The sequence below is a fragment of the Anaerococcus kampingae genome, from assembly GCF_046365475.1.
GTDB classification, from domain to species: Bacteria; Bacillota; Clostridia; order Tissierellales; family Peptoniphilaceae; genus Anaerococcus; species Anaerococcus kampingae.
The window spans coordinates 1-55,625 of record NZ_JBGMEF010000003.1 but is presented as its reverse complement, the minus strand read 5'-3'; the positions used below and the strand labels follow the sequence as shown (position 1 = coordinate 55,625).

The window sequence follows — 55,625 nt, the reverse complement described above, 5'->3', positions numbered from 1 at the left end:
CACAATTTGCGAAGCAAATTGATGTAGGCCTTACTTCTTTGCGAAGCTAAGAAGATACTACAAGAAGGTAATCAGAATATAACTAGATTATATTAAATATCTAGAGTATATTATTAGGGTAAAAAGTTTAAAGGTTCAAAAAATATGGTGATGATTGCATGAGAGATACACCTGTTCCCATACCGAACACAGAAGTTAAGCCTCATAACGCCGATGGTACTGCCTGGGCAACTGGGTGGTAGAGTAGGAAGTCGCCAAACAATCTAAACCTAGCTGACATTTGTCAGCTAGGTTAAAAATTGAAACTTATATAGATATTCTAGGGAAACCTAGGATAGTTCTATCTTAAATGGGCTTAGGTAGCTCAATGGTGGAGCACCCGGCTGTTAACCGGTAGGTTGTGGGTTCGAGTCCCACCCTGAGCGCCAAGTAAATATCGCGGGATAGAGCAGTCTGGTAGCTCGTCGGGCTCATAACCCGGAGGTCGTAGGTTCAAATCCTGCTCCCGCAACCAAAATTCCATATCAAATGGAAGTAATTATGGCGAAGTAGCTCAGTTGGCTAGAGCATTCGGTTCATACCCGGAGTGTCAAGAGTTCAAGTCTCTTCTTCGCTACCATTTTTTTATAAGCTCTTAGCTTATTTGACCTAGGAGCTATATGGCTCCATGGTCAAGCGGTTAAGACACCAGCCTCTCACGCTGGTTTCCCGGGTTCGAATCCCGGTGGAGTCACCAAATTGACCATAGACTAGTATAGCCTATGGTATTAATTTTTATAGTCAAATTCATTGTATGGATATATATATTATAATTAAGGCCCATGGTCTACTAAAGTATCAGACCTTCCATCAAATCAATTAGTGGTTTGGGATAGGACTTCAAAGCGGTTACCGCTTGACATTTAGTAGTTAAGTGGATTGCAATTATATATTTAATATCATTAAGGCCCCATGGTCAAGCGGTTCGAAGCCCCTAACCCCAATTGTGAAACAATTGGATGGTAGGTCTGGTTACCGCTCGTGTAGTGTGAACAAAATAAAATTAAATACTTGAATTAATGTTTAAATTAAGGCCCCATGGTCAAGCGGTTAAGACACCACCCTTTCACGGTGGTATCCCGGGTTCGAATCCCGGTGGGGTCACCAACAAGCCTGCCCGGCTCATAGAGGGCCCGTGCGGAGCACCTCGCAGCGAAGCGAGAGAGCTAGTGTGCGGAGAAAGGTATTCTAAAAATTAGGGATACCGCAGGACGAAGTCCGAGGACTTACAAAATGTTCTGTTTTTGGAAGTATAGCTCAGTTGGGAGAGCATCTGCCTTACAAGCAGGGGGTCACAGGTTCGAGCCCTGTTACTTCCACCAAAAGCAATTAAATATTGCTCATTACATTTTGTTATCTTATAATAAAATGTTGATGAGGCCTGGTAGTTCAGCTGGTTAGAATGCCGCCCTGTCACGGCGGAGGTCGTGGGTTCGAATCCCATCCAGGTCGCCAATATAATAATGCAACCTAGAAGTGACTTCGTACAAGGTCCGCCGTAACGGTGGAAGAGTTCTTCGGACTCACTAACGTTCGTCTCGAAGATTTCAAATCTTGTGATTTGAAACCCTGTAAGGGACTGGGTTCGAATCCCATCTAGGTCGCCACAGAACTTATATTTAAAAATTGATTGCATCAATTGTGGATATTGGCAATCATTTAGGATTGGTTTTACCAATCCTGCCCAACCCTTTAATAAAAATAGATGCTGATGTAGCTCAATTGGCAGAGCAATTGATTTGTAATCAATAGGTTGTAGGTTCAAGTCCTATCATCAGCTCCAATCTAATCTAAAAGATAATATGCGGATGTGGCTCAGTGGTAGAGCATCGCCTTGCCAAGGCGAGGGTCGCGAGTTCGAATCTCGTCATCCGCTCCAAATTGAATAATGAAAAAAACCAAGCCTAGCCGACCTTGTGGCTTGCTTGGTTTTTATTATGCGTCATTAGCTCAGCTGGATAGAGCGTCTGGCTACGGACCAGAAGGCCTGGGGTTCGAATCCTCAATGACGCGCCAGCAATAAAAGAGGAATGTCGACTATCGACATTCCTCTTTTTCTTATATCTAAAGATAGACTATAAAATTAATTTCAAAATACAAGATTTATGTGCTACAATAATAGTAGTAAGATAAAGTGGATAAAATCCCTTGATTTTAAAAGTAGGAATGGCTAAAAATAGGGATAATTTTAGTGTAATACCCGCACACGCGGGGGTGATCCTAATGAGGGCCTCCCCATCATAAACCAATCTAAGTAATACCCGCACACGCGGGGGTGATCCTGGATTTGAAACCCCTTGTTAATCACCTGGTTAGTAATACCCGCACACGCGGGGGTGATCCTCTGATAAGTCATGTCCTCTGTCAGTTTCGATAGTAGTACCCGCACACGCGGGGCTGAACCTGTATCAGCTCGAGCTGTTCCTGTTTCATAATACCCGCACAAGTGGGAATAATAGTATCTACTAGTTTTAGCGTAGAATATATTCAAATATTTTTCAACTACATCTTTATATCATCTTTCTTGCCCTGATAATTACTGAATTATTAATTTGATTTTTTATTCTTGTGTGTATTTTGGCATAGAAAAACCCCAACATCCATATGCTGGATTTTGGGGTTTAGGTCATAAGACTTTTTTATTCTAATCTTTCTCTTTATCATTTTCATTTTCTATATCATTAATTATATTATTAACTTCTTGAGTATCTAAAAAAGTAACAAAATTTAGTATGTTTGCAATCATCTTAGATAATTTATAAGGAATACTCTTTTTTCTTTTATTTTTATTTTTATCAGCTTGATACATAGCGATTACGAGGAAAAATATTGTCAATAAAATAAGAATTAAGTCTATCATAACTTCTCCTTTATCTATTATTATCTAACACCTGTCTTATTAAAGTAATTACCCGATAATTATGCTTATAATCATTGGGTATTATTATAATGGATGTTATTATTAACATTTATTAGATTTTAATCATATCTATGGTAAAATTATAAAAAAATTACGAGGATTTTTATGAAAAAATATAGAATTTTATATGCCTTAATGGTTTTGTTTGTGGTTTTTATTGGTTTTAAGTTTTTTGCTAGGTCTTCTAATGATTTTGGTCATGATGAAGTACTTCCTAAGTCTACTAACGCATCAGAAATTTACCTAGCTGGTGGGTGTTTTTGGGGTGTTGAGAGGTATTTTAAGAAAATTCCTGGCGTCCTTGATACTGATGTAGGTTATGCGAATGGAAAAACAGATGCTACTTCTTATGAGAAAATAGGTGCTACTGACCATAGCGAGACTGTTAAGATTTCTTATGATTCAGATGTGGTGGCTTTGCAGGATATTTTGGAATATTATTTTAGGATTATTGACCCGACTTCTCTTAATAAGCAGGGCAATGATGAGGGTAGGCAATATAGGACTGGAATTTACTACACTGATGAAAATGATAAGCTAATTATCGATGAAATTATTAGGCAAAAACAGGAAGGCTATGATAAGAAAATTGTTGTTGAAGTTAAGCCTTTGAAAAATTTTATCTTGGCTGAAGACTATCATCAAGACTATCTAGATAAAAATCCTGGCGGCTATTGCCATATAAATATTGGCCTTGCAGATGAACCTTTGGATTCTAAGAAGGATGTACTTTTTAAGGATAAAAAAGCTTTGAAAGAAAAGCTTAGCGAGGAAGAATACAAGGTTACCCAAGAAAATCAAACTGAGAAACCTTTTTCATCTAAATACGATGATTTTGATGAGCCAGGAATTTATGTTGATAAAGTCAGCGGCGAGCCACTTTTTTCTTCAAAGGATAAGTATGATGCTGGTTGCGGTTGGCCTTCTTTTACAAAGTCAATTGGTGGCAATATTAATTATAGGGGTGACAAGTCCCACAATATGGATAGGGTTGAGGTAAGATCTAGAAGAGGAGATTCTCACTTAGGTCATGTCTTTAATGATGGTCCAAAGGATAAGGGCGGCGTTAGATATTGTATTAATGGAGCAGCTTTGCGCTTTATTCCTCTTAGCAAGATGGAGGAAGAGGGCTATGGAGCCTATATCGATAAGGTCAAATAATCTAATTGGGGAGATTAATTTCTCTCCTTTTTATTTGAAAATTTGTTTGAATTTTAAGGTTTTTACATAAAAATTAAGAATTTTATATAAATTTAATTAAGAATTCATTTTTTTAGCATAAATTGGGTATATATTATTAAATAGGAGGAAAGTATGAATAATAGAAAATATAAGAGAGCTGGTGGCGGATTTGCTACTTTTGCAGCTGGACTTCTCGGCGCTATTGTTGGTGGATTTATCGTATATTTCCTACTAGCAGGTGCTAAGACTAATAAAATGGAAGTTAATAATAATACAAATCAAATAGAAACAAGACAGGAGAATTCTAAACCAATTGAGATTAAGGATAATGCGTCTATGGAGTCGGTTGTGGTTAAAAAATCAATTGATTCTGTGGTTGGTATTAATACGGTGTCTAAGGTGACTAGGCAGTCATTTTTTGGCCCTCAATCAGGTTATGTTGAGGGAATTGGTTCTGGATCTATTGTAAGCAAGGATGGCTATATTGTCACAAATTCCCACGTTGTAAGCGATGGAGATGCTAAGGAAATCAATGTTTTATTTAACAATGGTGAGACTGCTCCAGCTGAGCTTGTGTGGAATGATTCATCTTTAGACCTTGCCGTAATTAAGGTAGATTCAAACAATAAAAATCTCAAGGCTATTGATATTGGTGATAGCGATGAGATTGGTGTCGGAGATAGGGTTGTTGCTATTGGTAATCCTTTGGGATTCCAGCTTCAATCAACAGTTACATCCGGTATAATTTCAGGACTTAATAGAAGTGTCGCCTTTAATACAGGAGTCCAAATGGATGGACTAATGCAGACAGATGCGGCAATTAATGCTGGGAACTCTGGTGGAGCCCTTCTAAACTCTAAGGGAGAGCTCATTGGTATAAATACTGCCAAGGCAGGTAACTCAGATGGTATAGGATTTGCTATTCCAATCAATACTGTAAAACCAGTCATCGATACAATTAGGAAAAAGGGCAAATTTGATTCTGTCTACCTAGGCATTACTGGCCAATCAATCGACTACCTAAAACAAATGTCCTACCTCAGAGATAAGGACCTAGGAACTGACCACGGTATCTATGTAGTAAGTGTCTTTTCAGATGATGATTCAATCAAAAAAGGGGATATCATTACAGCAATTGATGGTAAGGAAGTAAAGGATATGTCAGGCCTAAGGAAAATTCTTTTAAGCTATGCCGTAGGAGATAGTGCAGAAATTAGCCTTGTAAGGGATGGCAAGGAAATGAAAGTCGACTTTAAATTTACTCTTGATTCATCAAATGTAGATGAATATAAACAAGCAAGACCAAATGAGAAAAATAGTGAAGAAGATAGGGGAATAAATCCATTCTTCAATCTTCCATAAAATATATAAGCCATAGTTGGGATAATTAAGCCAAAAACTATGGCTTTTTTCTTTATGAAAAAAAATTAAAAGAGGGTCAAGTAAATTATTTGACATGGCTTTAAATAGCGTGTATAATAATCGAGTCAAGTAAAAATATTGACAGGTGATAATATGGAAAAAATTGTAAAAGTAGCCCAGTTATATGACATGTATGGTGCACTTCTAAACGAAAAGCAAAGAGATGTTATAAATTGCTATTATAACGAAGATTTATCCCTTCAAGAAATAGCTGATAATACCGGCAGAACTAAGCAGGCTATATCAGATATGATCAATAGGAGTGTTGATAAATTATTTGAGTTTGAAGATGAGCTTTCTTTACTTAAAAGCAAAACGGAACTTGTAGGAGCTCTTTATGATATAAGAGAGCTGATTGAAAGTTCAAATAATAAAGAAGCAATTGAGATGTTAAATATAGTAATTGAAAAGATTTAGGAGCTTATATGGCATTTGAAAACCTTGCTGATAGACTCCAAGAAGCCCTTGGAAAACTAACAGGAAAAGGAAAATTAAATGAAAAAGACATAGACACTGCTATGAGGGAGATAAGACTTTCTCTATTAGAAGCAGATGTTAACTACAAGGTTGTAAAAGACTTTGTAAAGACTATCAAAGAAAGATCCCTTGGAGAAGATGTGATGAAATCCCTATCTCCTGGGCAAATGGTAGTCAAGATAGTAAATGAAGAATTAACTGAGCTAATGGGTAAGGAAAATTCAAGGCTAGATCTAAGAGGCTCTACCCCTCATATGGTAATGATGGTAGGTCTACAAGGTTCTGGTAAGACCACCCATTCTGGTAAACTTGTAAAACTCTTACAAAAAGAAAACAGAAATCCAATGCTAGCAGCCCTAGATATCTACAGACCAGCAGCTATAGAGCAGTTAAAAGTAGTAGGTAAACAAGCAAATACCCACGTATTTGAAATGGGCAAAACAGATCCTGTCACTATAGCTACCGAGGCCAAAAAATACGCTAGGCATAATAATTACGACACAGTAATCCTAGATACAGCAGGTAGGCTTCAGATAGATGATCAGCTCATGGAAGAGCTTAAAAACATCAAAGAAAGCGTCAAACCTGACGAAATCCTCTTGGTAGTAGATGCTATGACAGGTCAAGAAGCGGTAAATGTAGCCAAAACCTTTGATGACTACCTAGATATAACAGGAGTAATCCTAACAAAGCTAGATGGTGATGCAAGAGGCGGGGCAGCACTTTCCATAAGACAAGTTGTAGGCAAGCCAATTAAATTTATAGGAGTTGGTGAAAAACTTGACGACTTAGAGCCTTTCCATCCAGACAGGATGGCAAGTAGAATCCTTGGAATGGGAGATGTACTCTCGCTAATAGAAAAGGCCGAAGCACAATTTTCTCTAGAAAATGCCAAAGAATTAGAAGCAAAGATGAGAGAGCAGACATATTCCCTAGATGATTTCATGGAGCAAATCCAACAAATCAAGAATATGGGACCTCTAGAAGATCTACTTGCGATGATACCGGGAGTAAATTCTAAAATGTTAAAAGGTGTCAATGTGGATGATGCCGGATTTGACAAGATAGAAGCCCTAATCAATTCTATGACAAAAGAAGAGAAAGATAACCCAGAAATAATTGGAAAAAGTAGAAAAGTAAGGATTTCAAATGGTTCTGGAGTAGATATCCGTGAACTTAATAAGCTACTTAAACAATTTAAAGAGCTTAAAAAAATGATGAAAAAGATGAGCGGATTTAAAGCAAATCAAAAAAGAGGCAGAAGATTTCCAAAAATGCCTTTCTTTTAAAAAATAAGGAGGAAAAAATGGCAGTAAAAATTAGATTAAAGAGAATGGGACAAAAGAAAAAACCATTCTACAGAGTAGTTGTAGCAGATTCTAGAAGAGCAAGAGATGGTAGATTTATCGAAGAGATAGGCTACTACAATCCAGTTGCTGAACCAAAAGTATTTAGAATTGACAATGAAAAAGCTAAACAATGGATCAAAAACGGTGCACAACCAACATCTATTGTAGAAAAGCTATTCAAAGACAATGATGTATTAGCATAATTATGAAAGAACTAGTTGAATTAATAGTAAAAGAATTAGTAAGCGACAAAGACGCTGTAGAAATTATCGAAGATAGAGAAGGCAGCGAAGTAAACATACTAATAAAAGTAGCTGAAGAAGACAAGGGTAGGGTAATAGGAGTAAGAGGCAATATCATAAACTCCATAAGAACTATCGCAAGAAGCGCAGCTATAAAGGAAAATGTTAAGGTAAATATAAAAATATGAGAATCTCAGTAGGAGAGATAGTAGCCAGTCACGGCATCCGTGGCAATCTCAAGGTAAATAGCCTAACAGACAATGAAAAAAGATTTGAAAAAGGGGCAAAAGTCTTCATAGAAGATGAACTTTTAACCATAAGAGAATCTTTTAAGAAAAAAAACCAAGTAATAATAGGCTTTGAAGAATACGATAATATCAACGATGTCCTAAAATTTGTAGGCAAAGATATTACAATAGATGAAAAAGATCTAGGCAAACTTGCAGAGGGCGAAATATACATCCACGACCTTTACGGACTAAAAGTAATCTCCGATGGGCAAATAAAAGGAGAAATAAAAGACGTAATAAGCGGCGTATATCCAAATGATGTATACCTAGTCCAAACAGAAAATGGCGAAGTACTCTTACCAGCCTTAAGAGCTATTATCAAAGAAATAAATACTGAAAAAGGATTTATAGAAGTAGAAAATTTTAGTGACTATGAATAAAGTAACACTCCTAACCTTATTTCCAGAATCTTTCGAATTTTTAAAGACCTATGGAGTAATAGGAAAGGCCATACAAAATCAAAAATTAGACCTAGAAATAGTAAACATGAGAGATTTTGCAAACAACAAGCATAATCACGTAGATGATACAGTATACGGCGGGGCAGCCGGAATGCTAATAAGACCTCAAGTAATATATGATGCGCTATTGTCAGTCAAGAAAGCAAATTCAAAAGTAGCCTTTATGTCGGCTGCAGGAAAAGTTTTAAATCAGAAGTTAGCAATCGACTTTGCAAGTATTGAACACTTGATAATCATATGCGGACATTACGAGGGCATAGATGCAAGGATAACAAATCATTATGTAGACTATGAGATATCTATAGGAGACTATGTACTTACAGGTGGAGAAATCCCTGCTATGGTCCTAATAGACTCAATGGCAAGATTTATAGATGGAGTAGTAGGCAAGGAAGAGTCATTAACAACAGATTCTCACTACAATATATTGTTGCAACAAGACGAATATACCAAGCCAAGAGTATTCAATGGCTACCACGTACCAAACGAACTAGTAAGTGGAGACCACAAGAAAATCGCAGCTTGGAATAAGAAAAATGCAATAGAAAAAACAAAAAGAGTAAGATACGACCTATACGAAAAGTACTTACGAGAGGAGAGCAAAGATGGATTTAATCAAAAAAATAGAAAGTGAAAACCTACGTGAAGAAAACTTTGACTTTAATGTAGGTGATACTGTAAGAATAAGCTACAGAATCAAAGAAGGCGACAAGACAAGACTACAAGACTTCGAAGGAACAGTAATCTACATCAACGAAGGAACAGTAGGCAAGACCTTCACAGTAAGAAGAATATCATACGGTGTAGGAGTAGAAAGAACCTTCCTATATCACAACCCAAGAATAGAAAAACTAGTAGTAACCAGACGTGGTAAGGTAAGAAGAGCAAAACTAAACTACCTAAGAGATCGTCAAGGTAAGGCAGCTAAAGTTAAAGAAAAAACAAATTACTAATGGTAGAAAAAAACATCGTAAGCGATGTTTTTTTCGATTTTCACAATTTATCAAGGCACGAAGTGCCGCAGTATAAATTGATGAAAAACCTTATGTAAATTTTTATGGAGGAAGCGACGAGAAGGAGCTTTCGTAATAAAAAGTTTACTAATAAAAAGGGGACTTTTGCAGATTATGTGAAAGTCCTTTTTTAGTGAAAATTTTGGTATGTGATTTTATTTTTGATAGAATATAATTGAAAGCAGCTTAATTATGAATTAAAGAAAAGATTTGACTAATTAGAAAAAAATATATAATTAATTCTTTGTTGACAATTGTTTCTATATTTAGTTTTTTCAAGATGTTAGCAATCGAAAATACTACAAGATTAGCAGAGTATATAAATACAGATTATCATATGAATAGTCTTGCATTTATATATATTTGTCTACTTGCAATGTTTGTACTTCTTATCTTAAATACTGTGTGGACCATAAAGTCTTGTAAGGCAGAAAAATAAATAATTAAGCTAATATGAAGGCACTGCTAAATATTTAAATATTTAGTGGTGCCGTATTTCTTTTAAATAGTTTTTTAACTTAGATAATAACTTTAGTGCAAATTTTAAATAATAATAAATAAACTTACAATAAAATATTTTTTTGACAATATTATATGACATGGTGCATTATAGAAATAATAAAAGATGATTTGATATTAAGAAAGTAGGTTTATATGAAGGAGAATTATCAAAAAGAGAAGTTTAAATTTATAAGACTCAACTGGATTTTTGTTGGATTTATAATTCTTTCTTTAGCTAGCAATCTTGAGCAATATTTCATGACTAGGTTGATTGAGAGGTTTTCTAGGATTGTGTCTTATAGGGATGGGACCTTGATTAGATCTACTCTGATATTTTTTGTTCTTTGGGGCCTTGTTTTTTTTACCTTGAGAGTGTCAAGATCTAGGATGAAGGCTAGGATTTCTTATTTGTGGAATGTGAGGATTAAGAGGGACTTGATGGAAAATATCCTAAGAAGAGATCCCCTTTATTTTGAAAGCAAGGATAAGGCATCTTACATATCTTTATTTAACAACGACTTAAAATTTATAGAAGATAATTATCTCTTTTCTGTCGATTGGATTATTTCAAATATAGTTCTTTTATTTTTGTGCTTGGCCTATGGTTTTACTATTAATATTGAAATAACCCTGATTATCTTTGCCTTTGGAATCATAATCATGCTGATTTCTAAGTATATTTCCTCTCTATCATCAAATGAGAATGAGAAATATATGAAGTCTCTAAATTCCTACAATGAGATATTGAATGATTCATTTTATGGCTATGGAACTCTTTTTAGATTCAATAAGACAGGCCATTTCCTTAGGAAATTTGACCAAAAAACCAAAGAAAATGAGAAAATCCACGAAAAATCCTTATTTTTAAATTCTTCTAGGATTTCAGTAATAAATGTAACATCAGGAATCTTGCAGACATTTTTAATGCTCTTATCAGCCCTTTTTGTCTATTGGGGCAAGATAGAGGCCTTTTATTTCCCAGTTCTCTTAAGCCTTATGAATATTATAATCTGGCCTATGCAAGAGATTGCAGATAGCTATGGCAATATAATTTCAACTAAGAAAATTAGGGAAAGGATTTTGGAAGATTATTCTTATAGGGAAGATAAATTTGAAGGTGAGCAAGGTCAGAATAAAGAAATTTTTGAAGAAAAGTCAGACATATTATTTTCAAAAGTTGACTTTTCCTATGGGGCCAAAGAGATTTTATCAGGGGCTTCCTTTAGGATAAATAAGAATGACCACCTAATCATAAGCGGAGCAAGCGGGACTGGTAAGTCTACAATTTTTAAACTTATTACCAAGGAACTCAGCCAAAATTCTGGAGATATTTTCATTATGGATAATAATATAATGAACCTAAGTCGTGAGGAAATATACGAGAAAATCTCTATTGTAGCTCAAAAACCAATGATATTTAGGGATACTATCCTAGCCAATATTGTCCTTTTTGAAAATGAAGATGAGAATGACCGTGACAAGCTTAATCAAGCCATCAAGAAGTCAGGACTTGAGCCTCTTATAAATAATCTTGAAAAAGGCTACATGACAATTATAAAAGATGCAGGGTCAAACCTTTCTGGTGGGGAAATGCAAAGAATTGAAATAGCCAGGGCCCTCTATAAGGATAGCCCAATCATCTTGATAGATGAAGCAACATCTGCCCTTGACCTAAAAATGGCAAGTGAGATTGAAGAAATTTTTGCAAGGCTAGATAAGACCCTAATATCAATTTCCCATAGGAGGGATATTGACTATAGCAAGTATTACGATAAGATTATTGAAATTAAGGATAAAAAAACTATAGAAAAGTCTGTAAATAAAATATAAGAAATTACCACAGTTAAGTAAGAATTTTACTTTAAAACTGTGGTATTTTTTTATTTATACATTTTTGATATAATATTTATAGACTTATAAATAGATAAAATGCAATTTTACAATACTTATGTATAATAGAAGGTAGTAGTTAGGAGATAGATATGGCACTTAATATAAATTGGTTTCCTGGTCATATGAAAAAGACCAAGGAAGAAATAGAGAAAAATCTGAAGCTTGTCGATATAGTTCTTGAAATAATTGATGCTAGGATTCCTGAATCTTCTAGAAATCCTATGCTTGATGATATACTTTCACTCAAGCCTAGACTTATGATTATGAATAAGGCTGATTTGGCAGATTCTGTTGAAAATCAAAAGTGGATTAGGCATTTTCATGACCAGGGGATTGAGGCTATCTTGCTTAATTCTAAGGAGAAGATCAATACTAAGAGAATTTATGACCATGCAAGAGTGGTCTTGAAGGATAAGTTTGACAAACATAAGGAAAAAAATATTGACAATCCTCTAATTAGGATGATGATTGTAGGGATTCCAAACTCTGGCAAGTCTACCTTTATTAATAATGTATCAAAGAAAAAGGGGGCAAGAGTTGGCAACCGTCCAGGTGTTACTCAAACTAAGCAATGGATAAGGACTGATGCTAATATCCAGCTTTTAGATACTCCTGGAGTTTTGTGGCCAAAATTTGACGATAGGACAGGCCTTCACTTATCTTTTACTAATGCTATTAAGGATGAAATCCTAAATATAGAAGACTTGACCCTATATTTCCTAGATGAGATGAAGGACTTATATCCAGAAAATCTTGTAGAAAGGTATGGGATAGATCCAAATGCCAAGGCCATTGAAATATATGAAGCAATAGCTAAAAAGCGTGGGGCCCTCATAGCTGGTGGAGATTTTGACTATACAAGGACTGCGACAATTATCCTAAATGATTTTAGAACTGGCAAGCTTGGAAGAATTACCCTTGAGAAGATATGAAATATTCAGAATACAATGATGACATAAAAAAAGAAATATATGAAAAATATGACTACCTAGCAGGAATAGATGAGGTGGGCAGGGGGCCTTTGGCAGGGCCAGTTGTGACTTGTGCTGTAGTCATGAAAAAGGATTCCCACATAGAGGGGGTCACTGATTCTAAAAAGCTAAGCCGCAAGAAAATGCTAGATTTAAAGGAGAAAATCCTCAAAGACTGTCTAGCATATTCCTATGGCTATGCCAATAATCATAAGATTGACCAGCTAAATATAAAGGAAGCAACCCATAGGGCCATGGAAGATGCTCTAAATGGCCTTGAAATTGTCCCAGATATAGTCCTAATTGATGCTGAAAGGATTAATACCCCTATTCCCCAATTAAACATTGTAAAGGGAGATCTTAACGAATATGCTATCTCCTGTGCCTCAATTTTAGCCAAGATAAGAAGGGATGATATCATGATTAATTTTGCAAAAATTTATCCGGGCTACCATTTTGAGACAAATTTTGGCTACGGGACAAAGGCCCACTATGAAGGCCTAGAAAGGCTTGGTGAAACCCCAATCCACAGGCAGACCTTCCTTAGGAAATTTCACGAAAGGCAGCTATCTTTCATATGACACTTAAGAGAAATATTGGAGATTTTGGAGAAAATCTCACTGAAAAATATTTGATAGAAAATGGCTATAGGATACTTGCTAGGAATTTTTCCAAGACCTTTGGGGAAATTGATATAATTGCCTTCAAGGATCAAACACTTGCCTTTGTTGAGGTTAAGACTAGAAAGAGTGATAACTTCGCCTATGCAGCAGAGGCTGTGGATTTTTATAAGCAACAGAGAATTATCAAGGCAAGCCAGGCCTTTTTAGCGGAAAATAAGATGTTTGACTTCATCAGCCGCTATGATGTGTGCGAAGTTTACCTTGATACAAGAAAGATAAATTACATAGAAAATGCGTTTTGATAAGAGAAAAATTTTATTATATTTAAACTTTATATACATAAATAATATGACCATCCTTGACTTGTATGAAGAAAATCTACTTGAGGATTTTTTCGAAAAGGATAGGCCATATTTTTCCAATTTATCCGATAAGCTTTATGAAAAGATATTTGACTCCAAAAACCTCGAGGCCTTTGAAAAATATTATGAAAAAATCCAGAGGCTTGGAATAAATTATGTTACAATCTTTGATGATGACTATCCAGAAAACCTCAGATATATAGATGATAGGCCAGCCATCCTTTATTATAAGGGAAGGCTTGATCAGGAAAATGATAGTAAGTCTATTGCCTTTGTTGGGGCTAGAAAGTGTACGGACTACGGCAAATGGGCCTGCAAAAACCTAGCTAGTCAGGTGTCAGCAGCAGGGTTAACCACAGTATCAGGCCTTGCTTATGGGATAGATGCCATGTGCCATAAAGCAACACTCGATGTGGGAGGCAGGACAATCGGGGTGATTGGCTGTGGGATTGATGAGATTTATCCCAAGGCCAATAAGTTTTTGTACGAAAAAATTGCTGAAGAAGGCCTAATTCTTTCAGAATTTCCCCTAGGAACTCAGCCTTTAGCCTACAATTTTCCGAGGAGAAATAGGATAATATCAGGGATTTCTCTGGCAACTGTTGTTATAGAAGCTAAGGAGAAGTCAGGAACAATGATTACAACTAGGTGTGCCCTAGAACAAGGCAAGGAAGTCTTTGCCGTTCCTGGCAATATCAATTCCATTTATTCAAAGGGCACAAATATGCTAATACAAGAAGGATCAAAACTTATAACAAAGGCCGATGATATCCTTGAAGAGCTTGATTATCTTTTAGATAGGAAGGCCACAAAAAGACAAATAGATTATTCTGCCCTTGATAAGGATGAAGAGGCTGTAGTAAGATATATTGAGAATAACCCAAACTCAAATCCAGATGACCTATCATTAAATTTGAATTTAGAGATAGATGTGATAAACTTTTTGCTAACGAGTTTGGAGCTTAAAGATATAATAGAAAATATTGGAAATAATGAATTTACCATAAAGGAGTGAGAATTTGGCAAAAAATCTAGTAATAGTTGAGTCGCCAACCAAGGCTAGGTCAATTTCAAAAATGCTAGGCAGAAATTATAAGGTAAAGGCCACAGTAGGCCACCTAAGAGATTTGCCTAAGTCTAAATTTGGAGTTGATATAGAAAATAACTTTGAACCTGAATACATAAAAGTAAGGGGCAGGGCGAAAACTATTAATGAATTAAAAAAAGAAGCTGATAATGCTGATAATATTTATCTGGCGACAGACCCTGATAGGGAAGGTGAGGCCATAAGCTGGCACTTGCAATTTCTTTTAGGTCTAGATCCAGAGGCGAAAAATAGGGTAGAATTTCATGAAATAACCAAAAACAACGTCCTAAACGCTATCAAAAACCCAAGGAAAATCGACAAGAACCTTGTAGATGCCCAACAGGCAAGAAGGGTCATGGATAGGATAGTAGGTTATGAAATAAGTCCAATCCTTTGGAAGAGAGTCAAGGCAGGCCTATCAGCAGGTCGTGTCCAATCCATTGCCCTAAAGCTAGTAGTAGATAGGCAAGATGAGATCGATAAATTTATCCCAGAAGAATATTGGACCATCAAGGCTAAACATAAATATGAAAATATAGACTTTGAATCTGAGTTTTATGGATCAAAGAGTAAAAAAATGAAGGTGTCAAACGAATCCGGAGCTGATAAGGTCTTAAATAAGATTGACAAGGATAGATTTGAAGTTATTAATGTAACAAAAACAAAGAAAAGACGTAAGGCTCAGGCCCCATACACAACCTCAACCCTCCAACAAGATGCATCCAATAAGCTTGGTTTTTCAACCAAATTTACCATGCAATTAGCTCAACAGCTCTACGAGGGTATAGACATTGGACATGAGGGAACTGTAGGTCTAATCTCCTACATGAGAACAGATGCCACAAGGATTTCAAGCGAGATAGTAGGCGAATCCCTCAAATATATCAAGGAAAAGTATGGAGAAAAGTATGCCTCTAAGGGTAAGACCTATGGAGCAAAGAAAAAGGGAAGCCAAGATGCCCACGAGGCTATAAGACCAACGTCTATCTACAGGGACCCAATAAGCCTAAAAGCATATCTGTCAGACCAACAATACAAGCTCTACAAGCTAATTTGGAACAGGGTAGTAGCAAGCCAGATGGCAGATTACGAATATCTATCAACACAAATTAGCTTTGATAATAATGGTTTAATCTTCAGATCAAATGGTAAAATTACAATCTTTGACGGTTTTAATAAATTGTCAGGAAATCTTGATAATGAAAACATTTTGCCAGACTTAAATGAAAGGGATGTCATAAGTGCTACAAAGATTGAAAAAGACCAGCACTTTACAAATCCACCTGCAAGATATACAGAAGCATCGTTAGTAAAGACCCTAGAAGAATTTGGAATCGGTAGGCCATCAACCTATTCAGCAACAATCAACCAAATTATGTCAAGAAATTACGTCGAGCTAGATGGTAGGTCAATATATCCTACAAAGTTAGGAAAAACTGTAAATGACTTCCTCCAAGAAAATTTTGACGATGTAATAAATGTAGAATTTACAGCTGAAATGGAAAGTCAATTGGATAAGATAGCAGAAAATGAAGTTTTCTGGAAGGATGTCCTAGGAGCTTTTTATAAGGATTTCAGCAAGGATATGGAAAATGTCAAGAAAGACACTACAGATTATAAGGTAAAAGATAAGGTCCTTGATGAAAAATGTCCAAAATGCGGCAAGCCTTTGGCCATAAAGCACGGACGCAATGGTAAATTTATTGGATGCACTGGTTTTCCAGATTGTGACTTTACCAAGTCAATAATAAAAACAACTGGAGTCAAATGTCCAAAATGTAAGGATGGAGAGATAATAGAGAAGGTATCAAAGAGGGGTAAGAGATTTTATGGTTGCAATAATTTCCCAGATTGTGACTACGCCCTATGGGATCCACCAACAGGTGAAAAATGCCCAGAATGCGGCAATCTCCTAATCCATAAGAAAAATAGAAAGACAGACGAGATAAAATGCTCAGCCTGTGACTATGTAAAAGAGAAGAAAAGATAGAAAAAGTCCCGACTTAGAAAACTAAGATCGGGACTTTTAAATTATTCTAATTCGTTTGAATAGTTTTCAAGCTTAGATGTACAGTGTGGACATCTACTAGCCTTGATATCAATTTCACTTTGGCAGTAAGGACAATCTTTTGTAGTCACTTCTTTCTCTTCTTTTTTGTGTAGAGAATTTATGGCTTTAACTATCAAGAACATTACAAAGGCAATGATTAAAAATGAAATAATAGCATTTATAAAGTTGCCGATTTTAAGGCTAGCCCCACCAATATTTATTACAAGGTCTTCATAATTAACACCAGCAGTAAGGCCGGCTATAATTGGCATTAGTAGATCATCAACCATGCTTTTTACAATAGCAGTAAAGGCAGAACCCATGATGATACCTATAGCCATATCAATCACATTTCCACGTGATATAAACTCTTTAAATTCTTTAAACATAAAATCTCCTTTCATGACAATTTATTATACTATTAAACTTGACTTTATCACTCAATTTATATATGATTTTATTAGAGGTTTATATGAAATATTTAAAAGTAGATGATGACTTTTATGAAAAATTATCTTTTTATGCAGTCTTCATTCCTATAATAGAAGTAAATGGCAAAGACCATATACTATTTGAAAAAAGAAGCAAACTAGTTAGACAGCCTGGTGAGGTATCATTTCCGGGTGGTGGTCTTGAAGAAGGTGAAAATTTTAAGGATGCAGCCATAAGAGAGACTATGGAAGAACTCCTCTTAGATGAGGATGATATTGAGTATTTAGGATATTCATCGACAATTCTAACATCTTCCAATAGTTATATCAAGAGTTTTTATGGAAGAATTAATAAAAATTTCGATGAAATAAAGTATAATAAAGAAGTAGAAACGATATTTACAGTTGATATTGATTTTCTAAAATCCAACCCGCCTGTAACCTATGTTTGTCCATATAGATTAAATTTTCCACAAGGCTTTCCCTTTGAGAAAATACCAAATGGTATAGACTATAAATTTGTGGCAGGTGTAAGTGAGCTTTCCTTTTATGACACAGAGCCTGTCATATGGGGACTCACTGCAAGGTTATTAAAACGCTTTATAGAAAGTTGGTGTGAAAATGAGAAATGATATTTCACAAAGAATAAAAGATTATGCCAATAAAAATGAGTCGATAGAATCTATTTTTTATATCAAAAGATATAACAATGATGAATTTTATCACATTTATACTATAGTTAACAATGTAATAATAGGCAAACTTGAAGAGGAATTTGAAAGTCTATTTGAAGATGTGATCTTTAGCAAAAGAAGCAAAGATATAGCAGAAATCGACAAAAATAAGTTTACCTATACAACTATAGACTTATACAAAGAAGATGATATCAAGATATCAGAATCAATTATAGCAAGTGATATAGCAGAATCCTTTATAAAAACTCTTCCAAATGATATAGAATTTTTATATAACAAACCAGGAAGCGAAAGGCTTGCTGCTAATGATGACTATAGTTTAAGCTCGATAAAAGAATATGAATTTGAAAAGACAGTCAAAAACTTTTTTGCCTACGCAATAGAAGTATCCCTTTATCTTAAAGAAAACAATTATCTAGCTGCATCAATAAAGATGAATGAGCTAAGAAATGAGCTAATAAATATGCTAAGGATCCATGTTATTAATAAATTTAATGGCAAACGTGATATAGGAAAAGATGGCAGAGAATTTACCCATACCTTAGTTAAAGAATATAAGGATGACTTGGAAGATACCTTCCACGACATCAATCCATTAAATATCTACAATTCCCTCTTTAAGGCCTGTATATTGTTTAGAAAAATCGGTATGCAAGAGGCAGATGTCTTAGGATTTAGCTATGATAGGGCAATAGATGTAAAAACTCTTAAACTTTTGAGGGATAATTATAAAAAGTTAGAATCTTTTCTAAACTAGGAGGAGTAGTGAAGAGTAAATTTAAAATACTAAGCCTAATTGCGGCAATACTTATAGGTCTAATGCCAACAAGCATGGCTGCTAGCCAAAATAAGATAGTAGGGCTAGATGATAATGTAAAAGCCTATCTAATTGCCAATGAGGAAACAGGCGAAGTCTATTATGAAAAAAATGCTGATGAGTCAATGCCAATGGCATCTCTTAGCAAACTCATGACTTTTTTATTAGTAGAAGAAGCCATAGATGAAGGAAAAATTAGCCTAGATACAAAGGTTGTAGCAGATAGCGAAAGCGAAAAGCTAACTAGTTGGGAATATTCAGCTCTTGGCGTAAAAGATGGTATGACCTATACTGTCAAAGAATTAATAGAAGGTCTTATAGCCGTAAGTGGAAATGACTGTGCCTATCTTCTTGCCAATACCCTAGAAGTATCAGAGGCAGCCTTTGCTAGGAAAATGAATGAAAAGGCCAAAGAGCTAGGTCTTGAAAGCCAAGTATACTACAATGCTAGCGGTATAGAAACAGAAGATGGTCTTCAAAATTCATCATCTGCAAGGGATTTATTTAAGTTAAGTGCTCATATAATCAAAACTTACCCACAAATCCTTGATTATACAGCTATCAGAGAGATAAAAAATCCTGCTAAGGACATAGATAAAAAATCAACCATACCTTTAATGGATGAAATCGAAGGGGTCGATGGTTTAAAGACAGGAACAACAGATGCGGCAGGCTTTTGCTTAGTTACAACTTGTGATATGAGCAAGCTTGATAGCAAAGATACCTTCAGGACTATCGGTGTAGTTATGGGAGCAGATCAAAAAGATACCCGTAACCTTGTAATGAGTGATTTAATCTATTATGTAAGCAAATATTATTCACAAAGGACAGTTCTTGATACAAATGTAGCAGCCGCTACAAAAAAAGATCCAACCGTAAAACAAGGATATATAGAGCTTTTTCCTAAAGAAGATATAAAAATGATAGTAAAAGAAGGCGAAAATCCAAAAGTGGTGTATAATATAAAAGACGGCATCAAGGCACCTATTAAAGAAGGTGAAGACCTAGGTGAAGTCGAGGTATCATACAAAGATGAACATGAAAAAGTTGGCCTTTATTCTAAAAAAGCTTTAGATAGGGCGACACTTTTCTCAAGAATAATCAGAACTATCAAAGATAGCTCAGATTTTCTACTAAAAACATTAATAGCAAGATAAAAGCAAATTTATTTTGCTTTTTATGTACCGGTAGCTCAGCTGGATAGAGCACTGCCCTCCTAAGGCAGGTGTCGGAGGTTCGAATCCTCTTCGGTACACCAAAAGGAAATTTTATATGCAAGATATATTTAATGAAAAAGATAAATTTTTTATGAATGAGGCCCTCTATGAGGCCAAACTTGCAAAAGCAATAGACGAGGTCCCAATAGGGGCCGTTGTTGTTTTTGAGGATAAAATTGTAGGTAGGGGCCACAATTTCACCTACAAGGGCAAATCTGCCTTAAATCACGCAGAAATCTATGCCCTAAGACAAGCGGGAGAAAAAATCGGAGATTTTAGACTTGAAGAATGCACAATCTATACGACTTTAGAACCTTGCATAATGTGTGCGGGAGCTATAATGCATTCAAGGATAAAAAGACTTGTAGTTGGTCAAACAGATCCCAAAAGAGGATGCTTTTCAACCAATTTCATTAACCAAGACAGCCCCCATCTAAATGTGCCAGAAATTTCTTATGGACTTATGGCAGAAGAATCGCTTGAAATCTTGCAAAGTTTTTTTAAAAAATTAAGAGAAAAAAATAAGACCGCAAAGTCTAAATCATAGGCTTTGGGTCTTTTTTAGTCCTTAATATCAGCAATAAACTGCCAGCTTATTTGGTATTTGTCGATAAGGGTTGTAAATAATTTGTTGTTAAATTTCTGGGGCTCAAAGGTAACATTAGAGTCCTTTCTAAAATTCATATAGGCCCTGAAAAGATTATCAGAACTTGTTTCTATTACGATTCTTACGTTATTACCCTTCTGTAATACGTCATCATTGGTTACATCATAAAAATATATCCTATTATCATAAATATCTAGATATGAGCTATAAATCCTATCTTTTAAATCAGCTGGTAAATTATATTTTTGAAAATCACTATATCTGATTATATTTGCAGGAAAATCTAAGTCAAAAACTTCACAATAATATTTTAGGGCATCTACGCAAAGCCCTTTGTCAAATGCTATTCCTACCGCCATACTTATTCCTTTCTATTGTTATTAACAATTTATCGCAAGAGGATCATTTTTTCAAGTCAGTAAATAGCTTTTCATAATATAATTACTTCTTTATTTGCAAATAGAGTATAATAAATGCAAGAGATTTTTTAAAGAAACGATAAGGAGCATATTAATGAAAATTAGTCTTATAGATCCATTAGAAGTTAAAGAATCATACATCCTAGAGCAAAAAGAAAAAATAGAGGCCCTTGGTCATGAATTTGAATATTTTAATGAGAGTGCTAAGGATGAGGATGAAAAAATAGATAGACTCAAAGATACTGATATAGCCATAATTACAAACAAGCCAGTAAGTGGAAAGGTAATTGAGGCGACTAATCTTAAGCTTATAGATGTAGCCTTTACTGGTGTAGACCATGTAGACCTTGATGCTTGCAAGGAAAGAGGCATAAAGGTCCTAAATGCTTCAGGTTATTCTGATGATTCTGTAGCAGAGCTAGTTATAGGACTTACAATTGGTGTCTTAAGAAAATTCAACGAAAACAAGGCAAATATCTTTGAGGACACAAACAATTACCTTTTAGGCTCCCTAATAAAGGGCAAGACCTTTGGTGTAATCGGTACAGGAAATATAGGCAAAAAACTTATCGAAATCTTACAAGTATTTGGTTGCAAGATAATAGCTTATTCAAGGACAGAAAAAGAAGAAATCAAGGCACTTGGCGTAGAATACGTTGACCTAAAGACCCTATTAAAGGAAGCTGATATAGTTTCTCTTCATATACCAAATAATAAAGAAACCAAACATTTCCTTGGTAAAGAAGAGCTTGACCTAATGAAAGATAAGGCTGTACTAATAAATTGTGCAAGGGGGGCTGTTGTAGACAATGACTACCTAGCCAAGTTATTAAATGAAGATAAGCTCCGTGCAGGTATAGATGTTTTTGATATGGAACCACCACTTCCAAAGGATTATCCACTTAGAAATGCCAAAAATGTTCTTTTGACAAATCATGTTGCCTTCTATACCCAAGAAGCCATGCAAATAAGGGCGGATATTGTCTTTGACAACTTATATTCATACCTAGAAGGGACAATCAAAAACGAGATTAAACTATGATTAAACCTAAAATCTTAGCTGTTGCAGGAGGCTCTGCTAGTGGTAAATCTTCGATAGTAAAGCTTTTAGCCAAAGAATTTGAAAGCGATCTTGTAGTAATTGGTCATGATAATTATTACAAGGCCCATGATGACTTGGCTTTTGAAGATAGGGTTGGCCTAAATTACGACCACCCTAAAGCCTTTGACAATGATTTATTTTATGATGATTTAAATAAATTATTAGAAGGAAATGACATCGAAATGCCTATTTATGACTACACTATCCACACTAGAAGCAAGGAAACAAAAAAGATTAGCCCTAAAAAGATTATATTAATTGAAGGTATTCTGGTTCTCTATGATAAAAAAATTAGGGAAATCACAGATACCAAGGTCTTTGTGGATGCTGATAGTGATGTTAGGCTAAAAAGAAGAATATTAAGAGATACCAAGGAGAGGGGCAGATCTATAGAATCTTGCCTAACCCAATATATAGAGCAAGTAAAACCGATGCATGAAAAATATGTTGAGCCGAGCAAAAAATATGCAGACATAATTATTCCAAGAGTAGCAAAAAACACCAAGGGAATCGAGATATTATCCAAGCATATAGAAAATTTAATAGGAAGTACTCATGAAAGTTAATATATTATCGACAGACTATGACAAAATAAAAGATTATATTGATGGTAACTCAAGTATTGGCCACAAGATTTGGGGACCAATCAAAAAAGGTGATGGTTACGAATTTAGGGTCTATGCACCAAATGCCGATAAGGTATATATCAAGGGGGACTTCACAGCTTGGGATATAAGAGAGCTTAGCAAAAATGCCCAATACGGATATTTCTTTGGATATTTTGATGCAAAAGTAAATGACTATTACAAATATGTTGTAGTAAAAGATGGCAATTGGGTGGAAAAGACAGGTCCCTTTGCCCATGCTATGGATGGTGAGGGAGATTTTGCCTCAAAAATCGTAGAAGATGACTATGTTTTTAATGATGCAGAATACCTAAAAACTAGGGATAAGAGATACGATAAGCCACTAAATATCTACGAGCTACACGTATCTTCATTTTTAAGATTTACAAACCAAGTAAATTTCTTAGACATAGTTGATAGGCTTATTGCCTATATCAAAGAGATGAATTATACCCATGTAGAGATAATGCCAGTTACGGAATATCCATTTTATCCATCTTGGGGCTATCAATCAACAGGATTTTTTGCAATTAGTCACAGGTATGGAAGCGTAAGAGACTTTAAAAAATTCGTAGACCTTTTACATCAAAATAATATTGGGGTAATATTAGATGTTGTAGCTGTTCATTATGCATCAGATTATTATGGTCTAGATCATTTTGATGGTACAGCCATGTATGAATCAGAATATATGGATTTAAAATATTCTGAATGGGGATCAAATAACTTTGACTACTCAAAGGGACATGTCAGAAGTTTTATGAAATCATCCATGACCTATCTTATAGAAGAATTTCACCTAGATGGGATAAGGATAGATGCTGTATCTTATATGGTATTTTATAATGGCAATTCTGACAGAGGAGTCCACGAGGATAATATATTCTTTATTAAGAATCTAAACGAAACCCTAGAAAAAACACATCCAGATGTAATGAGAATTGCAGAAGATTCCTCAAATTATCCAAAGGTAACCCATCCTGTAAGCGAAGGCGGTCTTGGATTTGATTATAAGTGGGATATGGGCTGGATGAATGACACCCTTAGATATTTTAAGGTCGACTCATATAATCGTAGGGACTATCAAGGAAATATCACATTTTCTATGTATTATTTCCCAAACGAGAGATTTCTCTTGCCACTTAGCCATGATGAGGTAGTTCACCTAAAAAAATCTATGGTTGATAAGATGGCAGGCTCTTATGAAGATAAGTTTAAGCAATTAAAAGTCCTCATGGCCTATCAAATGACCCATCCTGGCAAATTTTTAAACTTCATGGGCAATGAAATTGCAACTTTTGAAGAGTGGAATGAAAATGTAGGGATTAGATGGGAATATTTAGACTATCCAATCCACAGAGATTATCACAATTTTATAAAAGATTTAAACAAACTTTACCTAGATGAGAAGGCCTTTTATAAATATGATTATGAAGAAGAAGGCTTTATGTGGAAGGTAGTAGATGATAATACAAACTCTGTATTTGCCTATGAGAGAAGGGCAGATGAGGATAGGTTCTTAGTTGTCCTAAATATGACAGGTGTCTATCAAGGAGGATATGAAATACCTTATGATGAAGACTTGGAATTTGAGGAAGTTTTAAATTCTAGATCAAGTAAATATGGCGACTACAGATACGAACAAAGAAAGATAGAAGTTAAGAAAGGAAACAATCTTAAAATAGAGCTTTGGGAATATGAAGTAGCTATTTTTAAGATAAGAGAAGTATGAAAGATAGAAAACCAATCAACCTATCTTGGTTAGTAGAAAAATGGACCTTGATAGATGAAGACTCATATCTAAAAAATATGTGGTTAAACACAGAATCTCTTGATTTTATTAGGATAAATCAAGAAATTCAAACAAGAGAGGATATAGTAAAATCCTATATTGACATAGACGATGATGTAGAGCATTATATATTAATGCCAGGCAAGGATGAAATAGATGGATCAGACATAAGAGATGCCTTTATTTCAAGCCTAGGTAAAAGAGATAGGGATGCCTTTATAGATAATGCAGAATTTATTGCACCAGCAGCTGAGTTTTTGGACACAGTATATGAATTAGGTCTAGAATCTGAATGGAATGAATTTAGGGATAAGGTAGCAGCTGACGTTCTCTTAAATTGGGCTGAAGAAGAAGGCCTATCAATAAATAAAGACATGGAGACAATTAACATAAATAAAATACTATGAGAAAATATATAGGACTATTGGCACTAGCGCTGACACTAACAGCTTGTGCTAACAATAAAGAAAATACAGAAGAAACAAAGCCAAAACTTACAGCTGTAGAAGATGATTCTACAAATGATGAAAATTCTACAAACCAGGAAGAAGTAGGCCAAGAAGAGAATAAGGAAGAAAGTAAAGAAGAAACTAAGGAAACATCTATTGATGGAAAACTTGTAAAAAATCAGATAAATATATATGATTATTTTGACACAATTACAAGCTTCATAGCCTATACAGAAAATGATGAAGAATTTGATAGATTAGTAGGAATTCTAGAAGAAGAATTAAGTATATATCACAAGCTTTATAACTCTTACGATGAGTTTGAAGGAGTAAACAACTTCTATACAATAAATCAAAATGCTGGTATAAAGCCAGTTAAGGTCGATAAAGAAATTATAGACTTAACAAAATATTCTAAAGAAATGTATAAGCTTACAGATGGCAAGATAGATATAGCCATGGGATCACTTTTAGGTTTATGGCATGATTTTAGAGAAATGTCAATCAATAATCCTGACAAGGCAGCAATCCCAGCAGAAGATGACCTGGTAAAGGCAAGCAAGCATAAGGATATAGATGCTATAGAAATTGATGAGGAAAACTCTACAGTATATATAAATGATAAGGATGTTAAAATAGATATCGGAGCCATTGGTAAGGGTTATGCCACAAAAATCATTGGTGAAAAACTAAAGGAATCCGGCCTAAAACATGGTATCTTATCAGTAGGTGGGGATGATATGCTAATTGGAGATAATCCAGGAGCTGAAAATTCTTATTATAAGATAGCTATCCAAAACCCGGACCTAGAAGATAAGGATAATCCTTACTCTGCAGTAGTTAGCCTTAAAAATACATCTGTAGTAACAAGTGGTGATTATCAAAGATATTTCGTAGTAGATGGTAAAAGATACCACCATATCATAGATCCAGCTACCTTGTATCCATCTACAAATTGGACCTCAGTATCAGTAATTTTAGATGATATAGCTCTTGCAGATACCATATCCACATATCTTTTCATACTTGATTATGAAAATGGTTTAAAATTTGCAAAAGAGAATAATTGTGAGGTAATGTGGATTGACCATGAAGGAAATCAATTTAAGACAGAAGGATGGCCTGAAAGCTAAGCTAGACCTAGACAATTTTAGATTTTGAAGTTTAATATTGAGAGATTTCAAAATTTGAGGATAAAAGTGAAAAAAATTAATGAAGATTTAATATATCAAAAACTGAATAATAAAAAAATCAGCCTATTTTTCAAAAGGCTCTTTGATATTTTGATTTCACTACTAGTGATAATTCTAATCTTGATACCGGTGGGAATAATTGCCCTAGCTATCAAGTTAGACTCTAAAGGCCCTGTATTTTATAGGCAGGAAAGACTTGGCAAGGACAAAAAGCCATTTTACATTATCAAATTTAGGACCATGATGGTTGGTGCAGACAAAAATCTTGACAACCTCACAGTCAAAAATGACCCGCGTATCACAAGGGTGGGTGGCTTTTTAAGAAAATGGAAGATAGATGAATTGCCACAGTTTTTTAATGTACTAGCAGGAGATATGTCCTTAGTTGGACCAAGACCTGAGACACCAAAGATGGTAGGTCTCTACGATAATTATTATGATGTAATCTTTGCCGTAAGACCTGGAATTACAGACTACGCCTCTATAGAATTTAGAAACGAAAGTGACTATTATAATTCAATAGAAGCTAGTGAGAAAATTTATTTAGAAAAGATTTTGCCTATAAAAATTGACCTAAAATTAAAATATATAGAAAATCTTTCAATCAAAAATGATATCTTAATCTTGCTAAACACTGCAAAAACAATAATAACAGAATAGGGCGTAAAATTTTTACGTCTTATTTTTTTTTGAGAAAAACTTGGTATAATCATTAAGTAATAAATGGAGGTAAGGATGAAATTAGCTTTTGATAACGATAAATATATAAAAGAACAATCAGAAAAAATTCTTGAAAGAATCAGCCACTTTGACAAGCTCTACCTAGAATTTGGAGGCAAGCTCTTTGATGATGCTCATGCTTCTAGGGTATTGCCAGGATTTTTGCCTGATAGTAAACTACGAATGCTTCTAAATATTAAAGATAAGACAGAAATAATCATAACAATAAATGCCAAAGACATAGAAAGCTCAAAGATTAGGGGAGATAACGGTATCTCTTATGATACAGAGGCAATAAGGCTTAAAAGTGCCCTCGAAGATTTTGGATTTTTGGTATCTGCCATTGTGATTACCCAATATGAAGAACAAGAAAAGGCCAAGAAATACATTAAATACCTTGATAACTTAGGTATTAAAAATTATAAAACTTATGATATAAAAGGCTATCCAAATGATTTGGCCACAATTATATCAGAAGATGGTTTTGGTAAAAATGACCATGTCGAAACCAAAAGACCCCTAGTAGTAGTTACTGGTCCTGGTCCTGGTTCAGGAAAGATGGCAACCTGCTTATCACAAATGTATCTTGACCATGAAAAGGGAGTAAATGCTGCCTATGCCAAATTTGAGACCTTCCCAATCTGGAATTTACCTTTAAAACATCCAGTTAATATGGCCTACGAAGCAGCAACAGCAGACCTTGATGATATAAATATGATAGATCCTTACCATCTTGAGGCCTATGGCATATCAGCCGTATCCTACAATAGGGATGTAGAGGCTTTCCCAATCTTAAAAAAGATGTTTGAAAAGATAATGGGATCATCACCATACAAATCTCCAACAGATATGGGAGTAAATAGGGTAGGCTTTTGCATAGTAGATGAAAATGAGGCAAGTGAGGCTTCTAAGGCAGAAATTATCAGAAGATACTACAATACCCTGGTTGATTACAGACTAGCCAAGGTCCCTGTCCATACTTTAGAAAAGATTCAAATGTTAATGAGCCAGATGGAGATAGGTCCAGATGATAGGGAAGTAGCCCTAGCCGCAAGAGACAGAGCTAAAAGAGCAGGAAGTGATGCTTTTGCTATTGAACTAGAAGATGGCAATATAATCACAGGCAAGAAATCAAACCTTCTTTCAGCTCCAGCAGCATGCATCTTAAATGCCCTTAAGAAGCTTGGAGGCCTTGATGATGAAATTTTACTTATCTCTCCTCATATAATAGAGCCAGTATCAAGTCTAAAGACAAAAGAGCTAGGTAGTGATGAGACAAGTCTTTCTGTAAATGAAATGCTAATAGCTCTTTCAATCTCAGCGACAACTAATCCTTTAACTCACATGGCAATTAAGCAAATTGGTAAACTTAAGGGACTAGATGCCCATTCAACAGTCATTCTAAATGATTCACAAAAATCTATGCTTAGAAAACTAGGCCTAAATTTCACCCAAGATCCTGATTTTTCAGAAGAAGATTACAGATAAAAATAGCTCCTAAGCTAAGCTTAGGAGTCTTTTTTTGTCTCAAAATCATCGTATTCTATATAGTTGAAATAATAATCTACATCATTATCTTGATCATTTTGGTATATCTTTGCCATATCCTCACTCATTTCACCAATCATATCAGTGATAAATTTACGGAGAGATCTTTGGCAAACATCATATCACTTACATCCATCTTGACCTTCCTTATAGAATGGGAGTGGGCAATTTTTTTGGCAAGGTCTACACCATTTATGTGTGCTTTTTTTGTGATAAATCTTGAGAAGAAATCTAGGAAATCTCTTAGATTATTAACCTTTGACCTCATGTGTTTATAAAAAATATTGGATGTGATTCCTTCAGTTTGGATTAGAGTATCGTAGAATTTATCCTTAGATCCATCAATCTCAAAAACTATATGGCTTGTAACATAGTCAAAGGCTTCGTTTATCTCATCTGCCGCATAATCAATTAGTTCATTGATAATATTGTAAAACTTATCATTAAGCCTAGCTATCATGGCATCCACATAGTCAGGCCTATCATTATTTGTAGAACGATATTGGTAGATGTAGTTGGCAAAATCATAGAAGGTGTGGCCCTTGCTATCTATAGGCATTTTAAATTCTTTTGTTAAGATTTTTTCTATAAAATAAATAAGAAGGGGTGGATAGAGGATTTTCTTATCTATCTGTTTAAAAATCTCATCTAGGGCTAGTTCTATATTATCAGATTTTATGTGAATCCTATTGCCAATGGCCTTTATTAAAATTTTGTGCTTGCCATTTTTTTCTATTAGTTCGATTTTGCCCACAAAAGGCTTTCTCATTGGGAAAAAGCGGCTTATTTTTGGAAAAACATAGGCATCCATATAATTATTATAAGGAAGCTTGGTATCCATATTGGAATTTATTTGCTTGATTATTTCCTTTTTTATATCTAGGTCCTCAAGCTTTGGATTGTTGGCCTGGATTCTTATATAATTTGATATTACTTCCTTTAGGGACAATTGATTTTCGAGAGTGTAGATTGTGGCATCATCTACAAATTTTTTCTCATTCTTTTCATCTACAAAGGAAAAGTCCCTAATTAGTTCGGTCTTTACAGAAATTTCAAAACCATGGCTTTCACCAGTTTTGTTTACTATCTTTAGGTGTCTGATTGGTAGGGGATAGGTTATGGTTGATCCTGTTTGTATATTGTAGATAAGCTTTCCTTCTTCTGTGGTAAACTTAGCTGTACCATTTTCGTGTAAGTGGCCGGTGAAGATGAATTTTATACCATTATCAGCTAAGACTTCTATAGGAGTTTTATTATTTAATCTAGGGTCTCTATCTTCTATCTTAGTCTTGTATTCTTTGATTATAAATGGAGAAAATACTAGCTCTTGGTTTCTAAAATTAGGGATAAAGGCGTGGTGACTTACAGCTATAACCATATCCTTGCGGGCCTTGGCTTCATCAATCTTATCGGCAATCCACCTTAGTTGTTCTTTTGAGATAGATCCTACTACATTGCAGATCCCATCCCTGTGTTTTTGTTCCTTATCTGCAGCGTAAATTGAGCTATCAATCATGATGATAGTTAGGCCATTTTCGTATTTAAAATCTTTTTTAACCCTTGCAACGTATGATAGATAGCCATTTGCATAGTAGGAATATTTATCATCCCTCTTGTATTTTTCGTTTACATCTGCTAGATAGGCTTTAAAAATTGGGCTATCCTTATAGAATTCTAATATAGAATCATCTTCATAGATAGATTTATAAATTTCTTCAAAGTCTCTTGGACTAGTCATTTGGGCAGGGCCATCATTTTTATAATCGTAGGCCTTTTTGGAATTTATGTCGTGGTTACCTGGTATTATAAAGGCCTTGCGATCTTTGTCTTTGTTTTTCCATTCATCAATAAGACTAGCAGCCTTCTTGTGGCTTAGGTATTCTCCTTCCTTGGTCAAATCTCCAGAAAGGATTAAAAATTTACTGGCAACCTTATCCACCATTTCCAAGGATTTTTTAAATAAGTACTCGCTCTCAACTACAAGTTTTCTTTCTATTTTTAATTCTTTTCTTAAATTTTCAGTATCTGCAATTAAACTTTGATCTATAACGTGAGGATCAGAAATGATTGATAGATCATAGTTTTTTGTTTGTAAATTTGTCATCCTTTACTCCTCTTATTGTTCCTTTATTATACCTGTTTAGGCCTAGAATAAAATGTATTTTAGCTTTATAAAAAACTTTCTTGTATATTGTAACAAAATAGTTTATAATAATATTAAGAAGTATTATTTGAAATTATGAAAGGAGCCCATATGTTTAAGAAAATTGAAAAGGTTTTTATAGCCTCAGGCCTTCTGCTTGCCCTTAGTGCATGTTCACAAGATAAAGAAATAAAAACAGCAGAAGATTACAAAGATACATATCCAGGCGTTTTTGCCACATATAAGGCCAATGCAGATATGAGCGAAACAAAATTTGGTGGTTCTGTCCAAGTTGACTATCTAGAAGCTCATCCTAATCTTAGAGAATTTTATGATGGTTATGTCTTTGCCAAACAATACGACAGGGCAAGGGGCCATACATATGCTCTAGAAGATGCCATAAATACCGAAAGACCTAAGCCAGGTGCATCTTGTCTTGCTTGTAAGAGTGCTGACTTTGTAGCTGCCCTTGAAAAAGATGGCATAGATGTAAATAGCATGGATTTTGATCAGTTTGTTAAAGACCATCCTGGAATGCAGACTATTTCTTGCTATGATTGCCATATGGATGATATCGGTACAGTCCAGGTAACAAGAGAACACTTTAGAAAACAAATTGATGAAGGTAGGGTCAATTCTAACAATGCCAAGGTTGATAGCCTATCTTGTGCCCAATGTCACGTAGAGTATTATCTAGATCCAGAAACTAAAGAGGTAATTTTACCTTATAAGTACGGTTTTGAAACTGATGATATGCTAAAATATTACGATGAAATTGACTTTAATGATTGGGAACACCCAGCTACAGGCACAGGACTACTTAAGGCCCAACACCCTGAGTTTGAAACCTTTATGGGATCAGTCCACGATGCTGCAGGACTTTCTTGTATAGATTGTCACATGCCAATAGTAGAAGATGAAAAGGGCAATAAATTTAAATCTCACCACTGGACAAGTCCACTTAAATCCAAAGAGACAATCAAGAATTCTTGCCTATCTTGCCACGCTGGTAAGAGTGAAGATGATATGATTGCTTGGGTTGAAGAAGTTCAGCAAGGTGTATATGATAGGACAAATGAAGTAAGCGATAAGCTTAAAAAATTCATTGACCTATTTGCAAGCCATGTCGAAAAAGGCGACTTATCAAAAGAAGATAAGGATAAACTACACGAGATTCACAGACACGCTCAGTTTAAATGGGATTTTGTTTGGGTAGAAAATGGTGAAGGCTTCCATAACTCAAATAAAGCTCATAAAAACTTAGATGAAGCCGAAGCTCTAGTAGACCAAGGCATGGAAATTTTAAGTAAATATGAATAAAAGTAATGGACTCCCACAGAGTCCTTTTACTTTGAGGATAAAAAATGAAAAAAATTATAAAAAAAATTATAAAAAGTTTCTATTCCATGAGGACTGGGATTATTTTACTAATAATAATAGCCCTGACATCTATTATTGGGACCCTAATTCCTCAAGGAAATGATCCAAGATTCTACCTTGAAGCCTATCCATCTTTTGGGAAAATCATAATTTTATGTGATTTTGACAAGGTTTACTCGTCTTGGTGGTATATTTTATTAACCCTTCTTTTGCTGGTAAATTTATTATTTTGTAGCATAAACCGCTTCAAGATAATTTTTGAAAAATCCTTTAAAGATCCAGATATAAAAGTAAGGCTAAAGAATTATCAGAAGTTTGAAAAGATAAAAAAAGATTCTGATATTTTTGAAATCTTAAAGGTCAAAAGCCCAAAAGAAACTGAAATCGATGGGAAAAAAGTTTATTATAAGTTTGATGGCAAGATAGGACATTTGGGCTCATGGCTTACCCATCTATCGATAATCATAATTATTCTAGCCTTCGCCTTTGGTCGCTACAAGGGCTTTGATGAATTTGTACATGGAGTACCTGGAAGTATCCTAGATCTTCAAAATTCTGATAAAAAGATTAAAATTAACCAATACGATGTTTTATTTAGAGAAGACTATACAGTTGACCAATATATAACAAGTTTAGAAGTCCTTGATAAGGATAATAAAAAACTTGATGAGGGCCTCACCATGGTAAATAAGCCTTTTAGGTTTGATGGATTCAATATCTACCAAAATTCAACAGGCTGGGCCTATGAGGCTAAATTATTTAAGGATAAAAAGTTTTTTGAAGAAAAACTCATTTATAAGGGTGACTTCTTTATAGCTGATAATAAAAAAATCGCCCTACAATTTGTAGATTTTTATCCAGACTTTGATGAAACTAGTATGATGAAACCTAGAACTAAGTCACCATTTTTACATCATCCTGTAGCTTTGTATGCTATATTTTATGATGGAGAAAGGGTAGATATGGGCCTTAACCACCCAGGAGAGCCTATCAAATGGGAAGAGTATAGCTTTGTGATTGATAACCCTCAGATGTTTACCCTCTTGCAAGTGGCCCATGACCCAGGTAAAAATATTGCCCTCATAGGAGCAGGCTTACTAATGGTTGGACTCTTCCTATCCTTCTACATCAATCCAAGGGATTTTATCCTGGTAGAAGATGACGACTTTTCTTATCTATTCGTAAAATATGCCAAAAAAGATAAGATATCTAAGGAAAAATTAGAAAAAATTATTGGAGAAGAAAAATATGATTAATTTATTAAATATAGAAAATTTACTTTTCTACCTAGCCTTGTTTGGCTATTTGATTGCCATGTTTCTATTTATAATATTATTTGTAAATAAGACAGAAAAATGGGGGATAATAGGCAAAAATATCATGATGGTCGCCTTTATATCCCACACCCTCGCTATAATTGTAAGAACTATAAATGCTGGAAGGCTCCCACTTTCCAACCAATACGAATTTGCAAGCGCCTTTGCCTGGGGAATAGCCCTTTGCTATTTAATTTTTGAAAAGAAGTATAAACTTCTAGCTATGGGTACCTTTGTTAGTCCGATTCTATTTTTAATAATCGGCTATGCAGCTATGAGAGATAAGACAATCAGACCTCTAATGCCAGCCCTTGATAGCAAGTGGCTTGCAATCCATGTTACTCTTGCAATTCTTTCCTACGGTGCCTTTGCTGTTGCAGCTGGTATTTCTGCTATGTATCTTTTAAGAGATAAATTCTCAGATAATGCCTTTAATAAAGGCATAGCTGAAAAGGAAAAGCTAGATGAGATTGCCTATAGGATTATTGCCTTTGGTTTTATCTTTTTGAGTATGGTTATGATTACTGGTGCCATCTGGGCAGAATCAGCCTGGGGTAGGTATTGGGCTTGGGATCCTAAGGAAACTTGGTCCTTCATCACATGGATAATCTATGCCATCTATCTACATCTAAGAAGGTCAAGAGGCTGGCAAGGAAAAAGAGCAGCTATCTTTGCTATAGTTGGCTTTATATGTGTAGTTTTCACTTATATTGGCGTAAATACCTTTATTCCATCCCTACATTCCTACGCTTAGAAAAAAATAAATAACTTTAAAAATCGGCTAGACTTTGTCAATATTTTTAATATATATTGGCAAGTCTAGCCTTTATAAATATTGTTAAAATAGGAATTTAAAGTACAGTATAATAGTAAAAATTGCTAAATTTTTATATGGAGATTTTATGACATTAACAGAAAGCGTAAATAAGATTACAGGAGCTATATTTATTGCTTGCCTGAGCCTTATCAGTCTGTACTTATCTAGATATAGCCTGATATTTATGGCTTTAATTCCAGTGGTACTTGCCCTTACATCCTTCAGGGATGGCTTCTTATCCGCCTTAGTAAAGGTGGGGTTTACTTATATAAGTGCCTTGGTATTTTTAAATATAGAGCAAATAAATACTAGCTATATCCCCTTAGTTTTGGTAGGGCTAATATTTGTAATCTTAATTAGCTTAAAGATACCAGACAAATATCAAATATTTTTGGCCTTTGTCCTTATAAGCTTGGTTTTTATTTTTCTATTTAAGATAGAAATGATAGAAAATAAGCTTACTATTGATAAAATGGCACTAGATTTTAAACAAGTGGTCGAAAGTTCTTATTCATATAGGTTTGACCTTGATATTTACAAGAAGGCAGTAGCCTTATATCCTTCTCTAATTTCTATGATAGTCATGGTTTATTCAGTCCTTTCTATCAAACTTATTAGAAATTACTTATCCTTTATGGATAAGGGGGTAGAAGATATAAAAGAACTTGACCAAATTAGGGTAGAGTTTAAGGATTTATTAGGACTTACTCTTATCTTTGTAATCATATATTTTCTTGCTAGCTTTATGAATATAGAGAGAACTTATATACTTTCAAACCTCATATTTATTAGCATGATAATACTTGTAGCAAACGGCCTAAGTCTTTTTGACTACATGCTTAAAAAATCTAGTCTGCCTTTGACAAGAGCCTTTCAATGGTTTTTTATGATAATTTTATTTCAAGTTATCTTCATTCCACTATTATTTTTTGGTTTTGCAGATATATTTATAGATTTTAGATCAAGGAGGAAAAATGCGAAATAATGAAAAATTTATTAGTAGATCTAATTTAATCTTGATTTTGGCCTTTCCTCTAATTGCATCCCTAATAGTTTTTTACTATAATAAGACCCTAGGTGCTGTAGGAATACTTGTTTGTATTATTTTGTTTTTCTTTTTGAAAAACATAAATTCTACAAGGGATAAGGAATTGCAGAAGTATGTTGATAATATCAGCTTTTCATTTGATTCCATTACCAAAAATGTAGTATTTGAAATGCCATTTCCAATTGCTATTTTAGAAGAAAATAGAAAAATAAAATGGCATAATTCATTTTTTAGGGACTTATTCCCAAACCATAAGCTAATTGGCGAGAGCATCGATTCAATTATACCTGACTTTGCGGAAATAGAATTTGATAATGAGGAAATTAAACAATCACAAAATGTTAATATAGCTGATAAGATTATTCAATTTTATTATTCTACAATTTTTAATGAGGGTGATGATAGTAATCAAACCTTCTTATATGGAATAGATAATACTTATGATGAGTCAATCAAAAAACTTTTTAAGGCAAAAAGATTAGTTTTTTATTCTGTTTTTATAGATAATTATGATGACCTAAGAAATTCTGCCCAATCTGACCAAAGAGCTCAGGTATTAGGTGAAATAGATAGGGTGATTAATGAATATTTCAAAGCTTATGATTGCCTAATTAGGAAATATGAAAATGACAGGTTCATGATTATAAGTGAGTATCAGGATTATAAAGAAATTCGTGATGATAAATTTTCGATTTTAGATAAGGTCAGGGATATAAGCAAGGGCAATTCCATTCCGCCAACCCTTTCAATAGGTGTTGGCCTTGCTGGAGAAAAGCCATCTGACATATATTCTGATTCAAGAGATGCTATAAATATTGCCCTATCTCGTGGAGGAGACCAAACTGTAGTCAAACTTGAAGATAATTATGAGTACTATGGTGGAAAAACTAAGGCAATTGAAAAAACCTCTAAAGTTAGATCAAGGGTCATTTCCCAATCACTAAAGAGAATGATGGAATCAAGCCCTGATATTTATGTTATGGGCCACAATAATCCTGATATGGATTCATTTGGGTCAGCACTTGGTGTTTATGAAGGTGCAAGGTCGATAAATAAGAGGGTTTATATTATCCTAAATGAAGTCACAAAGCCTATAGAAAATATGTATGCGAGGGTTATAGATGAGCTTAGCGAGCTAAAGGATAATATTCTAACTGAAGATGAAGCTTTAAGAAGAATATCTTCCCAGTCCCTTATAATAGTTACAGATAACCATAGAAAAAATTCTACAGAAGGCCCAAAACTTCTGGATATGACTGATAATATATTTATAATAGACCACCACAGAAGGGGTAAGGATTATATCAAAAATGCCACAGTTTCTTATATAGAGCCTTACGCATCATCGGCATCAGAGCTTGTTACAGAGATTTTATCTTATCTAGATGAAAACTTTAAGGCAAGAACTGCCGTAGCAGAATCCCTACTTGCAGGTATAACAGTCGATACCAAAAACTTTGTCTACCAAACAGGTGTAAGAACCTTTGAGGCAGCCTCAATCCTAAAAAGATGGGGTGCTGACTCAGTATATATAAAAAGAATGTTTAAAGATGACTTTGAAATTGTAAAATATAAGTCAGAGGTAATAGCAGATTCCTTCATAGTTGAGGATTTTATAGCTATTGCCCACTTTAATAGAGAAATAGATGGTTCTACTCTTATTGCAAGCCAGGCTGCAGATGATCTTCTTAATATAAAGGGAGTACTCGCAAGCTTTGTACTTACAAGGGCTAACAATAAAATTCACATATCAGGTAGAAGCTTAGGCGATATATCGGTACAATTAATACTAGAGCGCATTGGGGGTGGCGGACACTTAACAGCCGCAGCCACCCAATTAGAGATGAGCATGGAAAATGCTGAAAAAATGTTAAGAAAAGCAATAAAAGAATATTTAAGAGAGGAAGAAGAAAATGAAAGTAATACTAACAGATAATATTGTAAGAGTTGGAGTAAAGGGAGACCTAGTAGATGTAAAGCCAGGATATTTTAGAAACTATCTTGATCCACAAGGCCTAGCTGTAAAGGCAACAAAAGATAATATGGCTGAACTTGAAAAAATGAGAGAACAACTTAAGGCAGAAGAAGCTGAAAATAGAAAAGAAGCTGAAGCACTTAAGGAAAAAATCGAAGCTCTAACAATCGAACAAAAGGTAAGAGTAGGAGAAGATGGAAAGCTATTTGGTTCTGTAACAAACAAAGACCTTGCTGAAGCTCTAGCAAAAGAAGGAATCGAAATAGATAGAAAGAGAATCGAAGAAATCGAAAAAATCGATGGAGTAGGTGAATTCGTACTAAACGCTAGACTTTATGAAGGAGTAAATGCAGACCTTAAGGTAAACGTGGTAGCTGAGGCAGAATAATGACAGATGGCTTAAGGCCACTACCTTATGACTTCTTATCAGAACAGGCTATCATAGGCTGTATTTTAAAGAAAAATGAAAGCTTTGATAGTGCAAATCAAATAATAAAACCTGTAGACTTTTACGATTCAAGGACACAGAGGATATATAAGACTATAGTCACCATGTTTGAAAAAGACATTAAGGTAGACGTAGTATCCCTTATATCTCAATTGTCCAACGAAAATATATTACAAGAAGTTGGAGGGGAGGAGTTTATCACTGAGATTACCCTCTCCTCATTTTATACTCCAAATATTGACACTTATTGTAAAACAGTCAAGGCCAAATCCTTATTAAGAAGTCTAATCGGGGCTAGTGAAGATATAATAGAAAAATCCTACAGGCAAAGCGATGATGTATCTGACATCCTAGCTAGTGCCGAAAATAGGATATTTGAGATATCACAAGATAACCATTCCCAAGGTCTAGTAAGGGTAGCAGACACCATGGATGATACCCTACGACAAATCAACGAACTAACCCTAGCAGATGGGAGAATAACAGGAGTTGCTACAGGACTTGAAGCTGTAGATAACAAACTTTCGGGACTCCAAAGTTCCCAGCTAATATTACTAGCTGCAAGGCCAGCTATGGGTAAGACCGCCCTTGGACTAACCATGGCGTGGAATGCTGCTAAGGCAGGCAAATCTGTAGCCTTCTTCTCTCTAGAGATGTCAATCTATCAGCTAAACCAAAGGCTCTTATCAATGGTAAGCCTAGTAGGCCTAGAATCAATCATCAATGGATCCATAAGAGATGATGATTGGACACTTCTAATAGATGCTACCAAAAAAATAGTAGAAACAGACCTCTATGTAGATGAAACCCCAGGCATAAGATTATCAGAAATGAAATCAAAACTAAAAAGGCTAAAGGCAGAAAAGGGACTTGATTTAGTAGTAATAGACTATCTCCAGCTAATGCAAGCTGATGGTAGACAAGAAAATAGGCAAAATGAAATAGCATCCATATCAAGGGGCCTAAAATCCTTATCCAAGGAACTAAATTGTCCTATACTTTCTCTTGCCCAATTATCAAGAGAGGCAGATAAGAGAGCAGATCATAAGCCAATCCTATCAGACTTAAGAGAATCAGGCGCCATCGAGCAGGATGCCGATGTTGTAATGCTCCTATATAGAGAAGATTATTATGATGAAGAGGTAGAGCCAAACATAGCCAAGCTAATCTTTGCAAAGCACAGAAATGGGGCTACTGGTACAGTTGATTTGTATTTCAACAAACCATGCACCACCTTCATCAATTTAAGCCACAGGGATGAAAATGCCTAGAATATATTTAGATAAAATAGATAGAGAAAGTGCCTTAGAACTAAAAAATTGGGGCAATTTTTCTGACCCAAGACTTATAGGCTACAATTATGGCAACCTCACAGACTTTGAACTAAGGCTTTGGTATGGCAATATCAACATGCCAAATAAGAGATATTTTGCAGTCAGAAGAAAAGAAGATGACAGATTTATAGGATTTATCGGCCTTAAAAATATAAATCCAATCCTAAAAAGAGCCAAACTAGGCATAGTCTTTGATGCAAATTACGTATCCTGCGGCTATGGATACGAATCCATAAGAGAAATTTTTGTAGTATTTTTTGAAGAAATGAGATATAGGACCCTCTATTTAGATGTCAACCTCTTTAATGAAAGGGCGATAAAGGCCTACGAGAAGGCTGGTTTTAAAAAGACCTCCTACACGAGAGAAGTCTTTGAAAACCAAGCCATAGACTTAGATGAGAGATATTTTGAGATGTCCAAGGGCCTAATCTATTCAAAGATAATGAATATGAAAATAAGTAAGGATGAATATAATGAACTTTGAAATGCAAGAACTGAAACTGGATATGGGCACCACCCCCTTTGAGAATATGTTTTTAAATACTTATCTTCAGATGGCAGATGGCGATGCTATCAAGGTTTATCTCCTAATTTATAAGGATATATATAATGATGGCACAGTCGATGTTGCAAAGATTAAAAGACAGCTAAGCTTTGATGATGAAAGATTTGAAAAAGCCGTTAATTTTTGGATAAATATGGGCATCTTTAGAGAAAAAAAGGCCTCAGATGGGACAAATTTTATAGAAATAATCTCCCTAAGGCAGATGTATTTTGGAGAAAGCGAGCCTACAAATGACAATGAACTAAACTTTGACAAGGCTCAAAGAAAGTCAATCATGTTTGAAAATATCGAAAGAATAATAGATAGGCAGCTCACTCCAGCAGACATAACAAGGATCCACGAGACATTGGGAGAATATGACCAAGATCCAGAGCTTGTAACAGAAGCCTTTAGACAGGCAAGAGAAGCAAATAACGTAGATGTAAAATATGTAATGGGCTATCTAAAAACCTGGAGAGACCAAGGCATAAATAGCCTAAATGAGCTCAGGATGAGGGAAGAACGTAACAAGCTTAAAAAATCCAGAACAGTAAGAACCTATAGGAAAAAATCTGATTCAAATGTAGGAAATGATAACGACAATCTTGCCCAAACAGCAAGGGCTAGAAGACTAGAGAGATTGAGAAATCAGAGGGACTAATATGAAGGCTAGTGAAAAAGCAAGTCTAATCTTACAAGAAAGACGTAGAGAAAATAAAAGACGCCAAGAAGAGGCTATAAACGAAGTCTATGACAAAATCCCAAAGATAAGAGCTCTAGATAAGCTAATCAAGCAAGTAGGTTTTGATAGTATAAGACTAGCAGCAGAAGGCCTAGACACAAAGGCAAATGAAGATAAGCTTAAAAATTTAATAGGAGAAAAACACAAAGAGCTCCTTAAGGCAGGCTTCCCTGTAGATTACATGGAGGAAAAATATTTCCATCCACTCTGTAAGGACACAGGCTTTGTGGGCAATGAAATTTGCTCATGCAGGTCTCAAATCATAATAGATGAGAATTATAAAAGATCTGGCATAAGACAAGTCATAAATAGGGAAAATTTTAAGACCTTTAATATCAATTTATTTTCCAAAAATCCTTATCCAGAATATGCAAACATAAGTCCCTATGAAAATATGCAGATGATCCTAGCTGATTTAAGTAAATATATAGACAATTTTGATAGACAAAGCGGAAATATTTATATCCAAGGGAAAGTAGGCAGAGGCAAGACTTTCCTGATAAATTCCATAGCCAAAGAGCTATTGGATAGGAATTATTCAGTAGTCTACATGACATCAACCAAGCTTTTTAAATTTTTAAATGATTACTATTGGGCCTTTGAAGATAGAAGGGGAAATTTGGAAAACCAATACGACCTAATCTTTGAATGTGACCTTCTAATAATAGATGACCTAGGCGCTGAAACCCATAGGTCAACCGACCAATCAAACCTATTTGATGTTGTAAATGAGAGGATGAATAAGAATCTACCAATAATTCTATCATCCAATCTCGATGAAGCCTTAATAGAAGAGATTTATGGACCTAGAATATTTTCTAGAATATTGGGTAATAATTCAAAGACCTATGAAATATTTGGGGAAGATCTTAGACTAAAGGGGACAGATTATGATTTTAGTTGATAAAGAAAAAATGCGAGCAATCGACTCTTATGCTATAAATGTGCTAAAAGTACCAGCCCTAAGCCTTGTAGAAAGGGCAAGTCTAGCTGTACTTAAGCACATTAATCTAAACAAATTTGGTTACTTTGCAATAGTTGTCGGAGTAGGAAATAACGGGGCAGATGGCCTAGCCCTAGCAAGAAATCTCCTAGCTAGGTACAAGGATGTAGAAATATATATACTTGGCGATGTAGAAAAGGCAAGCGAAGAATTCCGCCTAAATCTAGAATCTTGCCAGATGCTTTGCGAAGAGATATTTTATGTTCAAAGCATAGAAGATTTAGAAGAGATGGAAAGACGCCTAAATAATGTCAATCTAATTGTAGATGCCATCTTTGGTACGGGCTTAAATAGGCCAGTCACAGGAATTTACGCCACAGTAGTATCCATCATCAACAATGTAATGAAATATAAAATTTCAATAGATATACCATCAGGCCTTGATGCAAGTACCGGCCAGGACCTAGGCGAAGTAGTCGATAGCGACCTAATAGTAACTATGCAGCTGATGAAAAAGGGCATCTATGAAAGAGAAATCTATAAGAAAAAATGCGTAATTGAAGACATAGGCATCCCACAAAAGGCCATAGATTCAGTTTTGTATGGTCTAGTTGATTAAATTATTTATTTTCATCTTCCTTTGCAATCGTTTGCCACGCTAGTATAGTAAAAGAAAAAGGGGGATGATCCTATGAAAAAGAATTTCTTACTAATATTGATATGTCTTTTTGCCCTCATATCTTGTGCTAGCCAGAAGCCAGATAATAGTGAAGCAGACCTTGCAAATGAATATGCAGACGAGGCAAGACGAGAAATTGATGATCCTAGATATGCTGATATGGCAAAAGATGAGGCCATAGATGATGGAGAAGGGTCAGACCTATCAGATGATTCAAATGATTATATAGAAAGATTTGTAAATATTGACCTAGAAACTATATCCTATGATAAGGACCTAGAGTCTATAAAAAAATCAGTAGCAAAGCTAGAAGGTTTTGTAGAAATTGAATCAACATATTTTAATAGGACCAATGAAGATAGGGACTTAAGAAATACTGAACTTACCATAAAAATTCCAAAAGAAAGTGCTGAAAAATTTGACCAGACCCTAGAAGGCCTGGGTAAAACCATAAATGTTTCCAAAAATTCTAACAACCTAGAAAAGTCATTTAGGGATGCAGATAAGGATTTAGAAATAAAGGAAAAACAGCTGGAAAAATTCAATGAGCTTTTGGAAAATTCTAATAACATCGAAGACACCCTTGTTATTAATGCCAAGATTATAGAAACTCAAGGGGAAATAGATAATCTTAAAAAAGCAAAGGCTGACCTAAAAGATAGGGTGACCTACGATACCTATAATGTAGGCATAAATGAAGTGTATTCTTATAATAGAAATTCCAACAATCCTGACCTAGGATCTAGGATAAAGGAAGCAATGGGAGATTCTATTGGCCTTGTCAAGGAATTTTTCTCTCAGGTCATAGTAGGATTTTTCTTGTATTGGCCATTTATAATAATTATCTTGGCCTTAGGATTTGGACTTTATAAGCTAAGAAAAAAATTTAAGTCAAAAAAGTAATTTTAAAATTTTGACACTTAAGATAAGAGGCTTATTTTCTTTAATACAAAAGGATAAAGCCTCTTATTATTTTAAAATATTAGTAGAATAAAAGTATATTCTATTAAACATAGTAATTCTTATTTCTAATTTAAAAAGATTGACTAATCTTAACTAATTAGTTATAATTAAAATGAATTATAAAATATATAGGAGGATTATATGGATTTAATCATTGGTATTCTTTTGATTATCACCTATATAGGGCTTGCAGTATATGCAGCCAAGGGCGGAAACCTTATGACTGGTTTCTTTGTCATGGCTGTTTTATGGCTTGGTCTTTGTATAGTGGGTGGTCAAATAAGTCTTACAGACGGAATGACAGAAATTTTGCAAAAGGGACCAGAATCATGGGGCGCTACGGCGGTTAATGTTATCTTTGGTTCTTGGTTTGGTAAGATATTGGTAGATACAGGCATAGCAAGCAAGCTTATAAAGTCTGTAACAGAGTTGGGTGGAGATGATCCCCTTATTGTTACCCTTCTTTTATCTCTTGTAACCGGTATCATTTTTACAGCAACCTTTGGTGCTGGTGCTGTTGTAGCTATAGGTGTTATTGTTTTACCTATCCTACTTAGCCTTGGTGTGCCAAAGTTCTTGGCGGTTTCAGCTTATCTTATGAGTGTTGGTAGTGGTATGTACCTTAACCCGGTTTTATTTAGTCAAATGCAGGCTATCTTTGAAGATATGACCTATTCAGATCAATACATAAGCTGGGCCTTTGCTGCAATGGCAGTCCAACTTGTTGTTATAGGAATAATGCTATTTACTTATATGAAGGTCTTTGCTTCATCAAGAAGAAGAAAGAGAAAGGCCTGGGGAGTGGACATAAATGAGGCTAATGATATGGATAGGGTACCATGGTATGCTTTATTTACTCCTATTATCCCAACATTTTTATCAATAGCCTTCAAGGTGCCAACAATTCCTGCCTTTATAGTAGGAGCTGTATTTGGACTTGCTACTTGTAAGATGATTGGTAGGTCTTGGTCAGAGATGTCAAGAATAATATCTTCTACCTTCTATGAAGGTGTAATAGATGTTGCTTCCCTATTAGGTTTCTTATTTATTCTTCCAATGTTTAATAAGATTTCTGGTATAGCAGCTCCTTTCTTTGACCCAATCCTAGGAGATATCTTGCCAACAACAACCCTTGGCCTTGCCATAGCCTTTATGATTATGGCGCCACTTGGCCTATTTAGGGGACCACTTACAATATTTGGTGCAGGTGCTGCAACAGTAGGAGTTTTAAATGCTTTAGGAGATTTCCCAACAGCCTTCTTATTTACTCTCATGTATGTACCAACCATAGCTATGAACCTTTCTGCTTGTCCAACTCAGTCTTGGAACTTGTGGGCATTAAACTACAGTAAGGTAAGTGTCAAAGATTTTATGAAAACTGGTCTACCTTGGGCATGGTTGATCACAGCTATAAATTTATTTTTAGTTTTTGTATTCTTTGGTAGATAGGAGAAAATATGAGTAAACAAATACGTGTAGGTATAGATGTTGGTGGTACTAATACAAAGGCAGTTGCTATAGATAATAAGACTTATGAAATAGTAGGAGTTGGTATTATTCCAACAACCCACGACCATGAGCTGGGAGTAAGTGCTGGTGTAATAGAATCATTTAAAAAATGTCTGACCGAAAATAATATATCAAGTGATGAAGTGGTTTTCATTGCTCATTCCACAACCCAAGCTACAAATGCCCTAGTTGAAGGAGATGTAGCCAAGGTAGGAGTGATCGGAATTGCTGATGGAGGCCTTGTAGGATTTTTATCTAAAATTCAAGGTAAAATTAAGGACATAGTCCTAGATGAATCAGGCAAAAGAAAAATCACAACTGCCTATAGGTTTGTCAATAGGAAAGATTTTTCAAGAGAATTAGTATCAAAGCTAATGGATGATTTAATCGCTGAAGGATGTGGAGTAATAGCAGCATCAAAAACCTTTGGTGTTGATGGAATGGATGAAGAGCTTCTTATCAAAGAACTTGGCAAGGAAAAGGGCATAGAAGTCTGTGCAGCAAGTGAGATTTCAAAACTATACGGCCTAACTAGAAGAACAAGAACAGCCGTAATCAACGGCTCAATCCTTCCAAGGATGATTTCTACTGCAGATTCAACAGAAGATGCGGTAAAGAAGGCAGGAATAGGAGCACCCCTTATGATAATGCGTGGAGATGGCGGCGTAATGGATATCGAAGAGATGAGAAATAGGCCAGTACTAACCATGCTTTCAGGACCAGCTGCATCGACAGTCGGAGCTCTTATGTACCTGAGGGTATCAAATGGTATTTTCTTTGAGGTAGGCGGAACAACTACAGACATAGGAGTTATCAAAAATGGTAGACCAATGATAGATTATGCGGTAGTTGGTGGTCAAAGAACTATGGTAAACTCCATGGACGTTAGGACAGTAGGTGTTGCTGGTGGATCAATGATAAGAGCTAACAATGGGAAAATTGTAAAAGTAGGCCCAAGATCTTGCCACATAGCCAACCTTCCTTATGTAGTCTTCACTGATCCTAAGGAATTTGAAAATCCAGAAGTAATTCAATTATCACCAACAAAGGGAGACCCAGCAGATTATATAGCAATCAGGGCCAATGGCAAAGATTACGCCCTTACTACAACCTGTGCAGCAAATGCCCTAGGAATTATCGAAGAAGGCGACTATTCTTATGGAAATCCAGAATCAGCAAAAAGATGCTTCGAAGTCCTTGGTAAATTCTTGGGTATGAGTGGAGATGACGCTGCAAGGGCAGTGCTTGATGATGCAGCCAAAACCACAAATGAAGTAATATTAGACCTTATGGATAAGTATAGGGTAGAAGAATCTCAAACAACCATAGTCGGTGGTGGCGGTGGAGCAAAAGTCCTCCTACCATTTGCAGCTGACAAACTTGGAGTTCCATACACCCTAGCAGATAAGGCAGAGATTATATCATCAATCGGTGTAGCTCTAGCTATGGTAAGGGATGTAGTAGAAAGAGTAATCCCTCAACCAACTAGAGAAGATATAATAGATTTAAGAAATGAAGCAACCGATCAAGTAATCAAATCAGGAGCAACACCAGAATCTGTAGAAATTCAAATAGAAATTGACCAGCAAACATCCAAGGTCCGTGCCATAGCAACAGGATCAACAGAAATAGCAAGTCAAGACCTCTCTAAGGAAATCACCGAAGAAGAGGCCCTAGACCTAGTTGCTGAAAGCTTTGGAGTTGAAAAGAGTCAAATCAACAAAGAAACAGAAAATGAATTCTTCAGAGTTTATACAAGTCAAAAAGGTAACAAGAAAGAGCTTAGAGCTATTGATAAGAAGGGCTTCATAAAGCTTCAAAGAGCAGATGCAGTAGCAGCAAAAGCTACAGCTGGTGGAGCAAGAACTCTTGCTGGCAATATGTGGAATGATCTTGCAGTCTTTAAGTCTGATATCAAGCTAAACCCAGACCTCTACTTATGTGTAGGTGCGAAAATCGTAGACTTTGAAGGCCTAACAAGCCTAGACCAGCTAAATATGCTCCTTGATTCAGAACTATCACTAAGAGAAGGAAACGAAGATATAATCTTAGTCGGAGCCAAAAACGATCTTTAATGGAAGATAAAAAATTAAAAAGTTTGTTAAAGTTAGATGATTATTTCTATTATTTCTATCTTTTAAAAGCTGATGTTTTTAAGGACAGGATAGAAAATTCGGATGAAATAATAAGGCAAAGTATGCATTGTGCTAGTCTTTGTGCCAAAGAGTTGAAAGAGCAAAAGATTGGCCTTTCTGACCTTAAAAATAAATACGGCCTAGTATTTGAAGAAGGCATTAGCCAAAATATCTTCAATCTATATGACCTAGCTCTGTTTGAAAGTCCAAATAAGATAATATTTCATAAGGATAATATAAAAATCCTTGAAGATGAAATGGCAAAGGAAGATAAGCAAATTTTTTCCAAAGTAAGTCCTAAGGAGATTATAACTTGCCATGAAATATATCACAAGCTTGAAGAAGATAGGCTTATCACAGATAATATCTATGTAAGTTACAAGCTTTTTGGGTTTATTAAAAAGAAAGTAAAACTAAAGTCCCCTAGTGAAATAGGGGCTATGGTTTTTGCTAAAGAATTTCTAGATTTGGACTTTAATCCTGCACTTTTAGATTATTTTTTAGCCAGAGCTTATAATGGAGAAGAAATCATATTTAATAAACTTATAGGAGAAAAAGATGAAAGTATCTTATGAAATGTTAAAGGAAACCATAAAAGCTGCCCTAATAAATAATAAGGTAGATGAAAAAAGAGCGGAAATCATGGCCGAAGTTCACGCCGATTCAACCCTAAAGGGAGTTAATTCACATGGACTTAATAGGATTCCTAGACTTGTTAAATTTATAAATGATGGTCTTATTAATCTTGATGGTGAGATTGAGCTTAAAAAAGCCAAGGGAGCCTGTGAAGTCTATGATGGAAATTTTGGTTTTGGTGTTATTAATGCCATGGCCTGCGTAGAAAGGGTGACAGACCTTGCCCAAAATCATGGAATAGGTATGGTTAGCCTTAGAAACACCACCCATTGGATGCGTGGCGGAGCCTATGGGGAAATGATAGCTGATAAGGGTCTAATTGGAATGTGCTGGACTAATACAGAATCAGTCTTGCCTCTTTGGGGTTCTGATGAGCTAAGCTTAGGCAATAACCCGGTAGGAATTGCCATTCCATCTGACACAGGCAATATTTGCCTGGACATGGCTGTGTCATTGTATTCTTACGGTAAGCTTGAAACTACAAGGCTAAAGGGAGAGAAATTACCTTATCCAGGTGGCTATGATTCTAATGGGAATATAACAGATGACCCAGCAAAGATAGAAGAAACAGGAAGGCTTTTGCCAATAGGATATTGGAAGGGATCAGGACTTGGAATTGCCCTAGATACCATGGCAGCCCTTTTGTCAAATGGTAAGTCAACCTACCATATGGACGATGATGATGCCTTTAACTGTACAGGCTGCTCACAAATATTTATAGCTATGGATCCAGAAATATTTTCAACCAAGGAAGAAAATGAAGCGACCATAAGGAAGATAAAAGAAAGAATTGCATATGCCCATCCAATAGAAGAGGGCAAAATCCCAAGATATCCTGGTCAGGGTCTAATTTTAAGAAAGAATAAAAACCTAGAATCAGGAATTGAAGTAGATGATAATATCTTTAAGGAAGTAGAAAACTTAGGAAGATAGGTAGGAAGGTCTGGTATAATAATTGTGCCAGACCAATTATTTTGACAAATCTATATTTAAATGTTATTATAATATATACATGGGGAGTTAGCTCAGCTGGAAGAGCGCCACGTTGACATCGTGGAGGTCGCTGGTTCAAGCCCAGTACTTCCCACCATAAGAGATATTGACCACCTTGGCTTGGCCAAGGGTATTTTTTTATTTACTATCTCTTAAATAAAAATTAAGGAGTAGCTTATGATGGATTTTATGAAAAAAATTCCTGGCGGTTTGTTGCTTGTTCCAATGCTAATTTCAGCTATTATTTATACTCTGGCACCCAATCTATTTATGATAGGAGGTATGACCCAGGCCTTGCTTACAAAAGATGGACTTACTTATATTATTGCCTTCACCTGCTTTTGCTCAGGAGCTGTAATTGATTTAAAAACACTTGGTCAAGTTTTTAAAAGAACAGGCCTTCTAGCCCTAGTTAAAACAGCTATAGTTGTTGGATTTGGATTTTTATATTTTAAATTTTTTGGATTAGATGGAATCTTGGGTCTATCTACCCTTGCTATAATTGTAGGCCTTGCCTCAACCAATCCTTCCCTATATTTGGCACTCGAGGGAGAATATGGATCAGCCATTGATCAGGCTGGCTTTGGCATCCTTGCAATAATGTGTACACCAGCTTATCCGCTATTGCTCTTTGGCTTAATTCAATCCTCACCTATTAACTGGATGAATATAATTTCAACACTCATCCCTCTAGTTTTGGGACTTATTTTGGGTAATATTGATAAGAAGTTTGGAGAATTTATGAAACCTGGCTTGGCCTTAAGCCTTCCACTTATGGGATGGTCATTTGGTTATGGAATTAATATTATAGAAGCAGCCAAGTCTGGTTTTACAGGTATTTTGCTTGCTATGGTTTTTTATATAGTTTTATTACCTATATCCTTTATTTTCGAGCGAAAAGTTCTAAAATTAAGCGGCAAAAACTCTATAGCTATGAACTCAATTGCTGGTATGAGTGTATCTATACCATCTATAATTGCAGCAACTAATCCAAGCCTTGAAATATATAAAGCAAATTCCACTGCAGCAATTGCTTTTGGTGTTGTTATTACATCTATTGTTACACCAATTTTAGTTAAAAAAGTATATGAAATGAACAATAAAAAATAGGCCTAGTGCAAAATATGAATGAAAAACGCCGTCATTAAATGATGGCTTTTTTCATACTGCACTAGGCCTTTTATTATGGTCTTACTTTATTTTCATTTAAGATTTTTCTAATAACTAGGTCAGCGTAGGCCTGGCTACCTTCTACATTTGGGTGGGTCCTATCAACAGCGAGTAATTCTGGCCTATCTTTTACATAAGACCTCCAGTCGATTAGGTGGGCCTTTGGATTGTCATTAACAAAAGCTTCCAAGTCGCTATTTACCTTGTCCATATAGGATTGTAGGTGGCTGGTGTTTACAAAATACACATCCCTGCCATCAGCTATATCCATTATAGCCTGCATATCATTGTGGTTGGCAGAACCATTGGATCCTAGAGAAATAAGGACAATATCGCCAAGACCGACATTATTCTTTATGGCCTGCAAGATGCCAGGTCCTTCAGGCATGTCACGTCCAACCTTGCCATCTAGGTAGAGGTTAGGCATGTAGTTTCTTAGGTACTTATCAATATTGATCAAAACCGAATCGCCCACAGCACTCACACTGACATCCTTCACATAGGCTAGCTCATTTTCAGTAAAATCAAAATCATCATAGGCCTTTTCCTTGAAATCTTCGCTAGAATCAGCCTTCTTGCTTTCTTTTTTATCTTTGCTTACTTCCTTATCTTTTTCATCTTCTTTAGGAAGAGCTTTAGGGTCTTTTTCGGTATTTTTCTTCTTTTGAAGCTCGTTATGCTTTTTAATCTCCTCCTGACTTTGCTCAAATCTAGCCTTAAGCTCAGCCATTTCTTGTTCTTTCTTATTGCCTATAGCAAGTGAAATTATATTAAAGATAATAAGGCTTACAAAAGGGATGATAACTAGGTATTTGTTAAGCTTTTTCCTAGAAAATATTGCATGAGATATTTCTCCTAAGAAAATTATCCAGGCAATTTGTAGGCCGTAATAAATAATCTTATTATCAAAAATATTTATAAGGAAGTAGGAGAAGAAAACCTGGATTATATATTGCAAAATATAATAATGTAGGCTCCTAGATCCTATAAAGACCAAAATAGATCCGCCCCAACCAAGCTTTCTTTCTCTCTTATCTAGGCTATTTTCTAGCTTAAAGATAAAAAATATCAAAAGGTTAAAAGCTAGGGTATAGATTAGGAAAAATGTCTTGTAGATATTTATATTCTCACCATTTATAAAAAACATCGGTACAAATAACAAAATCCCAAGCACGCCAACAATTATTTTTAGGCTTAGCTTTGAAATCTCCATATATCTTCCATAATTTTTATAAAGTAGATAGAAAATCATCCCCAAGAAAAACGCATAGATCCTGGTATCAGTTCCATAATAAATTCTAATAATCGGTACATCCTTATTAGCCAAATAATAAGAAAGCCCAATAGATCCGATGGTAAGTAGACTAAGCAAGATAAGCTTAATCGTATCAGAATTTATCTTTCTGCCAATAAATTTTAGTAGGTAAAATATAAAGATAAATTGGACATAAATCGATATGTACCATAGATGGATAAAAAGGTTAAAATTACCATTTCTATCAAAATATGAAGCCCCTGCTATAATTTGTCTGATATTTTCAAAGCAAAAGGCTGTAGCAAGGCTCGATTTTGCAGAATCATCAAAGATTTCCCTGGCAAAAATCAAACTAATAAGCAAACTTATAGCCATTACAAAAATGATTGGCGGTAAAATCTTTTTTATCCTTTTTTTAATACTTGCCAAGATATCCTCAAGGCTTAGGAACCTATCATTAGTCATCTCCATCAGAAAACCCGACATGGACAAAAATCCAATCACAGCCAGAAATCCTCCAGGGAAGGCGTGGCCAAACAAGTGATAGGTTGACACTGCAATAAGAGCAAAAGCCCTTAAGATACTTAAATAATAATATTTTCTTCTTTGTTTAGTTAATTCTTTCACATTCATTCTCCATAGTAAGACTATTATACCCTTATAAATTTATTAAATTGTGAATTCTGTATTAAATTTATATAAAGATAAATTTTTAAAATTCTCACCTTCTTGCATTATTTTAATTATAATGTATATTATTAGTAATTGAATATTGCGATGAAAAGAAGTAGTAGGTATGGAGTGCACCTAGAGAGGAGATGGTTGGTGGAAATCTCTTGCATGAATTATTGAATCCGTCTTTGAGCGAATATAAATTAAGGCAAGCTATGCTTGTGTAATTTGGGTGGCACCACGAGACCTTCGTCCCAATTTGGGGGAGGCTTTTTTTATGCTTTATTTTAAGGAGTAGAAATGATAGATATTAAATTATTAAGAGAAAATCCAGAACTAGTAAAAGAAAACATCAAGAAAAAATTCCAAGATGAAAAATTAGTCCTAGTAGATGAAGTCCTAGACTTAGATGAAAAACTACGTTCCTATAAGACTGAAGGTGATAGACTAAGAAGCGAAAGAAACAAAACATCTAAGGAAATAGGTGTTCTTATGGGCCAAGGCAAAAAGGAAGAAGCCGAAAGAACCAAGGCCCATGTAGTAGAAATAAATGAAGAACTAGTACATATTGAGGAAGAAACAGCTAAACTCAATGAAGAAGTCAAAAAAAGAATGCAAATCATCCCACAAATAATCGACGAAACAGTGCCACTAGGCAAGGATGATACAGAAAATGTCGAAATCGAAAAATTTGGAGACCCAGTAGTTCCTGACTTTGAAGTCCCATACCACATCGACATCATGGAATCCTTTGAAGGAATAGACCTAGATGCATCCAGAAATACATCAGGAGCAGGCTTCTATTACCTAAGAGGAGACATAGCTAGACTTCACTCAGCAATCCTATCTTATGCAAGAGACTTCATGATCGATAGGGGCTACACCTACTATGTACCTCCATTTATGATAAGATCTGATGTAGTAACAGGGGTAATGAGCTTTTCTGAAATGGAAGATATGATGTATAAGATAGAAGGCGAAGACCTCTACCTAATCGGAACAAGCGAACACTCAATGATAGGTAAATTTATAAACACAATCACCGAAGAAGAAAAAATGCCACTAAAAATGACCTCATACTCTCCATGCTTTAGAAAAGAAGTAGGAGCACACGGTATCGAAGAACGTGGCGTATATCGTATCCACCAATTCGAAAAACAAGAAATGGTAATAATCTGTAAGCCAGAAGACTCAAAAACCTTCTATAACGAACTATGGAAAAACACAGTAGACTTCTTTAGAAGCCTTGAAATCCCAGTAAGAACACTCGAATGCTGCTCAGGCGACCTAGCAGACCTAAAAGTAAAATCATGCGACGTAGAAGCATGGAGCCCACGCCAAGAAAAATACTTTGAAGTAGGATCATGCTCAAACTTAGGCGATGCCCAAGCAAGAAGACTAGGCATCAGACTAAGAGGAGAAGATGGCAACTACTTTGCCCACACTCTAAACAACACAGTAGTAGCCCCACCTAGAATGCTAATAGCCTTCCTAGAAAACCTCTTGCAAGCAGATGGAAGCGTAAAAATCCCAGCTCCACTACAAATGTACATGGGCGGCAAAGACAAAATCGAACCAACAGTTAAATAAACTTTTGCAATATAAAAGCACCCTTCGCCTGGGTGCTTTTAACTTTAGAAAAATATGAGCAAAATATATCAAAAAAATCTTAAACTTGATAAGAAAAAAACCTCTTCAACTCTGTAAAAATCAAAGACCATAGCTTGCCAAAAAGCTATAAAAAGGTAAGATAAAATCAAGAATGTGTGCATAATATGTATTTAAAAAGAAAGGTAAAAAAGTATTATGAAAAAATATCAAAAGGCCAAAATCCTCCTAGAAAACAAGGCCCGAAACGTAAATAAAAAACCAATATACGCCACCAGGAAACTATCCATAGGCCTAGTATCTTGTATGCTAGGACTAGTAATGGCGATGCCTGTGGTTCATGCAGAAGATTTTGACATTAGCCAAATAGATTCAAACTTATCAGCTATTGAAGATGAGGCTAGCGAAGAGGTCTTAGATAGCAGTGAGACCTCTGATAAACCAATGCCATTAGTTGATGATGAGATCAAAAAACCAGATCCAGCAGTTGATGAAGATAGCAAGAAAACAAATCTTGATGGTATAGAAACTGAGGATGCTAGTGATTTAGAACTAGGAGCTGAAAATGTACCAGAAGCAGTTAGACAGAGCACTGTACCTGCACCTACAATTAATAAGGTGTTTTATGATGCCACTACCATAACCGGTGGCAATGTACAACGAAAAAGAGTAACTGGTGTAGGGACTGTAAGGTCGACTGTATATGTGACCCTAAAAGATAATAAAGGTAACGAAAAAGCCACTGTTTCCGTTACACCTAAAAGCGGAACTACCTGGACGGTAAATCTACCTGCCGGCGTTACTGTAGCAGCAGGCGATACCGTCACTGCCTATCAAACTTTGGATGGCGCTACATCTTCTGTGGTGACCGCAAATGCTGAGCCATCAATTGCAAATCAGACAACGCTTACAATGCCGACAGGTAAAATTTGTATAGAACAAACTTCATCTAACATCGTAAATGATGACGAACAAGCAGAAGCTATTGAAATGCTGAAGAAAGCCAATCCGGATATTGCGAATGACTTTGATCTTAAAAAAACTAAATTTTCTATTGATGGTACTAACCATGCTTATTATGAAGTAACCTATACAGACGGATCAACATCAGGAAAAATCGAAGCTACAGGTTTGAAAATTAAACAAGTTACAGAATACTCAAAAGGAGCGATTCTTAATGGTATTACTGTAGTAGATAATGTTATTACAGGACAATTGGCAGGAGAAGGACCTTTTGAGAATATTAAGGTACAACTTGTAATTGGTGTTGCTAAAGCTGATCAGGGATCTTACTGTGAAGGTGGTAAATGTACTATTGATAAAGATTCATCCAAGCCAGTAGAAGCAGAAGTTGACAGCACAACAGGGAAATTTACTTATACTCTTAAACCTAATGAAGAATTAACATTTGGTAAAGTAGTCGGGGTTATAGTTAAAGAAAAAAATAAATTTAAATCATGTAGAAAAACGACAGTAACCTATGTAACGCCAAAAAAAACAGGAGTTAAAGACCCTAAGAAATTAACGGATAAAGATAAGGAAAATATAGACGCAGCTATAAGAGCAGAAAACTCAGTAGGTGTAGTATCAAAACTACCAAACGGAACTGGGGATTGGGATGGAGTGCCGGCAGTTATACAATTTGATGACAGCGGCAATGTTAAGATATTTAGTGGTAATGATGTAGCAGGTACTTGGGACCCAAACAATGATTATAAATTTGTTCCAGAAACAAATGAAGATGGTTCATACAAAATAAAAAATGGAGCTGAACCAAAAATAACATTTCCGGCTAAAGACCTGGTGAAAAATATCGCACCTAAATCTCCTGTGATTGAGGTAGATACCAATACCGGCAAAGTTACCATTACACCACCGGCTTATAAAGATCCCGGTGATGATACCGACTTGTTGTCCTACACGATTACCTATACTGACGATTCTGGAGCGGAGAAAACAGTCACTGCAACGCGAGATTTGCAAACCAATACATGGAGCGGACCGGGTGTTAATGAAGAATCCGGTGTGATCACTCTGAGTGTGGAAAAGATCGAACTCGCTGGAACCATCAAGGCAATCGCAAAGGACAATGGTGGCCTTGAGGGTGACACCGATAAACTCGATTCAGATCCGGCAACCAAGAAGCTCGAAACTGCCACTGTTAGCTATAACGGTAACGGTGGCACCGAAGAAATGGATGGCAAGAAGCTCAACAAGGGATCAAAATACAAAATTCTGGATAATAAATTCAAAGCCCCTGAGAACCAAGAGTTCGATTACTGGGAAATTGACGGCAAAAAGGTAGCTGCGGGTACCGAGATTACGATCACTAAAGACACAGTAGTAAAAGCTATCTGGAAAAAGACCCAAGTCAAAGTAAGCTATAACGCAAATGGTGGTAGTGGTGAAATGACAGGCTCAACCCAAGACAAAGGTTCAGAGTATACAGTATTACCAAATGCTTTCAAAGCTCCAGACGACACCCAAGAATTTAAAGCATGGGAAGTAAACGGAAAAGAAGTAGCCGCTGGAACAAAAATCAAATTAGATAAAGATACAGAAATAAAAGCCCTTTGGAAAAAGACCCAAGTCAAAGTAACCTATAACGCAAACGGTGGTAAGGGTCAAATGACTGAAAAAGATCAAGATAAAGGCTCAGAATATGCAATATTATCAAACAAATTTGAAGCACCAGATGACACCCAAGAATTTAAAGCATGGGAAGTAAACGGAAAAGAAGTAGCCGCTGGAACAAAAATCAAATTAGATAAAGATACAGAAATAAAAGCCCTTTGGAAAAAGACCCAAGTCAAAGTA

Annotated in this window: 51 protein-coding genes, 12 tRNA genes and 1 rRNA gene; 59 read left to right on the top strand and 5 right to left on the bottom strand. The window is 35.4% G+C overall.

Annotated elements, in window-relative coordinates; translation table 11 throughout:
- The first annotated feature begins 143 nt into the window (after positions 1-143).
- The 11 genes from rrf (at position 144) to ACCQ42_RS00770 (ending at position 2,055) form a co-directional block, all read left to right on the top strand.
- A 5S ribosomal RNA gene (gene rrf / locus ACCQ42_RS00820) occupies positions 144-260 on the top strand.
- A gap of 93 nt (positions 261-353) precedes the next feature.
- Positions 354-428, top strand: a tRNA-Asn gene (locus ACCQ42_RS00815).
- A 9-nt stretch (positions 429-437) separates the two neighbouring features.
- A tRNA-Met gene (locus ACCQ42_RS00810) sits at positions 438-514 on the top strand.
- A gap of 28 nt (positions 515-542) precedes the next feature.
- Positions 543-619: transfer RNA gene (locus ACCQ42_RS00805), tRNA-Met, on the top strand.
- 42 nt (positions 620-661) lie between these two features.
- Positions 662-736 (top strand) — tRNA-Glu (locus ACCQ42_RS00800).
- A 335-nt stretch (positions 737-1,071) separates the two neighbouring features.
- Positions 1,072-1,146 (top strand) — tRNA-Glu (locus ACCQ42_RS00795).
- A gap of 139 nt (positions 1,147-1,285) precedes the next feature.
- A tRNA-Val gene (locus ACCQ42_RS00790) sits at positions 1,286-1,361 on the top strand.
- Between the two features lie 56 nt (positions 1,362-1,417).
- A tRNA-Asp gene (locus ACCQ42_RS00785) sits at positions 1,418-1,494 on the top strand.
- Between the two features lie 252 nt (positions 1,495-1,746).
- Positions 1,747-1,822, top strand: a tRNA-Thr gene (locus ACCQ42_RS00780).
- A 21-nt stretch (positions 1,823-1,843) separates the two neighbouring features.
- Positions 1,844-1,918, top strand: a tRNA-Gly gene (locus tag ACCQ42_RS00775).
- 60 nt (positions 1,919-1,978) lie between these two features.
- Positions 1,979-2,055: transfer RNA gene (locus tag ACCQ42_RS00770), tRNA-Arg, on the top strand.
- 628 nt (positions 2,056-2,683) lie between these two features.
- Here the strand turns inward: ACCQ42_RS00770 and ACCQ42_RS00765 are convergent.
- A complete protein-coding gene (locus ACCQ42_RS00765; RefSeq protein ID WP_410035076.1) occupies positions 2,684-2,899 on the bottom strand; it encodes a hypothetical protein in 216 nt (71 codons plus the stop codon).
- A 165-nt stretch (positions 2,900-3,064) separates the two neighbouring features.
- Here ACCQ42_RS00765 and msrB point away from each other — a divergent pair, with 165 nt between their 5' ends.
- The 16 genes from msrB (at position 3,065) to topA (ending at position 16,822) form a co-directional block, all read left to right on the top strand.
- On the top strand, positions 3,065-4,120 hold the full coding sequence (gene msrB / locus ACCQ42_RS00760) for a peptide-methionine (R)-S-oxide reductase MsrB (protein WP_410035075.1): 1,056 nt from the start codon (positions 3,065-3,067) through the stop codon (positions 4,118-4,120).
- Positions 4,121-4,273: 153 nt separating this feature from the next.
- The gene (locus tag ACCQ42_RS00755; RefSeq protein WP_410035074.1) at positions 4,274-5,503 is read left to right on the top strand and encodes a S1C family serine protease; all 1,230 of its coding nucleotides are present in this window, start codon (positions 4,274-4,276) and stop codon (positions 5,501-5,503) included.
- Positions 5,504-5,656: 153 nt separating this feature from the next.
- On the top strand, positions 5,657-5,980 hold the full coding sequence (gene ylxM, locus ACCQ42_RS00750; protein WP_106460752.1) for a YlxM family DNA-binding protein: 324 nt from the start codon (positions 5,657-5,659) through the stop codon (positions 5,978-5,980).
- An 8-nt stretch (positions 5,981-5,988) separates the two neighbouring features.
- Positions 5,989-7,329 carry a signal recognition particle protein gene (gene ffh / locus ACCQ42_RS00745; RefSeq protein ID WP_410035073.1) on the top strand — a complete coding sequence of 447 codons (1,341 nt, stop codon included), beginning with the start codon at positions 5,989-5,991 and terminating at the stop codon, positions 7,327-7,329.
- A 17-nt stretch (positions 7,330-7,346) separates the two neighbouring features.
- On the top strand, positions 7,347-7,592 hold the full coding sequence (gene rpsP, locus ACCQ42_RS00740; protein ID WP_106460750.1) for a 30S ribosomal protein S16: 246 nt from the start codon (positions 7,347-7,349) through the stop codon (positions 7,590-7,592).
- 2 nt (positions 7,593-7,594) lie between these two features.
- Complete coding sequence (locus ACCQ42_RS00735; protein WP_106460749.1) at positions 7,595-7,819, top strand: KH domain-containing protein; 225 nt, start codon at positions 7,595-7,597, stop codon at positions 7,817-7,819.
- Positions 7,816-8,301 carry a ribosome maturation factor RimM gene (gene rimM, locus ACCQ42_RS00730; protein ID WP_410035072.1) on the top strand — a complete coding sequence of 162 codons (486 nt, stop codon included), beginning with the start codon at positions 7,816-7,818 and terminating at the stop codon, positions 8,299-8,301. The genes ACCQ42_RS00735 and rimM overlap by 4 nt, the downstream gene beginning before the upstream one ends.
- Complete coding sequence (trmD, locus tag ACCQ42_RS00725; RefSeq protein ID WP_410035071.1) at positions 8,294-9,016, top strand: tRNA (guanosine(37)-N1)-methyltransferase TrmD; 723 nt, start codon at positions 8,294-8,296, stop codon at positions 9,014-9,016. The genes rimM and trmD overlap by 8 nt, the downstream gene beginning before the upstream one ends.
- The gene (rplS, locus tag ACCQ42_RS00720) at positions 8,988-9,335 is read left to right on the top strand and encodes a 50S ribosomal protein L19 (RefSeq protein ID WP_106460746.1); all 348 of its coding nucleotides are present in this window, start codon (positions 8,988-8,990) and stop codon (positions 9,333-9,335) included. The genes trmD and rplS overlap by 29 nt, the downstream gene beginning before the upstream one ends.
- Positions 9,336-9,675: 340 nt before the next feature.
- Entirely contained in the window at positions 9,676-9,834 is a 159-nt protein-coding gene (locus ACCQ42_RS00715) for a hypothetical protein (protein ID WP_410035070.1), read from the top strand.
- A 215-nt stretch (positions 9,835-10,049) separates the two neighbouring features.
- Entirely contained in the window at positions 10,050-11,726 is a 1,677-nt protein-coding gene (locus tag ACCQ42_RS00710; RefSeq protein ID WP_410035069.1) for an ABC transporter ATP-binding protein, read from the top strand.
- A 152-nt stretch (positions 11,727-11,878) separates the two neighbouring features.
- Positions 11,879-12,721, top strand: a complete 843-nt coding sequence (ylqF, locus tag ACCQ42_RS00705; protein WP_410035068.1) for a ribosome biogenesis GTPase YlqF — start codon at positions 11,879-11,881, stop codon at positions 12,719-12,721.
- Complete coding sequence (locus ACCQ42_RS00700) at positions 12,718-13,341, top strand: ribonuclease HII (protein WP_410035067.1); 624 nt, start codon at positions 12,718-12,720, stop codon at positions 13,339-13,341. The genes ylqF and ACCQ42_RS00700 overlap by 4 nt, the downstream gene beginning before the upstream one ends.
- A complete protein-coding gene (locus tag ACCQ42_RS00695; RefSeq protein ID WP_265212922.1) occupies positions 13,338-13,685 on the top strand; it encodes a YraN family protein in 348 nt (115 codons plus the stop codon). Before ACCQ42_RS00700 ends, ACCQ42_RS00695 begins: the two co-directional genes overlap by 4 nt.
- Entirely contained in the window at positions 13,675-14,760 is a 1,086-nt protein-coding gene (dprA, locus tag ACCQ42_RS00690) for a DNA-processing protein DprA (protein WP_410035066.1), read from the top strand. Before ACCQ42_RS00695 ends, dprA begins: the two co-directional genes overlap by 11 nt.
- Positions 14,761-14,764: 4 nt before the next feature.
- Complete coding sequence (gene topA, locus ACCQ42_RS00685) at positions 14,765-16,822, top strand: type I DNA topoisomerase (protein WP_265237703.1); 2,058 nt, start codon at positions 14,765-14,767, stop codon at positions 16,820-16,822.
- 41 nt (positions 16,823-16,863) lie between these two features.
- Here topA and mscL read toward each other — a convergent pair whose 3' ends face one another.
- Positions 16,864-17,271: a large conductance mechanosensitive channel protein MscL gene (gene mscL, locus ACCQ42_RS00680; RefSeq protein ID WP_106460737.1), complete on the bottom strand. Its 408-nt coding sequence runs from the start codon at positions 17,269-17,271 to the stop codon at positions 16,864-16,866.
- 83 nt (positions 17,272-17,354) lie between these two features.
- Between mscL and ACCQ42_RS00675 the strand changes: the two genes are divergently transcribed.
- The 5 genes from ACCQ42_RS00675 to ACCQ42_RS00655 all read left to right on the top strand — a co-directional run bounded on the left by ACCQ42_RS00675 (position 17,355) and on the right by ACCQ42_RS00655 (position 20,589).
- A complete protein-coding gene (locus ACCQ42_RS00675; protein ID WP_106460736.1) occupies positions 17,355-17,945 on the top strand; it encodes an NUDIX hydrolase in 591 nt (196 codons plus the stop codon).
- Positions 17,935-18,765: an aminoglycoside 6-adenylyltransferase gene (locus ACCQ42_RS00670; RefSeq protein ID WP_106460735.1), complete on the top strand. Its 831-nt coding sequence runs from the start codon at positions 17,935-17,937 to the stop codon at positions 18,763-18,765. The genes ACCQ42_RS00675 and ACCQ42_RS00670 overlap by 11 nt, the downstream gene beginning before the upstream one ends.
- Positions 18,766-18,773: 8 nt before the next feature.
- Positions 18,774-19,982: a D-alanyl-D-alanine carboxypeptidase family protein gene (locus ACCQ42_RS00665; protein WP_106460734.1), complete on the top strand. Its 1,209-nt coding sequence runs from the start codon at positions 18,774-18,776 to the stop codon at positions 19,980-19,982.
- 24 nt (positions 19,983-20,006) lie between these two features.
- Positions 20,007-20,083: transfer RNA gene (locus tag ACCQ42_RS00660), tRNA-Arg, on the top strand.
- Between the two features lie 14 nt (positions 20,084-20,097).
- On the top strand, positions 20,098-20,589 hold the full coding sequence (locus tag ACCQ42_RS00655; protein WP_106460733.1) for a nucleoside deaminase: 492 nt from the start codon (positions 20,098-20,100) through the stop codon (positions 20,587-20,589).
- Between the two features lie 14 nt (positions 20,590-20,603).
- Here ACCQ42_RS00655 and ACCQ42_RS00650 read toward each other — a convergent pair whose 3' ends face one another.
- Positions 20,604-21,008, bottom strand: coding sequence for a VOC family protein (locus ACCQ42_RS00650; protein WP_106460732.1), 405 nt, complete (start codon positions 21,006-21,008; stop codon positions 20,604-20,606).
- 154 nt (positions 21,009-21,162) lie between these two features.
- On the opposite strand from ACCQ42_RS00650, the gene ACCQ42_RS00645 reads away from it, so the two are divergent.
- From ACCQ42_RS00645 to ACCQ42_RS00615, 7 genes are all read left to right on the top strand, one after another.
- Positions 21,163-22,110: an NAD(P)-dependent oxidoreductase gene (locus ACCQ42_RS00645; protein WP_106460731.1), complete on the top strand. Its 948-nt coding sequence runs from the start codon at positions 21,163-21,165 to the stop codon at positions 22,108-22,110.
- Entirely contained in the window at positions 22,107-22,736 is a 630-nt protein-coding gene (gene udk / locus ACCQ42_RS00640) for a uridine kinase (protein WP_410035065.1), read from the top strand. The genes ACCQ42_RS00645 and udk overlap by 4 nt, the downstream gene beginning before the upstream one ends.
- Positions 22,726-24,528, top strand: a complete 1,803-nt coding sequence (gene glgB, locus ACCQ42_RS00635; RefSeq protein WP_410035064.1) for a 1,4-alpha-glucan branching protein GlgB — start codon at positions 22,726-22,728, stop codon at positions 24,526-24,528. The genes udk and glgB overlap by 11 nt, the downstream gene beginning before the upstream one ends.
- Positions 24,525-24,995, top strand: coding sequence for an acyl carrier protein (locus ACCQ42_RS00630; protein ID WP_106460729.1), 471 nt, complete (start codon positions 24,525-24,527; stop codon positions 24,993-24,995). Before glgB ends, ACCQ42_RS00630 begins: the two co-directional genes overlap by 4 nt.
- Positions 24,992-26,170, top strand: coding sequence for an FAD:protein FMN transferase (locus tag ACCQ42_RS00625; RefSeq protein ID WP_410035063.1), 1,179 nt, complete (start codon positions 24,992-24,994; stop codon positions 26,168-26,170). Before ACCQ42_RS00630 ends, ACCQ42_RS00625 begins: the two co-directional genes overlap by 4 nt.
- 66 nt (positions 26,171-26,236) lie before the next feature.
- Entirely contained in the window at positions 26,237-26,890 is a 654-nt protein-coding gene (locus ACCQ42_RS00620) for a sugar transferase (protein ID WP_106460727.1), read from the top strand.
- Positions 26,891-26,965: 75 nt separating this feature from the next.
- Positions 26,966-28,438 (top strand): DUF1846 domain-containing protein, encoded by a 1,473-nt coding sequence (locus ACCQ42_RS00615; RefSeq protein WP_106460726.1) that lies wholly within the window; start codon positions 26,966-26,968, stop codon positions 28,436-28,438.
- 136 nt (positions 28,439-28,574) lie between these two features.
- Here ACCQ42_RS00615 and ACCQ42_RS00610 read toward each other — a convergent pair whose 3' ends face one another.
- The gene (locus tag ACCQ42_RS00610) at positions 28,575-30,602 is read right to left on the bottom strand and encodes a metallophosphoesterase family protein (RefSeq protein WP_410035062.1); all 2,028 of its coding nucleotides are present in this window, start codon (positions 30,600-30,602) and stop codon (positions 28,575-28,577) included.
- Positions 30,603-30,752: 150 nt separating this feature from the next.
- On the opposite strand from ACCQ42_RS00610, the gene ACCQ42_RS00605 reads away from it, so the two are divergent.
- From ACCQ42_RS00605 to ACCQ42_RS00520, 18 genes are all read left to right on the top strand, one after another.
- Positions 30,753-31,961: an ammonia-forming cytochrome c nitrite reductase subunit c552 gene (locus ACCQ42_RS00605; protein ID WP_410035061.1), complete on the top strand. Its 1,209-nt coding sequence runs from the start codon at positions 30,753-30,755 to the stop codon at positions 31,959-31,961.
- A gap of 44 nt (positions 31,962-32,005) precedes the next feature.
- Positions 32,006-33,277, top strand: a complete 1,272-nt coding sequence (locus ACCQ42_RS00600; protein ID WP_106460723.1) for a cytochrome c biogenesis ResB family protein — start codon at positions 32,006-32,008, stop codon at positions 33,275-33,277.
- Positions 33,270-34,091 (top strand): c-type cytochrome biogenesis protein CcsB, encoded by an 822-nt coding sequence (gene ccsB / locus ACCQ42_RS00595; protein ID WP_234025836.1) that lies wholly within the window; start codon positions 33,270-33,272, stop codon positions 34,089-34,091. The genes ACCQ42_RS00600 and ccsB overlap by 8 nt, the downstream gene beginning before the upstream one ends.
- A gap of 148 nt (positions 34,092-34,239) precedes the next feature.
- Complete coding sequence (locus tag ACCQ42_RS00590) at positions 34,240-35,139, top strand: DUF2232 domain-containing protein (RefSeq protein WP_106460722.1); 900 nt, start codon at positions 34,240-34,242, stop codon at positions 35,137-35,139.
- Positions 35,129-37,138, top strand: a complete 2,010-nt coding sequence (locus ACCQ42_RS00585) for a DHH family phosphoesterase (protein WP_410035060.1) — start codon at positions 35,129-35,131, stop codon at positions 37,136-37,138. The genes ACCQ42_RS00590 and ACCQ42_RS00585 overlap by 11 nt, the downstream gene beginning before the upstream one ends.
- Positions 37,116-37,565, top strand: a complete 450-nt coding sequence (gene rplI, locus ACCQ42_RS00580; RefSeq protein WP_106460720.1) for a 50S ribosomal protein L9 — start codon at positions 37,116-37,118, stop codon at positions 37,563-37,565. Before ACCQ42_RS00585 ends, rplI begins: the two co-directional genes overlap by 23 nt.
- On the top strand, positions 37,565-38,896 hold the full coding sequence (dnaB, locus tag ACCQ42_RS00575; RefSeq protein ID WP_106460719.1) for a replicative DNA helicase: 1,332 nt from the start codon (positions 37,565-37,567) through the stop codon (positions 38,894-38,896). Before rplI ends, dnaB begins: the two co-directional genes overlap by 1 nt.
- Complete coding sequence (locus tag ACCQ42_RS00570; protein WP_106460718.1) at positions 38,889-39,443, top strand: GNAT family N-acetyltransferase; 555 nt, start codon at positions 38,889-38,891, stop codon at positions 39,441-39,443. The genes dnaB and ACCQ42_RS00570 overlap by 8 nt, the downstream gene beginning before the upstream one ends.
- A complete protein-coding gene (locus ACCQ42_RS00565; protein ID WP_106460717.1) occupies positions 39,424-40,164 on the top strand; it encodes a DnaD domain-containing protein in 741 nt (246 codons plus the stop codon). Before ACCQ42_RS00570 ends, ACCQ42_RS00565 begins: the two co-directional genes overlap by 20 nt.
- 1 nt (position 40,165) lies before the next feature.
- Entirely contained in the window at positions 40,166-41,149 is a 984-nt protein-coding gene (locus tag ACCQ42_RS00560) for an ATP-binding protein (protein ID WP_410035059.1), read from the top strand.
- Complete coding sequence (locus ACCQ42_RS00555) at positions 41,136-41,807, top strand: NAD(P)H-hydrate epimerase (protein WP_410035058.1); 672 nt, start codon at positions 41,136-41,138, stop codon at positions 41,805-41,807. The genes ACCQ42_RS00560 and ACCQ42_RS00555 overlap by 14 nt, the downstream gene beginning before the upstream one ends.
- Before the next feature lie 72 nt (positions 41,808-41,879).
- Entirely contained in the window at positions 41,880-42,770 is an 891-nt protein-coding gene (locus tag ACCQ42_RS00550; protein ID WP_410035057.1) for a DUF4349 domain-containing protein, read from the top strand.
- Positions 42,771-42,971: 201 nt separating this feature from the next.
- Positions 42,972-44,279, top strand: coding sequence for a citrate transporter (locus ACCQ42_RS00545; RefSeq protein ID WP_106460713.1), 1,308 nt, complete (start codon positions 42,972-42,974; stop codon positions 44,277-44,279).
- Positions 44,280-44,287: 8 nt separating this feature from the next.
- Positions 44,288-46,414 carry a hydantoinase/oxoprolinase family protein gene (locus tag ACCQ42_RS00540; protein WP_106460712.1) on the top strand — a complete coding sequence of 709 codons (2,127 nt, stop codon included), beginning with the start codon at positions 44,288-44,290 and terminating at the stop codon, positions 46,412-46,414.
- Entirely contained in the window at positions 46,414-47,049 is a 636-nt protein-coding gene (locus ACCQ42_RS00535) for a hypothetical protein (protein WP_106460711.1), read from the top strand. The genes ACCQ42_RS00540 and ACCQ42_RS00535 overlap by 1 nt, the downstream gene beginning before the upstream one ends.
- Positions 47,033-48,043, top strand: coding sequence for a 3-dehydro-L-gulonate 2-dehydrogenase (yiaK, locus tag ACCQ42_RS00530; protein WP_410035056.1), 1,011 nt, complete (start codon positions 47,033-47,035; stop codon positions 48,041-48,043). The genes ACCQ42_RS00535 and yiaK overlap by 17 nt, the downstream gene beginning before the upstream one ends.
- Positions 48,044-48,124: 81 nt before the next feature.
- A tRNA-Val gene (locus tag ACCQ42_RS00525) sits at positions 48,125-48,200 on the top strand.
- Positions 48,201-48,280: 80 nt separating this feature from the next.
- Positions 48,281-49,213, top strand: a complete 933-nt coding sequence (locus ACCQ42_RS00520; protein ID WP_410035055.1) for a 2-keto-3-deoxygluconate permease — start codon at positions 48,281-48,283, stop codon at positions 49,211-49,213.
- 73 nt (positions 49,214-49,286) lie between these two features.
- Here the strand turns inward: ACCQ42_RS00520 and ACCQ42_RS00515 are convergent, their stop codons facing one another.
- A complete protein-coding gene (locus tag ACCQ42_RS00515; RefSeq protein ID WP_410035054.1) occupies positions 49,287-51,161 on the bottom strand; it encodes an acyltransferase family protein in 1,875 nt (624 codons plus the stop codon).
- 339 nt (positions 51,162-51,500) lie between these two features.
- Here ACCQ42_RS00515 and serS point away from each other — a divergent pair, with 339 nt between their 5' ends.
- Positions 51,501-52,790: a serine--tRNA ligase gene (gene serS / locus ACCQ42_RS00510; RefSeq protein ID WP_410035053.1), complete on the top strand. Its 1,290-nt coding sequence runs from the start codon at positions 51,501-51,503 to the stop codon at positions 52,788-52,790.
- A gap of 324 nt (positions 52,791-53,114) precedes the next feature.
- A partial coding sequence (locus tag ACCQ42_RS00505) for a hypothetical protein (RefSeq protein ID WP_410035052.1) occupies positions 53,115-55,625 on the top strand: 2,511 nt, incomplete at its 3' end.

Coding starts and splice junctions, on each gene's coding strand:
- ACCQ42_RS00600 (WP_106460723.1), top strand. CDS start 32,006: ATGAAAAAAATTATAAAAAAAATTATAAAAAGTTTCTATTCCATGAGG.
- ylqF (WP_410035068.1), top strand. CDS start 11,879: ATGGCACTTAATATAAATTGGTTTCCTGGTCATATGAAAAAGACCAAG.
- ylxM (WP_106460752.1), top strand. CDS start 5,657: ATGGAAAAAATTGTAAAAGTAGCCCAGTTATATGACATGTATGGTGCA.
- ACCQ42_RS00670 (WP_106460735.1), top strand. CDS start 17,935: ATGAGAAATGATATTTCACAAAGAATAAAAGATTATGCCAATAAAAAT.
- ACCQ42_RS00540 (WP_106460712.1), top strand. CDS start 44,288: ATGAGTAAACAAATACGTGTAGGTATAGATGTTGGTGGTACTAATACA.
- glgB (WP_410035064.1), top strand. CDS start 22,726: ATGAAAGTTAATATATTATCGACAGACTATGACAAAATAAAAGATTAT.
- ACCQ42_RS00650 (WP_106460732.1), bottom strand. CDS start 21,008: ATGGCGGTAGGAATAGCATTTGACAAAGGGCTTTGCGTAGATGCCCTA.
- rplS (WP_106460746.1), top strand. CDS start 8,988: ATGGATTTAATCAAAAAAATAGAAAGTGAAAACCTACGTGAAGAAAAC.
- ACCQ42_RS00655 (WP_106460733.1), top strand. CDS start 20,098: ATGCAAGATATATTTAATGAAAAAGATAAATTTTTTATGAATGAGGCC.
- ACCQ42_RS00700 (WP_410035067.1), top strand. CDS start 12,718: ATGAAATATTCAGAATACAATGATGACATAAAAAAAGAAATATATGAA.
- ACCQ42_RS00570 (WP_106460718.1), top strand. CDS start 38,889: ATGCCTAGAATATATTTAGATAAAATAGATAGAGAAAGTGCCTTAGAA.
- rpsP (WP_106460750.1), top strand. CDS start 7,347: ATGGCAGTAAAAATTAGATTAAAGAGAATGGGACAAAAGAAAAAACCA.
- ACCQ42_RS00605 (WP_410035061.1), top strand. CDS start 30,753: ATGTTTAAGAAAATTGAAAAGGTTTTTATAGCCTCAGGCCTTCTGCTT.
- ACCQ42_RS00625 (WP_410035063.1), top strand. CDS start 24,992: ATGAGAAAATATATAGGACTATTGGCACTAGCGCTGACACTAACAGCT.
- ACCQ42_RS00710 (WP_410035069.1), top strand. CDS start 10,050: ATGAAGGAGAATTATCAAAAAGAGAAGTTTAAATTTATAAGACTCAAC.
- ACCQ42_RS00560 (WP_410035059.1), top strand. CDS start 40,166: ATGAAGGCTAGTGAAAAAGCAAGTCTAATCTTACAAGAAAGACGTAGA.
- ACCQ42_RS00645 (WP_106460731.1), top strand. CDS start 21,163: ATGAAAATTAGTCTTATAGATCCATTAGAAGTTAAAGAATCATACATC.
- rplI (WP_106460720.1), top strand. CDS start 37,116: ATGAAAGTAATACTAACAGATAATATTGTAAGAGTTGGAGTAAAGGGA.
- ffh (WP_410035073.1), top strand. CDS start 5,989: ATGGCATTTGAAAACCTTGCTGATAGACTCCAAGAAGCCCTTGGAAAA.
- dnaB (WP_106460719.1), top strand. CDS start 37,565: ATGACAGATGGCTTAAGGCCACTACCTTATGACTTCTTATCAGAACAG.
- msrB (WP_410035075.1), top strand. CDS start 3,065: ATGAAAAAATATAGAATTTTATATGCCTTAATGGTTTTGTTTGTGGTT.
- ACCQ42_RS00610 (WP_410035062.1), bottom strand. CDS start 30,602: ATGACAAATTTACAAACAAAAAACTATGATCTATCAATCATTTCTGAT.
- ccsB (WP_234025836.1), top strand. CDS start 33,270: ATGATTAATTTATTAAATATAGAAAATTTACTTTTCTACCTAGCCTTG.
- ACCQ42_RS00515 (WP_410035054.1), bottom strand. CDS start 51,161: ATGAATGTGAAAGAATTAACTAAACAAAGAAGAAAATATTATTATTTA.
- ACCQ42_RS00695 (WP_265212922.1), top strand. CDS start 13,338: ATGACACTTAAGAGAAATATTGGAGATTTTGGAGAAAATCTCACTGAA.
- ACCQ42_RS00615 (WP_106460726.1), top strand. CDS start 26,966: ATGAAATTAGCTTTTGATAACGATAAATATATAAAAGAACAATCAGAA.
- ACCQ42_RS00520 (WP_410035055.1), top strand. CDS start 48,281: ATGATGGATTTTATGAAAAAAATTCCTGGCGGTTTGTTGCTTGTTCCA.
- ACCQ42_RS00565 (WP_106460717.1), top strand. CDS start 39,424: ATGAATATAATGAACTTTGAAATGCAAGAACTGAAACTGGATATGGGC.
- ACCQ42_RS00545 (WP_106460713.1), top strand. CDS start 42,972: ATGGATTTAATCATTGGTATTCTTTTGATTATCACCTATATAGGGCTT.
- mscL (WP_106460737.1), bottom strand. CDS start 17,271: ATGTTTAAAGAATTTAAAGAGTTTATATCACGTGGAAATGTGATTGAT.
- ACCQ42_RS00630 (WP_106460729.1), top strand. CDS start 24,525: ATGAAAGATAGAAAACCAATCAACCTATCTTGGTTAGTAGAAAAATGG.
- dprA (WP_410035066.1), top strand. CDS start 13,675: ATGCGTTTTGATAAGAGAAAAATTTTATTATATTTAAACTTTATATAC.
- rimM (WP_410035072.1), top strand. CDS start 7,816: ATGAGAATCTCAGTAGGAGAGATAGTAGCCAGTCACGGCATCCGTGGC.
- serS (WP_410035053.1), top strand. CDS start 51,501: ATGATAGATATTAAATTATTAAGAGAAAATCCAGAACTAGTAAAAGAA.
- ACCQ42_RS00585 (WP_410035060.1), top strand. CDS start 35,129: ATGCGAAATAATGAAAAATTTATTAGTAGATCTAATTTAATCTTGATT.
- yiaK (WP_410035056.1), top strand. CDS start 47,033: ATGAAAGTATCTTATGAAATGTTAAAGGAAACCATAAAAGCTGCCCTA.
- ACCQ42_RS00755 (WP_410035074.1), top strand. CDS start 4,274: ATGAATAATAGAAAATATAAGAGAGCTGGTGGCGGATTTGCTACTTTT.
- ACCQ42_RS00555 (WP_410035058.1), top strand. CDS start 41,136: ATGATTTTAGTTGATAAAGAAAAAATGCGAGCAATCGACTCTTATGCT.
- ACCQ42_RS00550 (WP_410035057.1), top strand. CDS start 41,880: ATGAAAAAGAATTTCTTACTAATATTGATATGTCTTTTTGCCCTCATA.
- udk (WP_410035065.1), top strand. CDS start 22,107: ATGATTAAACCTAAAATCTTAGCTGTTGCAGGAGGCTCTGCTAGTGGT.
- ACCQ42_RS00590 (WP_106460722.1), top strand. CDS start 34,240: ATGACATTAACAGAAAGCGTAAATAAGATTACAGGAGCTATATTTATT.
- trmD (WP_410035071.1), top strand. CDS start 8,294: ATGAATAAAGTAACACTCCTAACCTTATTTCCAGAATCTTTCGAATTT.
- ACCQ42_RS00715 (WP_410035070.1), top strand. CDS start 9,676: ATGTTAGCAATCGAAAATACTACAAGATTAGCAGAGTATATAAATACA.
- ACCQ42_RS00535 (WP_106460711.1), top strand. CDS start 46,414: ATGGAAGATAAAAAATTAAAAAGTTTGTTAAAGTTAGATGATTATTTC.
- ACCQ42_RS00675 (WP_106460736.1), top strand. CDS start 17,355: ATGAAATATTTAAAAGTAGATGATGACTTTTATGAAAAATTATCTTTT.
- ACCQ42_RS00735 (WP_106460749.1), top strand. CDS start 7,595: ATGAAAGAACTAGTTGAATTAATAGTAAAAGAATTAGTAAGCGACAAA.
- ACCQ42_RS00765 (WP_410035076.1), bottom strand. CDS start 2,899: ATGATAGACTTAATTCTTATTTTATTGACAATATTTTTCCTCGTAATC.